We start from the raw sequence: 55,180 nt of genomic DNA on the forward strand, positions 1-55,180 counted from the left end.
CCCGCCCGGGCCGATGCCGCCCGACGGGGCGCTGGACACGAAACCGGACTACGTCGTCGCGAGCGGCCGCGGCACGGTGTACTCCTACGTCGTGCACCACCACCCGCCGGTGCCCGGCAAGGAACTGCCGTTCGTGGTCGCCCTGGTCGAGCTGGAGGAAGGGGTCCGGGTGATGGCCGAACTGCTGGACGCGGATCCGGCCGAAGTCCACATCGGACTGCCGGTGGAGGCCGCGTTCGTCCGCGTCGACGACGACCTGACCCTGCCCGCGTGGAAGGTGGCCCGATGATCGCCGTCGCCGAAGGGACCGAGCTGCCGCCGCTGACGATCGAGGCGACGCCGACGTTCGTCGTCAGCACGGCGCTGGCCACCCGGGACTTCCAGGACGTGCACCACGATCGCGACTCGGCGGTCGCGCGTGGCTCCAAGGACATCTTCCTCAACATCCTCACCGACACCGGGCTGGTGCAGCGGTTCGTCTCGGAGTGGGCCGGTCCGGAGGCACTGATCCGGTCGATCAAGATCCGGCTCGGCGTGCCCTGCTACGCCTACGACACGCTGACGTTCACCGGGCGCGTGGTTTCCTGTTCGGGCCGGGACGTCGTCGTCTCGGTGTCCGGTGTGGACAGTCTCGGCGAGCACGTCGCCGGGACCGTGGAGGTGACGCTGCCGTGACGCTCTCGGGCCGGGCGGCCATCGCCGGGATCGGTGCGACGGAGTTCTCGAAGGACTCCGGGCGCAGCGAACTGCGGCTGGCCGCGGAGTGCATCTCGCACGCGCTGGCCGACGCGGGTCTCACGCCGTCCGATGTGGACGGTCTGGTGTCGTTCACCATGGACGGCAACGCGGAGATCGCCGTCGCGCGCGAACTGGGGATTCCCGAACTGAAGTTCTTCAGCCGCGTCCACTACGGCGGCGGCGCGGCGGCGGCGACCGTGCAGCAGGCCGCGATGGCGGTGGCGACCGGCGTCGCGGACGTCGTCGTCGCCTACCGCGCGTTCAACGAGCGGTCCGGGCACCGCTTCGGCCAGGTGTCGTCCGCCGCGGCGGGGCAGGTCAACTCCTCGGGCGTGGACAACGCGTTCCACTACCCGATGGGGATCGCGACCCCGGCCGCGACGGTGGCCATGGTGGCACAGCGTTATCTGCACGACTACGGCGCGACGAGCGAGGACTTCGGCCGGATCGCGGTGATCGACCGCAAGCACGCGGCGACCAACCCGAACGCGTGGTTCCATGGGCGGCCGATCACCCTGGCGGAGCATCAGGCGTCGCGCTGGGTGGCCGAACCCCTGCACCTGCTCGACTGCTGCCAGGAGAGCGACGGCGGGGTGGCGCTGGTGGTCACGAGCGTCTCGCGGGCGCGCGACCTGGCCCGCCCGCCGGCGGTGATCGCCGCGGCGGCGCAGGGTAGCGGGCCGGACCAGTACGTGATGACCAGTTACTACCGCGACGACCTGGCGGCGTTGCCGGAGATGGGCGTCGTGGGGCGGCAGCTGTGGGCGCAGTCCGGGCTGCGGCCGTCCGATGTGGACGTCGCGGTGCTGTACGACCACTTCACGCCGTATGTCCTGATGCAGCTGGAAGAGCTGGGCTTCTGCGGGCGCGGCGAGGCGAAGGACTTCATCGGCGGCGGCACGCTGGAGCTCGACGGCGCGCTGCCGCTCAACCCGCACGGCGGCCAGCTCGGCGAGGCGTACATCCACGGCATGAACGGCATCGCGGAGGCCGTCCGCCAGATCCGCGGCACGGCGGTGAACCAGGTGCGCGACGCGTCCCGGGTGCTGGTCACGGCGGGCACCGGCGTGCCGACGAGCGGACTCGTCCTGACGGGTGACTGACGGCGTCACCTCAATGACGGCTGGTGCGCGGCGGTCGTGGGTGTCACGGTGGAGACACCACCCACGACGGAGAGTGAGGCCCGCGCGTGCAGCTGGTGGACTGGGTGCTGACGGCGGTGTTCGCGGCACTGGCGTTGCCGTGCGTGCTGCGCCTGGTCCGCCTCGACTACGCGACGCTGGGCGCGGCCGTCCGCCAGGGCGACCTGGCGGAGCTGCTGCTGGTGCTGGCGATGGTGGCGATGCTATCCCCGGTCGGCGGCCCGATCCCGGCGGCGGGCTGGCAGGCAGTACTGGCCCTGACGGCAGCCTGGTTCGCGGCGGCCTGGGTCCGCGGCCGGACGGACTGCGCCCACCACGCCCTCTCGTCGGCGGCAATGCTGTACATGGTGACGGCAATGCCCCACCCGAGCACCCACGGACCATGGCTGACAATGTCCACAATGGACGCCCGCCTGGCGTTGCCCCTGGTGGCAGTGACGGCGGCAGGCTACTTCGTCCTCGACGCGGCCTGGTCGGGCAGGCTGGTACTCCGCGGCACGGCGACGTCGAACCCCGGCCAGGCTTCGCGGGCGTTGTGCCGGGCGGCGATGGGGGCGGGGATGGGCTACCTGCTGCTGGCCTCGGCTTTGTGACGGCAGCGGAGTCCCGGATGTCTTGAATGAGTCATTCAGGACATCCCAAGCCCTGAATGACTCATTCAAGACACTCGGGGCGCGCCGGATCAGCCCTCGGCGCGGCGACGGCGAACTCCGGCCAGGCTTCGCGGGCGTTGTGCCGGGCGGCGATGGGGGCGGGGATGGGCTACCTGCTGCTGGCCTCGGCTCTGTGAGCACGGCCCCGAGAGGTCCCCGGCCTGGGGGACCCCCGGATTTCACGTTACCGGAGGCCACCGACAATTCCGGGCGGTGCAGCGGCACCCGGCCCTGCGACACCGTGGACCTGGAGCCTCCGATCGGCGCGTGCTGAAGGGCGCCTTCGGTACGTGTGACGTGAGGAAGGTGCCCTTCGCTGCATCCCGCGTGGATTTCCCGGTCGCGTGTGCTGAAAGGGACTTTCCTGGCGTCTGGCGCGACGAAAGTCCCTTTCGTCGCGCGGCACGAGACGAAAGCGCCTTTCAGCCCACCGGGGACCGCCTCCGGTAGCCGGTCGTGAGTGGCAATGAGGGTTCTAACCCGAATTACCACTCACGACAAGCCGCGGCAGATCGCCCAACCAGGCGGTCCGCCCGTCAGCCTTCGATCCGCCGGACCTCGCCGTGGGGGCTCTCGCCGGGCTCCGGCAACGCCTCCGCCGGGTGCTCCGCCGTCCACTGGCGGGCCGCCGCGATGTCCTTCTTCAGTGCCGTGATCAGGTCCTCCGCCGAGGCGTACTTCTCCTGGTCACGCAGGTGGGACCCCAGCCAGACCAGGAGCGTCTCGCCGTACAGGTCGCCCGAGAAGTCCAGCAGGTGGGCCTCCAGGAGGCGGTATCCGTCCGCGCCGTAGTACGTCGGGCGGCGGCCGACCGAGATGGCCGCCGGGATGCGCGTGCCGTCCTCGCGGCCCGCCCAGCCTGCCCACACTCCGTCGCCCAGTGAGCCCGCCTGGTCGCCGAGTGCGATGTTCGCCGTGGGAAAGCCCAGCTCACGGCCGCGCTGGTCGCCCGGCTCGACCGTGCCCCGCACCACGAAATACTCCGGCATCGTGTCCCGTCCCTCCCGAGGTCCTCCCGCCTACGTTAGCGGGCCGGCCGCCGGGGGTTCAGCGGATGGACAGCACCGTGTCCGCCAGGACCGGCGCGTCGTCCCGCTCGGCTGCCGTTGTCGTCACCAGCAGCCGGTCGTCCGCGTGCCACACCCGCGTCCGCAACGTCTCGCCCGGGAACACCACCCCGGCGAACTTCGCCGCGAACGACCCCACTCGTCCCGGGTCTCCGTCGAGGAACTCGTTCACCAGGATCCGGGCCACGATCCCGTACGTGCACAGCCCGTGCAGGATCGGCCGGTCGAACCCCGCCGCGCGGGCGAACTGCGGGTCCGCGTGCAGCGGGTTCCGGTCGCCGCACAGCCGGTACAACAACGCCTGCTGGGGCAACGTCGGTGTCTCCAGCACCAGGTCCGGTTCCCGGGACGGCCAGTCGATGCGGTCCGAAGGACCACGCGACCCGCCGAAGCCGCCTTCGCCGCGGGCGAAGATGCTCGACCTGGCCGTCCACAGTGGATCGCCGGCCGACGACGTGACCGCCACCTCCTGGACCACCACCGCCGCCTTGCCCTTGTCGTACACGTCGGCGATGCGCGACCGCGCCACCGCCTTGCCCTCCGCCGGGATCGGCCGGTGCAGCGTGATCTCCTGCTTGCCGTGCAGCACCTTCGCCAGGTCGATCTCCACGCCGGGGAACGACACCGCGGGCGGGTCGAACACCCGCAGGTTGGCCGCCACCGTCGCGAACGTCGGCAGCACCACCAGATCCTGCTCGTACGTGTACCGCAGCTCCTCCGGCCCCGCGCCCAGCGCCAGGTGGTAGAGCAGCACGTCCGACGCCGTCCAGGCGAAGCTCACCTCGCCGATCTCGGCGCCGATCGCGACGTCGGGATTGATGGGCACGCGGGCTCCTATTCGTAGCTGATCGAAACCTCGTCGGTGACCGGCAGCGCCTGGCAGGCCAGCACGATGCCGTCCGCGATGTCCTCGGCGTCCAGCACCTCGTTGTGCAGCATCTTCACCTCGCCCGACAGCAGACGGCACGCGCACGCGCTGCACTGCCCCTCACGGCACGAGTACGGCGCGTCCATGCCGTCCTCCAGCAGCCGGTCCAGCAGCTTCCGGCCCCGCGGCCAGGACAGCGTCCGCGTCGTGCCGTCCAGGGCCACCGTCAGCGACGCGGGCGCGGCCTCGGACGCCGGTTCGTCCTCAGTGGACGGCTCGAACGGATTTCCCGACAGCGACGTGAACTTCTCGATGTGCACCCGCTCCCGCGGCACGCCGAGCTGCCCGAGCGCCTCGCGCGCCGCCGCCATGAAGGGCGCCGGGCCGCACAGGAACGCCTCGTGCGAGGTGTAGGCCGAAGCCAGCCCGCGCAGCTGCGCGACGTCCGGCAGGCCCTGGACGCTCTCCAGCCAGTGGATGACGACCAGGCGGTCCCCGTACCGCTTCGCCAGCGACGCCAGCTCGCCCGCGAAGATCACCGAGCGCTCGTCGCGGTTGGCGTAGACCAGCACGACGCGCCCGGAGCCCTGCTCCAGCACCGTCTTGAGGATCGCCATCACCGGCGTGATGCCGCTGCCGCCGGCGAACAGCAGGAAGTCCTCGTCCACAGAGGACGGGCAGAACACCCCGGCAGGCGCCAGGACGTCCAGGGTCATCCCCGGCTTCAGCGAAGAGCAGAGCCAGCCCGACCCGTACCCGCTGTCGGTCCGCTTGACCGTCACCTGCACGCGGTTCTCGTGCGGCGCACTCGACAGCGAGTAGCAGCGTGCCACCGAACCGGTCTGCTCGCTGGGAATCCGCAGGGTCAGGAACTGGCCCGCCGTATAGGAAAACGCCGAGGCGTGCTCGGGCGGGATCTCGAAGACGACCGAGCGCGCGTCCGGTGTCTCGACGACGACGTCGGCCACCCGCAGCGTGTAGACCCGCTCAGCCATCGGCCACCGCCAGTGTCCCTTCGCGGACCGCGTCGGCGATGCTGTCGGCCAGCTTCGGGCACGTGTCGAGCAGCGCGCTCGGGACGTCCGCGTCGGCGAACACCGGGCAGCTGTCGGCGGGCCGGGTCGTCCACTGAATACTCGTGTGCTGGATGCTGTTCTTCTTCACCAGCACGCACGTCCCGCAGCTGCGGCACTCGTGCGGCCGCAGCCCGCCGGAGAGGAACTCGGTCTGCTCGGCGGTGGTCACACTTCCGCCTCGGTCTTCTGCCGGGCCAGGTTCTCCGCGACCTCTGCCGCCCACGCCTCGTTCGCCTTCGTGGTGTCCACTTCGAACTCGAAGCGCCGGGTCATGTCCTCGGTGACGTCGGCGGCGTCGACGTAGAACTGCTGGTACCACCGGCGCAGCTGGTAGACCGGACCGTCCTCTTCGCACAGCAGCGGGTTGTCGATCTGCGTCTTGTGCTTCCAGATCTCCACGTCCTGCAGGAACCCGGCGCCGATGCCGCGGGCCAGCTTCGCCGCGATCTTGTCGGCGTGCTCGTCGGAGATCCCCGGCAGCTTCTTGACCTTCATGCCGTACTGGAGCACGAACGACGTCGGCGTCACCGGGTAGTGGCAGTTGATGAGCACGCTCTCGATCTCGTAGCCCTGGAACGAGTTCACCAGCTTGTTGATCATGTACGACGGCCCGAAGTACGACGCCTCCGACCGCAGCAGGTTGTCCTCGCCGCCGTAGTTCGACGCCATCCCCATGTCCGGGCGGCCCTTGGTGTTGAGGTACTGCGTGGCGATGTGGCCCTCGAAGACGTTCTTGAAGTACGTCGGATAGGCGTAGTGGATGTAGAAGAAGTGCGCCATGTCGACGACGTTGTCGATGATCTCGCGGCAGTTGGAGCCGTCGATGAAGATCTCGTCCCAGGTCCAGTTGCTCCACTCGGGACTGTCGGCCGCCTCGATCCGCGGGATCGCCAGTTCCGGCGGCGGCGGGTTGCCCTCCGGGTCGTGCCAGACGAGCAGCTGCCCGTTGCGCACCTCCGCCGTCCACGACCGCGTCCGCGCGCGCAGCGGAACCCGCTTGGCGTAAGGGATCGCGACGCACTTGCCGTTGCCGTTCCAGCGCCAGTCGTGGAACGGGCAGGCCACCTCGTCGCCCTTGATCGTGCCCTGGGTGAGGTCGCCGCCCATGTGCCGGCAGTAGCCGTCCAGCACGTGCAGCTCGCCGCGGCTGTCGGCGAAGACCACGAGCTTGGTGCCGAACGCCGTGACGGCGTGCGGTTTCCCGTCGCGGAACCGCTCGGCAAGGCCGAGGCAGTGCCAGCCGCGGGCGAACCGGGTCGGTGGCTCACCGGCGTAGATGGTGCGTACCGAGTCCTGCGTCATCGCTCGCCTCCCGTGGTGCCTCGATCTTCGTGCGCCAGCCGCGTCGCCGCAAGGTAGCCGAACACCATGGCCGGGCCGATGGTCGCGCCCGGCCCGGCGTAGGTCCGGCCCATCACGGCCGCGCTGACGTTGCCCGCGGCGAACAGCCCGGGCACCACCGAGCCGTCCTCGCGCAGCACCCGCGCGTGCTCGTCGGTGCGCAGCCCGCCCTTGGTCCCCAGGTCGCCCGGCACGATCTTCACCGCGTAGAACGGCGCCTTGTCCAGCGGGCCGAGGCTGGGGTTGGGTTTGTTCCGCGGGTCGCCGTAGTAGTGGTCGTACCGGCTGACCCCGCGGTGGAAGTCCTCGTCGACGCCCCGGCGCGCGAAGCCGTTGAAGCGGGTCACGGTGGCTTCGAGGGCGGCGGCGGGCACCTCGATCTTCGCGGCCAGCCCGGCCAGCGTCGACGACTTCGCCGCGATCCCGGCCTTGAACCAGCGGCCCGGCAGCGGCTGGCGCGGCCCGATGCCGGTGAACATGTACCGGTCGCGGTAGCGCTGGTCGAACACCAGCCAGGTCGGGATGTGCTCGCCCGGCCCGTCGCCGTCGCCGTACATGGCGTGGACGGCCTCGACGTAGGGCGCCGACTCGTTGACGAACCGCTTGCCGTGCGCGTCGACCATGAGACAGCCCGGCCGCGACCGCTCGGCCAGCGCGAACCACGGCCCGCCGGTGAGCGGCAGGGTCGGGCCCCACCAGGCGTCGTCCATGAGGTCGAGTGCCGCGCCGAGCTTGAGGCCCGCGGTGATGCCGTCGCCGGTGTTGGCGGCCGCGCCGACGGTCCAGTCGGTGCCGATCGGCGCGCGCTGGTACTTCTCCCGCATCTCCAGGTTCTGCTCGAACCCGCCGCTGGCGAGGATCACGCCACGCCGGGCCCCGAGGACACCCTGGGCGGTGACGACGCCGGTGACGCGGTCGCCCTCGACCTGCAGATCCAGGAGCGGAGTGTTCAGCCGGACCTCGACCCCGGCCCGCGCGAGGCCGACTCGCAGCCCGGCCGCAAGCGCTTGCCCCATGCTCAGCAGCCGCTGCCCGCGCACGCGTCCCACCAGCCACTGCCCGCCCAGGGACAGCAGCCGGACGGTGCCGCGCGGGTGCCGGGCCAGCAGGCTCAGCCAGCGGTAGTCCGCCTGGGTGATCGGCACGCCGAGCGGGGGAGCGCTGTACGGCGGTTCGAGGTGGGCCAGCTCGGCGCCGAGCAGCCTGCCGTCGAGGGCGACCGGCTCGACCGACCGGCCGCCGGGCCGCCCGCCGGGGGCCTCGGGGTGGTAGTCGCTGTAGCCGCGGACCCAGCGGAACCGCAGCGGGGTGTGGTCGCAGACGAACTTCAGCACCTCGGGGCCGTGGGCGAGGAACGTGTCGCGCCGGCTCGCGGGGACGACGTCGCCGACGATCGCGGCGAGGTACTCACGCGCCCGTTCGGGTGGTTCGTCGATCCCGGCGGCCCGCAGCGCGTGGTTGCCGGGCAGCCAGACCCCGCCGCCGGACCGCGCGGTCGAGCCGCCGAAGCAGGCGGCCTTCTCGCACACGACGACGCTCAGGCCGTGGTGGGCCGCGGCCAGCGCGGCGGTCATCCCGGCGGCGCCGCTGCCGACCACGACGACGTCGAACTGCTCCGTCATGCCACCTCACTTGCAACGTGTTCCACGAAATGAGTACCCAGTTGGGAGCCGCTTCGGTCACCATAGACGAGAACGTGTTTCAGTTCTAGGGTAACGACCATGGACGCACTCGTCGCGGACGTGGTCATCGTGGGGTTCGGGGCGGCCGGCGCCTGCGCCGCCCTGGAGGCGGCCGACGCGGGCGCCGACGTCGTCATTGTCGAGCGCTTCGCCGGGGGCGGCGCCAGCGCGGTCAGCGGCGGTGTCGTCTACGCCGGGGGCGGCACCCGGCAGCAGCTCGACGCGGGTGTCGACGACTCCGTCGACGCAATGTACGCCTACCTGCGGCTCGAGACCGGTGACGTCGTCTCCGAGAAGACGCTCCGGCAGTTCTGCGAGGGCAGCCGCGAGATGATCACCTGGCTGGAGGGCAACGGCGTGCCCTTCGAAGGCAGCCTCTGCCCGTACAAGACGTCGTATCCCAGCGACGCCCACTACCTGTACTACTCCGGCAGCGAGGCCGCGGGCGGGTTCCGCGACGCGGCGAAGCCCGCGCCGCGCGGCCACCGCGTCAAGGGGCCTGGCACGTCGGGGAAGCTGCTGATGGCCCGGCTCAAGGCGGCCGTGCGTGCCCGCGGCATCCGGGTGCTGACGCAGACCACCGCGCGGGCGCTGCTCCGCGACGGCGACGGCCGCGTCACCGGGCTCGTCTGCGACACGCTGAGCGACGCGCCCGCGTGGGTGCGCGCCCGGCACCAGCGCTTCGCGCAGTATGCCGCGAAGCCCGGGATCTACGTGCCCGCGCTGCGGAAGTCACTGCACCGCCGGGTCGAGCGGTTCGAACGCGCGCACGGCCGTGAGCTGCGGATTTCCGCGCGGCGCGGGGTCGTGCTCGCCGCGGGCGGGTTCATCGCCGACCGGGACATGGTGCGCGAGCACGCGCCGAAGTACCGCGGCGGGCTCCCGCTCGGCACGTCGGCCGACAACGGCTCGGGCATCCGGATGGGCGTCGAGGCCGGGGCGGCGACCGGCGAGCTGGGACGCATCTCGGCGTGGCGGTTCATCACGCCGCCGAGCGCGTTCCTCGGCGGGATCATCGTCGACGCCGCGGGCCGCCGGGTCATCGACGAATCCCGGTACGGCGCCGCCGTCGGTGAGAAGCTCATCGAGGACCACGAGAGCAAGGGCTGGCTGCTGGTCGACGCGCCGATCGTGGCGGAAGCGCGGCGTGACACGAAGGCGCAGAGCCAGTGGTTCCAGGGGCTGCAGCTGCGGTACCTGCTGCGCCGGGGCCGGGTCGTCGGCGCGACGGTCGAGGAAGTCGCGCGCCGGGCCGGGGTCGACCCGCAGGGCCTGCGCGCGAGTGTCGAGGCTTATCACGGCGAGGAGGATCCCGCGGGTAAGCCGGCGGAGTTCCGGCGGCGGCTCGAAACGCCGCCGTTCTCGCTCATCGACATCTCGGTGCGGCCCAACCTCGGCTATCCGACGCCGATGCTGACCCTCGGCGGCCTGGTCGTCGACGAGGACACCGGCGCGGTGCGGGACACGGCGGGGGAGCCGATCCCGGGGCTGTACGCCGCGGGCCGCACCGCGGTGGGAATCTGTTCCAGGTCCTACGTCAGCGGTCTGTCGCTGGCCGACTGCGTGTTTTCCGGCCGCAGGGCAGGGATCAACAGTGCCCTGGCGCAGGGCGTTCTCGACAAAAACGAGAACGTGTTCTAGTCTTGCGGCGTAGCGAAACGAGAGAGGAACGCGCATGAGCGAGCAGGTGATCGCCGGGGTCCGGGACCTCCTGCCGGTCCTGCGGGAACGGGCCCAGGACACCGAGGACGCGCGGCGCGTCCCCGAGGAGTCCGTCAAGGCCCTGCAGGAGACCGGGTTCTTCAAGCTGCTGCAGCCGAAGCTCCACGGCGGTGCCGAAGCCGACCCGACGACCTTCTACACCGCGGTCAAGCTGATCGCCAGCGCGTGCGGGTCCACCGGCTGGGTCGCCTCGATCCTCGGCGTCCACCCGTGGCACGTGGCGTTGTTCGACGCGCAGGCGCAGCAGGAGGTCTGGGGTGAGGACCAGGACGTGCGGATCTCCTCGTCGTACGCGCCGATGGGCAAGGCCGAGGTCGTCGACGGCGGTTACCGGCTGTCCGGCCGGTGGAGCTTCTCCTCCGGCTGTGACCACTGCACGTGGGTGCTGCTCGGCGGGCCGGCGTTCAAGGACGGCAAGCCGGTCGACTTCTGCACCTACCTGCTGCCCATCGCCGACTACACGATCGTGGACGTCTGGGACACCGTCGGCCTGCGCGGCACCGGGTCGAACGACATCGTCGTCGAGGACGTCTTCGTGCCGCAGCACCGGGCGCTGAGCTTCATCGCGACGTCGAAGTGCAAGGTGCCCGGCCAGGCCGTCAACCCCGGGCCGCTGTACCGGCTGCCCTACGGCTCGGTGCACCCGACCACCATCACCGCGCCGATCATCGGCATGGCGCAGGGCGCCTACGACGCGCACGTGGAGCACCAGCGCAAGCGCGTGCGGGCCGCCTACGCCGGTGAACAGTCCAAAGAGGACCCGTTCGCCAAGGTCCGGATCGCCGAGGCGGCCAGCGAAATCGACGCCGCGTGGCTCCAGCTGACCCGCAACATCGAAGAGCTGTACGAACTGGCCAAGCGCGAGCAGCGGCTGCCCGCCGACCTGCGGCTGCGTGTCCGGCGCGACCAGGTGCGCGGCACCGAACGCGCCATCGCCGCGATCGACCGGCTCTTCGAGAACTCCGGCGGCCGCGCGATCCAGCGCGGCACCCCGATCCAGCGCTTCTGGCGCGACGCGCACGCCGGCCGCGTCCACGCGGCCAACGACGCCGAGCGCGCCTACGTCATGTTCGGCACCGGGGCCTTCGGGCTCCCCGTCGAGAATGCGATGTACTGATGGCCCCGGAAGGAAAGTACGTCCAGGCAGGCAGTCTTAGGCTGCACTACCACGAGTTGGGCGCCGAGCACGCGGAGACGGTCGTCCTGCTGCACGGCGGCGGGCCGGGCGCGTCGGCGTGGAGCAACTTCGGGCGCAACCTGCCGGTGTTCGCCAAGCACTACCGGACGATCGCCGTCGACCAGCCCGGCTTCGGCCGCTCGGACAAGCCGACCGAGCACCCGCAGTACTTCCGGCACAGCGCCGACGCGGTCGCCGGGCTGATGGACGCGCTCGGCATCGAACGCGCCCACTTCGTCGGCAACTCCCTCGGCGGCGGCGCGGCCGTCAGGTTCGCGCTCAACCACGGGAAGCGCGCCGGGCGGCTGGTCCTCATGGGACCGGGCGGGCTGAGCGTCAACCTGTTCGCGCCCGATCCCACCGAAGGCGTCAAGAATCTCGGTAAGTTCGCCGCGCATCCCAGCCGCGAGCGGATGGAAGCGTTCCTGCGCATCATGGTGCACGACCAGTCCCTGGTCACCGACGAGCTGATCGACGAACGCTTCGCCGCGGCGAACACGCCCGAGTCACTGGCGGCCATGCGGGCGATGGGGATGTCGTTCGCCCAGCCGGACACCTACGAAGAAGGCCTGCTCTGGCGCGAAGTCCACCGCCTCCGCCAGCGTGTCCTGCTGGTCTGGGGACGCGAGGACCGCGTCAATCCCCTCGACGGCGCCTTGGTCGCGTTGAAAACCATCCCGCGCGCGCAGCTGCACGTGTTCGGCGGCTGCGGGCACTGGGCCCAGCTGGAGAAGTTCGACGAGTTCAACCGGCTGGCCCTCGACTTCCTCGGGAGTTCCTGATGGGCATCCGGTCACTGGGCTACCTCCGCATCGAAGCCACCGACATGGCCGCGTGGCGCGAATACGGCCTCAAGGTGCTCGGCATGGTCGAAGGCAACGGCGAAAACCCCGACGCGCTCTACCTGCGGATGGACGACTTCCCGGCCCGGCTGGTCATCTCACCCGGTTCCGCGGACCGGCTGGCCGTCACCGGCTGGGAGGTGGCCAACGCGGGCGAGCTGGCCGAGCTGCGGTCGCGTTTGGACAGTGCGTCGGTGCCGTACAAGGAAGGCACGCCGGAGGAACTGGCCGACCGGCGCGTCGACGAGCTGATCAGCTTCGACGACCCGTCCGGCAACACCCAGGAAGTGTTCCACGGCGTCGCGCTGCAGCACCGGCGCGTGGTCAGCCCGTACGGCCACAAGTTCGTCACCGGCGAGCAGGGCCTCGGTCACGTCGTGCTGTCCACAAAGGACGACGAGGCGTCGCTGCGGTTCTACCGCGACGTCCTCGGCTTCCGGCTGCGCGACTCGATGCGGCTCTCGCCGCAGCTGGTCGGGCGGCCCGCCGACGGGCCACCGGCGTGGCTGCGGTTCTTCGGCTGCAACCCGCGGCACCACAGCCTGGCGTTCCTGCCGATGCCGACGCCGTCCGGGATCGTGCACCTGATGGTCGAGGTGGAGAACACCGACGACGTCGGCCTGTGCCTCGACCGCGCGATCCGGCGGAAGGTCCCGATGTCGGCGACGCTCGGGCGGCACGTCAACGACCTGATGCTGTCGTTCTACATGAAGACCCCCGGCGGCTTCGACGTCGAGTTCGGCTGCGAAGGCCGCCAGGTCGACGACGACAACTGGATCGCGCGCGAGAGCACCGCGGTTTCCCTGTGGGGCCACGACTTCTCCGTCGGCGCGCGGCCGCCGGGATCATGACCGCCGTGACGGTCGGCCAGGCCGAGTTCCGCAGCGTCCTCGGGCACTTCTGCACGGGCGTCACGGTCGTCACCGGACGGCACGGCGACACCCTGGCCGGGTTCGCCTGCCAGTCGTTCGCGGCGCTGTCGCTCGACCCGCCGCTGGTGCTGTTCTGCCCGGCACGCACGTCCCGCAGCTGGCCGGTGCTGGCGGCGGCGGGCAAGTTCGCGGTCAACGTGCTGGCCGAGGACCAGCAGGAGGTCAGCGCGGTGTTCGGCGCCCGCGGCGAGGACAAGTTCGCCCGCGTGGGCTGGACCCCGGCGCCGTCCGGGGCGCCGCTGCTCGACGGCGCGCTGACCTGGATCGACTGCGCGCTGGAGACCGTGCACGAGGCGGGCGACCACTACGTCGTGATCGGCCGGGTCACCGCGCTCGGCGCGCCCTCGGACGCGCGGCCGCTGCTGTTCCACCGCGGCCGGTACGCGGTGACCGAGCCGGCGCAGGACGCCCTCGCGGCGCTGATGCCGTGGCCGCGTCCCGACGACTGGCTGTGACTGCCGGTCGCACATCCGGGTGGTTGTGCACGGTTTCACAGGTGGGCCGCATCCCATTCGCAAGAGAAAGCCGAGGTGCCGCGCGCACACTGGACCCGAGACGACGGTTTCCCGGGGAAGGAGTGTGCCGCGCATGCGTGGGCCCAGCGGACGGATCGCCCGGTTCCGGCGCCGGTTGCACCCCGGCCGCAACCCGCTCGCCCGGACCGGCGACCGCGTCGAGGCGCTCCTGCTGCTCCTGGTGATCGCCGGCGCGATGCTGGCGATCCCGTTCGCGGCGGCGTTCGGGTCCCAGACGTACGCGACGCAAAGCGCCCGGGCCATCGAGGAACGCGCAACCCGCCACCAGGCCACGGCCATCTCGCTCGGCACGGCCCCCGCCCAGCCGTACAGCACCGACGGCGCGGGCGCACCGGCCGACCAGACGACGGTCCGCGCGGCCTGGTTCGACACGCACGGCAACCGCCACACGGGCGACGTCCTGGCCGACGCGGGCAGCCCGGCCGGAACGCGGATCCCGGTCTGGCTCGACCAGCGCGGCGAGCTGGCGGCCGAACCCCTGTCCCCGGCAACGTCGACGGCCGACGGCATCTTCGCGGCGCTCCTGCTGTGGATCGCGATCACGGGAGCGTTGGCGGGGCTGTACGGCGCGGGCCGGTTTGTCTTGTCCCGTCTTCATGCGGCGGCGTGGGATCGGGCCTGGGCGCAGGCTCGGCACGACAGCCGCTTCTGAGCCGTTACGGCTTGGCCGCAGTGAGATAGCGCTGGATGGTGGGTCCGAGCCAGTCCACGATTTCCTCACGGTCGAGCGCCATGGCTGCCGGAAACCGCAGCACGTAACGGGTCAGCGCGAGTCCCAGCACGGTTGAGGAGCACAGCGCCGCCCGGGCCGGCGCCTGGTCCGGGTCGGGGCACACCCGGCGGGCCAGGGGGATCAGCTGGTCGCGCAGCACGCCTTGCATGCGTTCGGCGGCGGCCGGGTCGGTCGCGCCGATCCGGATCAGGGCGGTGAGCTGCTCGTTTTCCTCCCACAGCGTGAGGAACCGGCGGACCAGCGTGTGGCCGATCGCCTCGCGTGGTTCGACGGGCAGGCCGGGCAGCCCCGGGTCGATCGAGACGGCCGCCGCGAACAGGCCCGCCTTGTTGCCGTAGTAGCGCATCACCATCGACGGGTCGATCTTCGCGTCGTGGGCGATGGCCCGGATGGTGGCCTTCTCGTAGCCGTCGGCCGCGAACCGCTCGCGGGCCGCGGCGAGGATCGCGGCGCGGGTCGCGTCGGAACGCCGGGCGGCCTGGTGGTTCTCGGTCATGCCCACAAGTGTAGGCCAACGTGTTGACATTCCCTCGCCGGTGGTTCTAGTGTTGCCAACACGTTGGCCAACACGTTGGCAAACGCCGCCGAGTGAAAGGAACCCCCATGGCCAAGCTGCAGAGCCTTGACCCCGATACGCCGATGTTCGCGCAGTTCAAGGAGGAGACCGGGCCCGTCGTCCTGGCCAACACCTTCGTCGTCCCCGAGGAGCGGACCGAGACGTTCCTCGCCCTCTTCCGCAGGCAGGCCGAGTTCATGCGGGCCCAGCCCGGCTTCGTCTCCCTGCAGCTGCACCGGGGGACGGGAGGCAGCAGGCTGCTGATGAACGTCGCGGTCTGGGCCTCGACCCAGGCCCTCGCGACGGCGCTCGCCCACCCGGAGTTCCAGCGCGTGGCGGCCGAGTTCCCCGGCGACATCGTGTCCTACCCGCACGTCTTCGAGCAGATCGGCGTCTGATGACCGTGGAGCTGAACCGGCGTCGAGCCGCAAGGCTCCCGGGGCACCTACTTCCGCGATCCCGACGGGCACCTCATGGAAATCCTCACCCCGGGCGGCGCGGCCGCGTCCTCGACCACCACCGGAGAACCGCCATGTCGCTGACCAAGTTCACCACCGTCCTGGCCGCCGCCGTCGTCCTGTTCACCCTCTACCTCGGGGTGTCCTTTCGTCCTGCCCCTCGGGACGACGTTCCCGGGCCTGCCGGACTGGCCCGCCGACGGCAGCGGCTTCCCGGCCGTGAAGGGCAGCCGGGAACTCGCGATGGGCCTGGCCATGGGCATCCTGCTGGTGACGGGCCATCGCCGCGCGCTGGGGTGGGTGCTGCTCTTGGTGGCCGTCGCGCCGTTCGGCGACATGGTCACCGTCCTGGCCCACCACGGCTCCGCGGCCACCGCGTTCGGCGTCCACGGCCTGACCGCGGCGCTGATCGCGGTCACCGGGGTGCTGGTCCTGCGCGAGACCGGCGGCGTCACTTCCAGCGGAAGTGCACGAACACCCGGCCGAAGTTGTCCTTGTCCTTCTCGACCCGGTGGTACAGCGCCTTGACGTCCTTGCGGTCGAGGAACCGCAGGACGTGCTTCTTCAGCTGGCCGGAGCCCTTGCCCGGGATGATCTCGACCAGCGGTGCCTTCTTGGCGACGGCCTCGTCGATGACCGCGCGCAGCGCCCGGTCGATCTCGCCGCCGCGGTTGTAGATGTCGTGCAGGTCCAGCTTGAGCTTCACACGCCCTCCCGGGCTCGTCGACGTGACGGAAGGGCCGACACGCGTGACAGAAGGGACGACACGCCGGAGACGGGCCGTGTCGACCCGGGGATCACGCGTGTCGGCGTGGGAATCACAGGGTCTGCCACCAGCCGTCGACCGGGGGTGGGGCGCTCACGTCGACGCGTTCACCCGGGCGGGGGATCGCCACCGGGAGGTCCGCCGCCTTCGCCTCGCGCCACACCCGGTCCGCCGGCTCGCCCCACGGGTGCATCGCCAGCTGGAACGTCGCCCAGTGCACCGGAACCAGCAGCTTCGCCCGCACGTCGAGGCCGGCCGCGACGCCTTCCTCCGGCGTCATGTGGATGTCCGGCCAGTGCGGGGCGTACGCGCCGACCTGGATCAGGGCCACGTCGAACGGCCCGAAGTCCGCGCCGATCCGCGCGAATCCGGGGAAGTACCCCGTGTCGCCGCTGTAGTAGACCCGGTGGTCCGTGCCCAGCAGTGCCCAGGACGTCCACAGCGTGTCGTCGTTGGTGATGCCGCGGCCGGAGAAGTGCTGGGCCGGGGTCGCCACGAACCGGACGCCCGCCACCGTCGCCTCTTCGTGCCAGTCCAGCTCGATGATCCGGGCGGCGGGGACGCGCCAGCGTTCCAGGTGCGCGCCGACCCCGAGCGGCACCAGGAACGGCGCGTCCGACGCGGTCACCAGCGCGCGGACCGTCGCCAGGTCCAGGTGGTCGTAGTGGTCGTGGGAGATCACCACCGCGTCGATCCGGCCGAGGCCGGACAGCGGCACCGGCGGCGCGTGCAGCCGCCGCGGCCCGGCGAACGCCGCCGGGGACACCCGGTCGCTCCACACCGGGTCGAGCAGCACGCGCGCGCCGTCCAGCTCGACCAGCGTCGACGCGTGGCCGTACCAGGTCAGGTGCAGGCCGTCGGCCGACAGCACCGGCTCCGCTGCCACCAGCGGCACCGCGCCGGCCGGCTTGCGCAGCTCGCGGTGCTCGCCGAAGAACATCTCGCGGAAGATGGTCCGCATCGCCGCCGCGGTCATCGGGTGCCGCGGCGCGGCGTTGCGGAACACCTTCCCGTCGAACTGCGGCGAGGAGCGGATCCGCTCGGCCCGCGTCCCGGCCGCCTTCGCGCCGAACGCCGCCGGCAGGTCCCGCAGGGCCGCGAACGTCTTCCTCATGGGTTCGAGTCTACGAACGCTTCCTGAGAGGCGCCCCAGCTTCGTGCAGGTGGGTGAGCGCCTGCCGGTAGGACTCGGCCAGGCTCGTCTGCAGGTAGGGCACGCCCAGCTCGGCGCAGTAGGCCTGGACGATCGGCTGCGCGCGCCGCAGGTGCGGCGACGGCATGCTCGGGAACAGGTGGTGCTCGATCTGGTAGTTGAGGCCGCCGAGCGCGACGTCGGTGAGGGCGCCGCCGCGGACGTTGCGCGACGTGAGCACCTGCTTGCGGAGGAAGTCCAGCTCGGCCGGGCCGGTCAGGGTCGGCATGCCCTTGTGGTTGGGCGCGAAGATCGATCCCATGTAGACACCCCACAGTCCTTGGTGGACGGCGAAGAACAGCAGGGCCATGCCCGGGCTCAGCACGGTCAGCAGCGCGCCGAAGTACAGGACGAAGTGCGCGGCGAGCAGCGTGGCTTCGAGGCCACGGCGGCGCAGCCCCGGCCGCCGCACCGCGCGGATGCCCGACCAGTGCAGGTTCAGGCCTTCGAGGGTGAGCAGCGGGAAGAACAGGAACGCCTGGTACCGCCCGATGAACCGCGGGACGCCGCGGCTGGCGCGGGCCTGGTCCTTCGACCACACCAGGATGTCCGGGTCGACGTCGGGATCCAGCTCTTCGTGGTTCGGGTTGGCGTGGTGGCGGGTGTGCTTGTCCATCCACCAGCCGTAGCTCATCCCGATCCCGAGGTTGCCCGCGAGCATCCCGGCGATCTCGGCCGGACGGCGGCGGCGGAAGACCTGCTTGTGCGCGACATCGTGGGACAGCAACGCGATCTGGCCGAACATCACGGCCATGAACGCCGCGACGGCGAGCTGCCACCACGAATTCCCCAGCAGCGCGAAGGCCACCCAGCCGCCGGCGAACAACGCGGTGACGAGGGCGATCCGGGCGGTGTAGTAGCCGGGACGGCGCTCCATCAGCCCGGCGGCGGCAATGCGGTGGCTCAGCCGGGCGAAGTCACTCCCGGCGCGGTTCTCTGTGGTGGTCACGCCCCCGAGTCTTCGCGACCGGGGGTGCCGCCGGAATCCTGCGCGCCCGAGGCGGTTTCCGGGGGCCAGCCCTACCGGCCGCGCTGGTATGCGCGGCCCGATGTGGCGTGAGCGTGAGCTGAAAGGCGCTTTCCTGGCATCCGATGCGACGAAAGTCCCTTTCGCTGCACCAGGTGAGACGAACGTCCCTTTCAGCCCGCTCACGGCAAGCCGCGGCAGACCACCCAAACGCGGGGCCGGCCCTACCGGCCGCGCTGGTATGCGCGGCCGGCACGGGCATCAGGCCCCGACGTACTCCGCGAGGTGCTTGCCCGTCAGGGTCTTGCGGGACTTCACCAGCTTCGCGGGCGTGCCCTCGAAGACGATCCGGCCGCCGTCGTGGCCGGCGCCGGGGCCGAGGTCGATGATCCAGTCCGCGTGGGCCATCACCGCCTGGTGGTGTTCGATCACGATCACCGACTTGCCCGCGTCGACCAGCCGGTCCAGCAGGCCCAGCAGCTGCTCGACGTCGGCAAGGTGCAGGCCCGCCGTCGGCTCGTCGAGGACGTACACCCCGCCCTGCTCGCCCATGCGCGTCGCCAGCTTGATGCGCTGGCGCTCGCCGCCGGACAGCGTCGTCAGCGGCTGGCCCAGCGTCAGGTAACCCAGCCCGACGTCGGACAGGTGCGTCAAGATCTTGTGTGCCGCCGGGGTTTTCGCCTCGCCGTCGCCGAAGAACGCCTCGGCCTCCGTCACGGACATCGCGAGCACCTCGCTGATGTCGCGGCCGCCGAACTTGTACTCCAGCACCTCCGCCGAGAACCGCTTGCCGTCGCACACCTCGCACGGCGTCGCCGTGCCGGCCATGATCCCGAGGTCGGTGTAGACGACCCCGGCGCCGTTGCAGTTGGGGCAGGCGCCCTCGGAGTTGGCGCTGAACAACGCCGGTTTCACGCCGTTGGCCTTGGCGAACGCCTTGCGGATCGGCTCCAGCAGGCCCGTGTACGTCGCGGGGTTGCTCCGCCGCGAACCGCGGATGCCCGTCTGGTCGATCGCGACCACGCCCTCGCGCCCGGCCACCGACCCGTGGATCAGCGAGCTCTTGCCCGAGCCCGCGACCCCGGTCACCACGACCAGCACGCCGAGCGGGATGTCGACGTCGACGTCCTGCAGGTTGTGCGTCGAGGCCCCGCGCACTTCCAGGACACCCGACGGCGTGCGCACCGACTCCTTGAGCGACGCGCGGTCGTCCAGATGGCGCCCGGTGAGCGTCTTGCTCTTGCGCAGTCCGGCCACCGTGCCCTCGAAGACCACCTCGCCGCCCGCGGAACCCGCGCCGGGGCCGAGGTCGACGACGTGGTCGGCGATCGCGATCGCCTCCGGCTTGTGCTCGACGACCAGGACCGTGTTTCCCTTGTCCCGCAACTGGATGAGCAGGTCGTTCATGCGCTGGATGTCGTGCGGGTGCAGGCCGATGGTCGGCTCGTCGAAGACGTAGGTGACGTCGGTCAGCGACGAGCCCAGGTGCCGGATCATCTTGGTGCGCTGGGCTTCCCCGCCCGAAAGTGTCCCGGATGGACGGTCGAGCGAGAGGTAGCCGAGCCCGATCTCGACGAACGAGTCGAGCGTGTGCTTCAGCGCGTCCAGCAGCGGCGCCACCGACGGCTCGGACAGCTTCGCCACCCACGCGGCGAGGTCGCTGATCTGCATCGCGCACGCGTCGGCGATGCTGATCCCCTCGATCTTCGACGACCGGGCCAGCTCGGTCAGCCGCGTGCCGTCGCACTCGGGGCACGTCTGGAACGTCACCGCGCGCTCGACGAACGCCCGGATGTGCGGCTGCAGCGAGTCGACGTCCTTGGACAGCATGGACTTCTGGATCGTCGGCACCAGCCCCGAGTAGGTCAGGTTGATGCCGTCGACCTTGATCTTCGTGGGTTCCTTGTACAGCAGGTCGTTCAGCTGCTTCTTGGTGAACTTCTTGACCGGCTTGTCGGGGTCGAAGAAGCCGCAGCCGCGGAAGATGCGGCCGTACCAGCCCTCCATGCTGTAGCCGGGGATGGTGATCGCGCCTTCGTTGAGCGACTTGTTCTCGTCGTACAGTGCGGTCAGGTCGATGTCGTTGACGCGCCCGCGGCCCTCGCAGCGCGGGCACATGCCGCCGGTGATGCTGAAGCTGCGGCGCTCCTTGACCTGCCGTCCGCCCTTCTCGATGGTGACCGCGCCCGCGCCGCTGATCGAGGCGACGTTGAACGAAAACGCCTGCGGTGAGCCGATGTGCGGGGTGCCGAGCCTGCTGAAGAGGATGCGCAGCATCGCGTTGGCGTCGGTCGCCGTGCCCACTGTGGAGTGCGGGTTGGCGCCCATCCGTTCCTGGTCGACGATGATCGCGGTGGTCAGGCCGTCGAGGACGTCGACGTCGGGCCGGGCCAGCGTCGGCATGAAGCCCTGCACGAAGGTGCTGTAGGTCTCGTTGATCAGCCGCTGCGACTCCGCGGCGATCGTGCTGAACACCAGGGAGCTCTTGCCGGAGCCGGAAACCCCGGTGAACACGGTCAGCCGCCGCTTCGGCAGCTCGACGCTGACGTCCTTGAGGTTGTTGACGCGGGCGCCGTGGACGCGGATCAGGTCGTGGCTGTCGGCGGCGGGCTTGCTCATCGGGGTTCTCCAGCTTTCGGTTGGTTCAGCGCAGTTCTTGGATGCGGACGAGGTTGCCCGCGGGGTCGCGGAAGGAGCAGTCGCGGATGCCCCACGGCTGCTGCGTCGGCTCCTGGACGACCTCGGCGTCGCCGGCCTGTACCCGTTCGAAGGTGGCGTCCAGGTCGTCGGTGGCCAGGTTGACCGCGGCGAAGCTGCCCTTGGCCATCAGCTCGGTGATGGTCCGGCGTTCGTCGTCGGACAGCTCGCCGTAGGCGGCCGCGGTCGGCTGCAGCACGAGCGAGGTGTCCGGCTGGCCGGGCAGGCCGATGGTCAGCCAGTGCAGGCCGCCGTACTCGACGTCGTTGCGCACCTCGAAGCCGAGGGTGTCGCGGTAGAAGGCCAGCGAGGCCTCGTGGTCGTCGTGGTTGAGGAAGGTCTGGTGGATGGTCAGGCTCATGGCGGTCACGCTACTTTCGGCGCCAGGCACCGGGCTTCTCGATTCCTGACCGCTTCGACCGCCCGCCGGTAGCCTGCCGGGGTGTGCCCGTAGGCCTCCCGGAACCGGCGGACGAACTGCGCGACCGGCAGGTCGATGCTGCGGGCGAGCGCTTCGACGTCGAGCGGCTGGGCGTGCTCGCGGTCGATGCGGTCGCGGATCCGGCGCAGCAGCGTCAGTTCCCGCAGGTGTTCCCGCGCGGCGATGCTCAGGCTCAGGCACATCCCGGTTCCCCTTTCGGTGGCGCGCCCGTGCCGGGCGCCTCCGTGGTCAGCGCAGCTCCTGGATGCGCAGCAGGTTGCCGGCGGGGTCGCGGAAGGAGCAGTCGCGGATGCCGTAGGGCTGGTCGACCGGCTCCTGCACGACCTCGGCGCCGCCGTCCCGCAGCTTGGCGAAGAGGGCGTCGAGGTCCTTGGTGGCGAGGTTGACCGCGGCGTAGGTGCCCTTGGCCATCATCTCGTTGATCGCGCGGCGCTCGTCGTCGGTGAGGCCGGGGTAGGCGGCCACCGGCTGCAGCACGATCGCGGTGTCGGGCTGGTTCGGCGGGCCGATGGTGATCCACTGCATGTCGCCGTACTTGACGTTCTGGCGGACCTCGAAGCCGAGCAGGTCGCGGTAGAAGGCGAGCGACGCTTCCGGGTCGGTGTGCGGCAGGAAGCTCGAGTGAATGGTGACGTCCATGGCCGTCACACTATGTGTGCGCCCCCGGTCGCGCTTCTCGATTCCTGATCGGCCTGGTGACCTGCTTGGCCACGCACGGCGGCATCCCGACGGTCGCCGCGGCCTGCTGCTCGCGGTAGACGCTCGGCGGCATGCCCACCAGCTCGGCGAACCGGGTGCTGAAGGTACCCAGCGACGAGAACCCGACGGTGAAGCAGACCTCGGTGACGCTCAGTTCCCCCTGCCGCAGCAGCGCCATCGCCCGTTCGATCCGGCGGGTCATGAGGTAGGAATACGGTGACTCTCCGTAGGCCTTCCGGAACTGCCGGCTGAGATGCCCGGCGGACATGTTCACGCCCCGCGCCAGCGCCTCGACGTCGAGGGGCTGGGCGTATTCCCGGTCGATCCGGTCCCGGACCCGGCGCAGCAGCGCGAGGTCGCGCAGGTACTGCGCCGAGGGGGAGGAACTGCTCACGGGGGAATCGTGCCACACCGGACGGGTCGCCGAGCGCCCCAATGTGGCCTTCGGTGCGTTGAGCGCACCCAAGGCCGCCTTGGGGCGTGGGGCATCGCGTGTCTGGCGGGGCATCACACGTGACCAGCGGGGCCTCACGCGTGTCTGGCAGGGCATCACGGTCAGCGGAGGGTCGGGCGTGCCACGGCAGGCGGACGTCCAGCAGCTGCGCCGGAACCGGGAACCAGCGGAGGCCGAGCGCCGTGCCGTGGTGCTCCACCAAGTGCTGGGGCAGCACGGAGTCGCGGTGAAGACCGTCCCGGGGGTTCCCGTTCCCCCGGGACGGCCGTGCACCGGTGCAACCCCGACCGCGGACCGTGGCGTTCCCCGGCGGCATACCCTTCCGCCGGGCCACCCCACGGCCCGCCCGCCCCGGCGGGCGGACCCGCCGCGGCGTTCGGCCCCGGGCCCCCGCCCGGTGCGCCGGAAGAAGGTCACCCCGGGGGCGTCGGGTTCCCTCGGGATGACCTTCTCCCGGCCCGCCGGGCGCTCGCTGCTTGTCACGGACGCGAGGCGGGCAGGGGGACGCTGGGGCCGGCCACCACACCGCCCAGCCGCGGAGGGGGCGTGGTGACCGGCAAGGGACGGAGGCCGCCGCGCGCAGCCCCGCCCCGGCTTTCACCTCCCCATCGGGATGGCCATCGTCGGCAGCGCACCCGCGGGCAGCGACTGCGCCGGCAGCGCCGTCGTGGGCAGCGACTGCGCCGGGAAGGCCGTCGTGGGGATGTCGTTGGCGAACTCGCTTTCGAACTCGCGCTCGAAGGCCTGCTGGTCGAAGCCGCTCTCGAACTCCGGCGGCACGTCGGCCGCCAGCGCGGCCAGCGACGGCTCGACCTCCGGCGCCGCGGGCGCGGGCTCCGGCTCGGGCACGTAGTCGGGCGCGGGGAGCCTGCGGTCCAGCTCGGCCATCCAGTCGAGCATCGCCCGCGGCTTGTCCCACGAGGAGATGCCGACGAGCCGCCCGTCGCGGATGAAGCCGGTGATGCCGTCGGCGAGCGACACGGTGTCCTCGGCCAGCGACGGCATCCCGCACATCTGCAGCCGCGTGTCGTACAGCGTCGACCACGCGCGGGGGAGCGGGGTGAACGGCCGCGCGCTGGAGTGCCCCATCAGCAGGTTCTCCGCCGCGTGCCGGGCCGACTCGACGGCGTTGATCCAGTGCTCGACCCGCCGCGGGACGTCGTCGAAGCGCAGGTTGGGCCAGCGCGCGATGTCCCCGGCCACGACGACGTCGGACGCGCCCTCGGCGAACAGCTTGGCGTCGCAGAGCACGCCGTCGCTGATGTCCAGCCCGGAGCCGCGCATCCAGTCCACCGACGGGACGCTGCCGATGGCGAGCACGACGACGCTGGCGACCAGCAGCTGGTTGTTCGTCAGGTGCAGCCCGACGGTGTCCTTCGTGCTGATCCAGTGCCGGACCTCGCTGCGCATCGCCAGCTTCGCGCGGTGCTCGTGGTGTGCCTCGACGATGCCGCTGGAGACGCGGTCGCCGAAGCGGTGCAGCGGCGCCTTCGCGTGCCCGACCAGGGTGACGTCCCGGCCGATGTGCCGCATGCTCGCGGCGAACTCGTTGCCGATCAGGCCGGCGCCGATCACCACCGCCGGCTTCTTGCTGGCGTGCAGGCAGCGCCGCACCGCCATCGAGTCCTCGACCGTGCGCAGGATCCGCACCCGCGGGTCGTGCCGCGGCGCACCGGGCAGGTGCCGCGGGTAGACGCCGGTCGCGGCGATCAGGCCGTCGTACCAGAGGGATTCGCCGCCGGGCAGGTGTACGACCCGCTCGACGGTGTCCAGGTGCGTCACCCGCGCGCCGAGCCGCCAGTGCACGTCGAGGTCGGGCAGGTAGTGCGAAAGGCCCACGTCGCTGGGCCGTTCGGTCCCCATCACCAGCGCCTTGGAGATCATCGGCCGGTGGTAGGGCCGCCGCGCCTCGTCGCCGATGAGCACGATCTCGCCGTCGAAGTTCAGTTCCCGCAGGCGTTCCGCGGCACGCAGCCCGGCGACGCCCGCGCCGACGATGACGATCCGGTCGCCGTCAGCCATCGAGGTCCCCTCTCATCACGACCGCCTGCATCGGGCAGCAGCGGGCGGCCATCTTCGCCTGTTCGATGGTGTCTTCGTCCAGCAGCCGCTTGCGGAAGCGCAGGCGGCCGTCCTGGCCGAGGTCGAACACGTCGGGCGCTTCCATGGCGCAGATGCCGTAGAGCTCGCACCGGTCGTTGTCGACGCTGATCCGGGGCCCGCCACCGGGCATGCGGAGCGGCATGTCAGACCACCTGCTCTTCCACGAGCCCGATGCGTTCCAGCGTCCGGGCGGGCATGAACCGCAGCATCGACACCGTCACGGCCGGGACGAGCAGCGTGATGCCGCCCAGCCAGACGACCGAGAGGTGGCCGTTGGCGATGGCGCCGAACCAGGAGTGGATCGCGATCAGCCCGACCGCCGGGTACGCGCAGCGGTGCAGCCACAGCCAGCGCCGGTAGGAGGTGAAGCGCTGCAGGCCCGCGGTGAGGAAGATGGCCAGCATGACCTCGAACCCGACGATGCCCGCGAGGTGGCGGGCCTCCTGGCCGGAGCCGAACGGGACGAACATGTAGGCGAAGCTGTACGGGTCGATGGTCAGGTAGGTGAAGCCCAGCGCGTGGACGCCGCCGAAGATGATCGTCGCGGTGGCCAGCACCATGTGCGTGCTGCGCAGGCCCTTCCGGCCGGTGACCGAGCGGATCCAGCCGGTCGCGGTGAGCACGCCCCAGGTGAGCGTCAGCATGGCGGCCGCGTACGACGTCCGGGCGGCGAAGGCCGCGAGACCGCGGGCCGCCGGGTCGGTCTTCGGCTGGAACTGCTGGGTGAGGAAGATCGTCGCGTCGTGCCAGGTCTCAACCATGGCTACCCCCGGTTCTCGCGGCGGCCGGCCGGGAGGCCCTGGCCCGGCCGCGGTTGCCCTTGATCTGGCGGAGCACGTAGAACAGCCCACCGCCGACCAGCAGGAACAGTGCCCCGACGACGGCCATCTGGGACGTGTCGAGGCCGAGCTGGATCCCGGCGGGCGCCGCCGTGGTGGAGACGGCGGGCGCGGGAAGGGCGGTGTAGTCGACCATCCCGGTGCTCTCGAGCATGGTCATGTGCCGCATCACGGCCTGGTTGCCGACGGTGGCGAAGGCGCGCACGTCGTCGTTGCGGGTGCCGGCACGCAGCTGCGCGAGCACGGCGAACACCTGGCCGTGCGCGGCGCGCAGCCGGTTGGCGAAGACGCGGTCGAAGGCGGGCCCCGGCGGCGCGGCCATCTCCTCGGCCAGCCAGCCGAGCTGCTCGGCGGAGGGCTGGTCGGGCACCGGCGAGTTCAGCTTCTGCGACAGCGCGCGGGTGGCCACGTCGAGGCGGCCGTGGTCCATCATGATCGCGAAGCCGACCTTCTGGACGATCGGGCTGCCCTTCTCCATCGCCATCATGCCCGAGGGCATTTCCCACAGGCCTGCCTGGCGGACCTTGGTCAGCAGCACGGCGTCGGTGTCGGAAACGGCGTTGGTCTGCGCGAGCGAGGCCGACCCCGGCGCGAGCAGGGTCAGCACCGTGGCCAGCACGAACAGGATCCGGACCAGGGGCCGGGAGCGGTCGAGGACCGACGGCGGCTCGAACTCCAGCCCGGCAAGCTCAGACGCCGAACGCATTTTGCCTCCACTCGTCCTGGGTCAAGGTGATCTTCCTGCCGTCCGGCGCGATCGGGTACCACGCCTGGTCGAGGCCCTGGCCGGAGGTGTCGGCCGGTTCGCTGTCGCCGGTGAAGTGGTAGAGCGGCCAGCCGGCGAGGGTGAGCTGCTGGGTGCCGTCGTCGCGGGTGACCTGCCCGATCAGGGTCTGGTCGACGTCGATCGGCGCGAGGTTGCCACCGGCCTTGACCGGGATCCACTTGGCGGCGCACGCGCCGGTGCAGTTCGACCGGGACGGGTTCGGGGTGTCGCGGTCGTAGCGGTAGATCGTGTAGCCGGTCCCGTCGACGAGCAGCAGTCCCAGATCGAACGTCTTCGCGGCCCTGAGCTGGCTTTTCGCCGGGTTGTTCGGGTCGGCGGTGATCGACTGCGGCATCGGGTAGGTGGCGGGGCCCTGCATGCCGGGCATCTGCATGCCTGCGGCGCCGCCCGCGGCGTACCCGCCGCCGCCGGACGTGGTCGCGGCACCGGCGGTACAGGCGGTGAGCAGGGTGAGTGCGGTGAGGCACACGGCGGCGGGAACCACCGGTCGGGGAATGCGGATCACTGCTCCTCCGTGGGGCATGACTACGCGCTGTAGGGTGGGGTACAACGGAAAAGCGCGCGAAAGATCCACAGTGGACATTCGGTCCGGTGTGGATGCGGAGCGTTGCGGGGGACAACGCCTTGTCGGGGTCTTCGGTAGGGGATACGGACACGGTCCGGAAACGGTTCAAAAAAGTTTTGCCCCCACGAAAGCGGCACGGGGGACTGGACGTAGGCCGTCCGGCCCACCAGGATGTCCCGCGTGGGACGGCACACCCGAGCGCTCAGATCCGTCGCAGACCCCGAAGCCGTCGCCGACGCTGGCGACGCCCACGACGATCTGGCGAAAGCGCTGTACCAGGAGTTCGGTGGCTCCCTCATGGCGTTCGCGCTGCGCCTGACCGGCCAGGACCGGCAGTGGGCCGAGGACGTCGTGCAGGAGACGCTGATCAAGGCGTGGCGCAACGCCGACAAGCTCGACCGGCAGCCGGAGATGCTGCGGGCGTGGCTGTTCACGGTGGCGCGCCGGATCGTCATCGACGGCTGGCGCAGCCGCAGCGCCCGTCCCCAGCAGATCGAAGAGATCGAGTCCGACGCGATCTGCGTCCCCGACGAATCGGACCGCACGCTCGCCGCGATGATCGTTTACGAGGCACTGCAAGGTCTTTCGCCCGAGCAGCGGGAGGCCATCCAGCAGACCTACCTGCGCGATCGCACCGTGAACGAGGTCGCGGCCACCCTCGGCGTGCCACCGGGCACGGTCAAGTCCCGCATCCACCACGCCGTCCGCGCGCTGCGCCGTGCCCTTCGCGAGCGGGGGTGAACTGAGCGTGGCCGGGTCCGCACACACCGATGTCGCCGCGTACGTGCTCGGCGTCCTCAGCGAGGCCGAGAACGCCCAGTTCGAGGCCCACCTGATGAACTGCCCGCACTGCCAGCTCGACCTGATCGAGCTCTACCAGCTGCCGGACGTCCTCGACCTGGTGAAACGCAGCTGGCCGGAGCCGCCGATGCCGGCACCCGGCCCGCGGACCCTCTCGCCGGGGCCGCGCGTGCTGCGGGGCCTGATGGAAGAGGCCGCGGTCAAGCGCCGCCGCCGTCGCCGCATCGGCATCCTCGCCGGCGCCGCGGCCGCCGCGGCGGTCATCGCCGGCCCGCTGGTGACCCTCGCCGTCCGCCCGGCCGACGCCGTGCCGCCCGCGTCGCTGTCCGCGCCCAGCGGCAAGCAGGCGCTGCCGGTGACGAGCCCGCCGGCGACGTCGACCGCACCGCCGTCCACCCCGGCGGGCCAGCCGGGCGGCGGCCAGACCTACGGCCGCGGCAGCGGCGGGTCCGCGGTCAGTGCCCTGATCACCGTCTCGCCGGTGGAGTGGGGCAGCCGCGTCGAGCTGGAGCTGCGCGGGATCGTCGGCCCGATCGACTGCGAGCTGGTCGCGGTGTCGACGTCCGGAGTGGACCGGGTGGTGTCGAGCTGGACGGTGCCGCCCAAGGGATTCGGCATCCCGGGCTCGCCGGAGCCGTTGCGGCTGCAGGGTTCCACCATGCTGCCGATGGACCAGATCGGCCGCTTCGAGGTCCGCGGCGGCGACGGCACGGTCCTCGTCGTCGTGCGGCGCTGACATCCGCTCGGGTGGTCTGCCGCGGCTTGTCGTGAGTGACCTGCGGCGACGCTTCCGGGTTGCGTTCCGGTAGATAACGAACAGATAACGGGCCGGTCGCTTTTGAACCTCGCGGCCCTGGGGTCCGTATCCCCCAATGCATCCCCCGATGCATCCGAAGCGCCGGAGCCGTCCGCACAATATGGCTCCGCGCGATCTCGACCTCAATTATCGGTAGTTCTTGCCCGGGCTGCCGCGCTGTTCGGCGTGCCCGGAAAAACGAACGAGGTGAACTAGTCTATGGCCCGCAATTCTCGGTCCCCCGTGACGGGCAAGCACCGCGTTGCCCGCCGAACCAAGATCGCGATGGGGGCGATCGGCCTGGCGATCGCCGTCGGCGCTCTCGCTGTCGCGGTCACCACGGGCCGCACGGGCGAGGCCAGCGCGGACGCCGCGGACCCGTCGTTCTACATCGACATCACCAAGGTCCCCGCAGGCAACAATGTCAACGCCGCCCTGAAGAAGAAGGGCGCGCAGGGATCCTTCACCGTCGACTGTGGAACCAACGCCGACGGCGCGCACCACAACCCCGACAACTTCATCGCGCAGCCCGGGATCAAGAACGGCGCCCAGCACCTGCACGACTACGTCGGCAACGTGACCACCGACGCCGACTCGAACCTGAAGAGCCTGCTCGCCGGCGGCACCACCTGCAAGAACGGCGACAAGTCGGCGTACTTCTGGCCCGTCATCCGCATCGACCGCGAAGACGAAGCGGCCAACGAGAGCGAGAACCAGAAGGCCCAGCAGCAGCAGAAGGGCAAGACGGACGACGTCCGCAAGGACCAGAGCGCCCAGGACGCCCGCGACGCCCAGGAACAGAACCGGCGCGAGCGCGACGGCCGCGGCGGCGGTCAGGCGTCCGCCGGACGCAACGACGGCCAGAACGCCCAGCAGCAGGACCAGAACCAGGACCAGAACCGCGACGGGCAGCAGGACCGCCAGCGCCGTCAGCAGAACCAGAACCAGAACCAGGACGGCAAGAACCAGCAGAATCAGGACGGCAAGAACCAGGACCAGCAGAACCAGAACCAGGACGGCAAGAACCAGAACCAGCAGAACAACAACCAGGGTCAGCAGCAGGAGCAGCTGGGCGGTGTCCAGGGCCCGAACGAGGAGGTCGGCGACAACGACGGCGAGATCATCGAGCCGGAGTCCGCGGAGCTGAAGTTCATCGGCGGCGGTGCCGACCAGGTCGCCGCGATGCCGCTCGGCCTGCGTGTCCTCTACGGTGACGCCAAGCAGAGCACCAACGGCCCGGCCAACGCCCGGCCCAGCTGGACCTGCACCGGCTTCGAGGACCGGCTGACCGATCTCTACCCGATCTGCCCGAAGGGCAGCAAGGTCGAGCGCATCCACGCCTTCCCGAACTGCTGGGACGGCAAGAACACCGACAGCGAGAACCACCGCACCCACATCGTGTTCGCCGACCGGCAGGGCAAGTGCCCGCAGGGCTTCAAGAACGTGCCGCAGCTGCAGGTCACCCTGGTGTACGACATCCCGCAGGACGTCCAGCAGGCCAAGCAGTACAAAGTGGACGCCTTCGCGCAGGAGAAGCACAACCCGCGTTCCGACCACGACGACTTCGCGAACGTGATGAGCCGTCAGATCATGGGCCGCCTGGTCAACTGCATCAACTCCGGGAAGGTCTGCGCGGAGTAACCGGTTTCCGTCCTCCGTCAGCCGGATCCAGAAGGGAGTAACCCGATGAACCGTGCTCGCCCGGTCGCTGCCGTGGTGCTCGCCGTCGCCGGTTCCGCGCTCGTCGTGGCCTGCGGGACCAACCCGTACGCCACGTCCGGCGCGGTCCGCCCGGCGGCGGCCGGTGTGCCGCAGCAGCTTCCGGTGCCGAGAGCGGTTCCGGCCGGTTCCACGGCCGGGCAGGCGCAGCTCGTAGCGTCCACTGTGGATGGTCTCGGTCCCGTTCTTGCCGACGCCGAGGGGCACACGCTCTACCGGTACGCCAAGGACGGGGCCGGGACGGCACAGGTGAGCTGCACCGGACCGTGCGCGGAAACGTGGCCGCCGCTGCTGTCCGACGTCCCGCCGCTCACCGCCGGGGTCGACGCGCAGCTCGTCGGCCTCGTCACCCGGCCCGACGGCCGCAAGCAGGTGACGGTCGGCGGCCGTCCGGTCTACCGGTACGCCAAGGACACCGGGCCGGGCATCGCGCTCGGCCGGGACGTCAGCGCGGACTGGGCGGTCGTCACGCCGGCGGGGGAGAAGCCGACGACCGTCGGCACCACCGACGTCGGCGGCCTCGGCCCGGTGCTCACCGACCGGGAAGGCCACACGCTCTACCTGTTCACCAAGGACGGCAAGGGTTCCGGAAAGTCCACTTGCGACGGTGACTGCGCACGCAAGTGGCCACCGGTCCTCGCCGGCGGCCGGATCACGGTCGCCGAAAGCATCGACACCGGCCTGATCGGCCAGCTCCGCCGGGCCGACGGCACCATGCAGGTGACGGTCGGCGGCTGGCCGGTCTACACCTACGCCCAGGACGCCGCGCCCGGCGAAGCCAACGGCCACGGCGCGGGCGGCACGTGGTACGCCATGGAACCCAGCGGCTGCCGGGTAGACCCGGCCCGCCGCCCTTCCTCCGGCGGGTACTGACCCGCCCCTCGAACCCCGGCCCGGCGGACACTTCCCTCCACCTCACCCCCCCAGTCCGCCGGGCCGGTTGCTCCACCGCAGAAAACCGCGGGACCGTTCGGGTCCCGCACCCCGAGCCCCGGCCCGGTGGACGCTTTCCCTCCACCTCACCCCCCCAGTCCGCCGGGCCGGGATTTCCACCTCACCCCGAAGGAGGAGGAACACGGCGGGAGCCACTCCCGCCCGCGAGTTCCGGCCCGGTGGACGCTTCCCTCCACCTCACCCCCCCGTCCACCGGCCGGAACTCTCCCATCCGCGATTCCCCTCCCCGCACGCAAGATGCCCTCCCAGACACACGCGATGCCCTTCCAGGTACGCGAGTCGTCCCTGCAGGTACGCGAGTCGACTGTCCAATCACGCGAGTCGACTGTCCAATCACGCGAGTCGACTGTCCAATCACGCGAGTTCCGCCCCCAGTCACGCGAGTTCCGCCCCCAGTCACGCGAGTTCCGCCCCCAGTCACGCGAGTTCCGCCCCCAATCACGCGAGTTCCGCCTCCAACCACACGACTTCCGCCCCCAATCACGCGACTTCCGTCCCCCAGCACGCGAATCCCGCCCCCGATCCCCGGCCCGGTGGCCGCCCCTCGGTCACCCGGCCGGGTCCCCGCCCTCCTCACCCCCCGAAAACCCCGGTCCGGTGGATGCTTCCCTCCACCTCACCCCCCTCATCCTCCGGACCGGCCTCCGCTGCGGTCCCCGTGCTCCGGCACGGGGACCGCGGCCCAGAAGTCCAGCGGCACCCGCCCGGCGCTCCGGCCCGCCTCGTCGAGCAACCGGCCCATCAGCTTGACGCTCCGCAGCGTCACCGCCCGGCCGGTGATCTCCAGCCACGGCAGCTTCGCCGCCAGAACCCCTTCCAGCGCAACAGTGTCGTGCTGCGACGGCAGCCACACCACCAGCATCAGGTTCGCCGTCCCGGTCAGAGCCGCGCACATGCGCACCTCCGGCAGCATCGCCAGCGACCGCGCCGTCGACTCCAGCTTGTCCGGGGGCACGCGCAGCCACAGCGTCACCGTGACCGGCGCCGGTGACACCGATCGCGCGATCTCGCACCGGACGCGGATCGCGCCGCGGCCCAGCAATGTCTCCAGGCGCCGCCGGACCGTCGTTGCCCCGAGGCCGAGTTCCGCGGCCAGCGCCGCCGCCGACGCGCGGGCGTCCGCTCCCAACGCCAGGACCAGCGCGCGGTCCGCGTCGTCGAACCGCAGCGGGGTCCGGTGGCGAGCCGGTTTCGGGGACAGCGCCCGCCGCTGGCCCGGCGAGATCGCTCGCACCCGCCAGCGGCTGCCCTCGGTGAACATCCGTGGCGACAACGTCGTGCGCACCCGCGCGACTCCCGGCACCGTCGTCACCCGCTCCAGCACGTGCGTTCCCAGCTCCCGCAACGTCGGCGTGACGACGTGGGCGAGCAGATCGCACGACCCGGCCACGTACTCCACGGTCACCACGTGCACGTCGGCCGCCAGCGCCGCGGCGACGGCGAGCGCGGTGCCCGGCTCGCAGTCGATCTCGACGAACGCCAGCGCCAGTGGTGCGGTCAGCTCGCCGCCCGCGTAGGCGGTGAACCAGGCGTCGCCGCGTTCGGCGAGCGCGTCCCAGCGGCGGGCCGCGGTCACCGCGCTCAGGCCGAGCGCGCGGCCCAGCGCCGACCACGACGCCCGCGGTGCCGCCTGGAGCGCGTCGACCAGTTTGAGATCCTGCTCGGGCAACATGGCGGATTCTTCGCTCATCGGACCTCGCAGCGGCGGTTTCGCACATTTTCCCCGGCCATTGTGCTCGACTCTCGCATGATCGGCGGATGACCCTGCGATCCGATGCCGCCGCCCTGCTCGACGACCTGGTCGCCCTGCGCCGCGACCTGCACCGCATCCCCGAGATCGGCCTGCACCTGCCGCGCACCCAGGAGCGGGTCCTCGCCGCACTGGACGGCCTCGACCTCGAAATCAGCCTCGGCAAGAACCTGTCCTCGGTCACCGCCGTCCTGCGCGGCGGCAAGCCCGGCGGCACCGTGCTGCTGCGCGGCGACATGGACGCCCTGCCGGTTACCGAAGCCAGCGGCGAGGACTTCAGCTCCACCATCGACGGCGCGATGCACGCCTGCGGCCACGACCTGCACACCGCGGGCCTGGTCGGCGCCGCCCGGCTGCTCGCGGCCCGCCGCGCCGATCTCCCCGGCGACGTCGTGTTCATGTTCCAGCCCGGCGAGGAAGGCTGGGACGGCGCCGGGCACATGATCGAAGAGGGCGTCCTGACCGCGTCCGGCAAGCACGTCGACGCCGCCTACGGCCTGCACGTTTCCGCCGCCAGCTACGCGAAGGGCCAGTTCGTCGCCCGGCCGGGCACGCTGATGGCGGCCTCGGGCGCCCTGTCCGTCCGCGTGCTCGGCGACGGCGGCCACGGCTCGTCGCCGCACGACGCCCGCGACCCGATCCCGGCGGCCTGCGAGATGGTGACCGCGCTGCAGACGATGGTCACGCGCACCTTCGACGTCTTCGATCCCGTGGTGATCACCGTCGGCTCGTTCCACGCCGGCACCCGGCGCAACATCATCCCGGACGAGGCGGTGTTCGAGGCGACGCTGCGGTCCTTCTCCCCGGAGGTCGCGGCCCGGGTGGGGGAGCGGGCCGTGCAGGTGTGCGAGGGCATCGCCGCCGCACACGGGCTCGGCGTCGACGTCACCTACGAGCCGGAGTACCCCGCGACGGTCAACGACGCCGGGGCGTACGCGTTCGTCGCCGACACGATCCGCGACGTCTTCGGCGAGGAGCGGTTCACCGAGATGGCCGACCCGATCACCGGGTCGGAGGACTTTTCCCGCGTCCTGGACCGGGTTCCGGGCGCCTACCTCTTCCTCGGCGCGTGCCCCGGCGATCCGGCGACGGCCGCGGACAACCACTCGCCGCGTGCCCGCTTCGACGACAGCGTGCTCGGCGACGGCGCCGCGCTGCTGGCCGAGCTGGCTGTCCGCCGACTCGCGCAGCTGGCCGGGTGACGCCGGTGCGCAGCTACCACTGGCCGCCGGTGCTCCCGGTCCTGGCGCTGGTCCTGATGCCGTTCCTGCCGTTCGTCAACACCACCGGGCTGTGGCTCGGGCTGCCGCGGATGGTCGTGTGGGGTGCGTTCTGGTGCCTCATGTTCACCCCCGCCCTGCTGCTGTCGGAACGCCTGATGCGCGCGAAGGAGGACGACCGGTGATCCTCGCCTTCACACTGGCCGGTATCGCGCTGATCGGCGTGCTCGGCTTCGTCGGGCGGCGCCGCCCGGCCGCGGACCTGGCCGAATGGACCGTCGGCGGCCGCCGCTTCGGCGCCGTGACGATGTGGTTCCTGCAGGCGGGGGAGGTGTTCACCACCTTCACCTTCCTCGGCATGGCCGGCCTGGCCTTCTCCGGCGGCGTCGCGGCGATGTACGCGCTGCCGTACGTCCCGATCGCCTACGTCGTCCTGTTCTTCCTCGCGAAACGCCTGTGGACGATGGGAAAGCAGCGCGGGTACCTTACCCAGGGCGACTTCCTGGAGGACCGCTACGCCAGCCGGACGCTCGGGACGCTGTCGGCGGTGCTCGGCGTCGTGTTCGTGCTGCCGTACCTGCAGCTGCAGATCACCGGGCTGGGCCTGATCGTCCGGCTGGTGACCGGCGACGCGGCGTCGGCGACGCTGAGCATGGTGACCGGCAGCGTGCTGGTGGTCGCGTTCGTGCTGTGGGCCGGGCTGCGCGGCGTCGCGGCGACGTCCTACTTCAAGGACGGCATCATGCTGGTGGCGCTGGTCGTGCTGGTCATCGCGGTGCCGGCACACTTCGCCGGCGGGGTCGGCGGGGTGTTCCGCAGGATCGAGCAGCTGCACCCGGAGAAGCTGATCGTCCACAGTGGACCGAACGATCACGTCTGGTTCGTGACCAGCATGCTGGTCAGCGCGATCGGCGTCGGGCTGATGACGCTGCCGCACACGTGGCCCGCGCTGATGTCCGCCCGCGACCCGAAGGTGCTGCGGCGCAACTACACCTGGATGCCGGTCTACGAGCTGTGCCTGCTGCTGCCGATGCTCGTCGGGTTCGCGGCGATCCTGGTGGTGCCCAAGGGAAGTGACCCGAACGGCGTATTGCTGACGCTGTCGAAGGACGCCCTGCCCGGCTGGGTGACGGGCATCATCGTGGTCGCGGCGACGGCCACCGCGATGGTGCCCGCGGCAGGCATCCTGATCGGCATCTCGTCGCTGGTGGCGCGCAACATCGTGCGCGTCCGCAGCGGCCGCCGCCAGTTCTGGATCAACCACGGCACGGTTGTGCTCGCGAGTACGCTGGCCCTCGTGCTCGGCATCTTCCGCCCGGACCTGCTGGCCAACCTGCTGCTGCTGACCTATTCCGGGTCGGTCCAGCTGGCCCCGGCCAACCTGCTGGGCTTCCTGCGGCGCGTGCCCGTCGGCAAGGTCCCGGTGCTGGCCGGGCTGATCGCCGGCGAGCTGGTGGTGGTCTGGCTGACCTTTGTGGACACTCATCTCGTCGGGACGGTCAACGTGGGCTTGGTCGGGCTGGCCGCGAACGTCGTCGTGCTCGCGCTGGCGGCCGTGGTGGAACGGCTCGCGGTGCCGTCGGCTTCGGAGGAGGCGGCGTGACGCGCACGGTCTTCACCGGCGGCTCGGTGTTCGACGGCACCGGCGCGGACCCGGCGCCTGCCGACGTCGCCGTCGAGCACGGCCGGATCGTCGACGTCGGCCCGGACCTGGACGGCGACGAGGGCGTCGACTGTGCCGGCGCGGTGCTGCTGCCCGGGCTGTTCGACTGCCACGTGCACGTCACCGTGTCCGACATCGGGCTGCTGGCCCGTGTGCAGAAGCCGTTCTCCTACCAGTTCTACGAGGCGGCACGGAACCTGTGGGCGACGCTCGGGCTGGGCATCACGACGGTCCGTGACGCGGCGGGCGCCGACCTCGGCATCAAGCAGGCGGTCGACGACGGCCTGATCCCCGGCCCGCGGCTGCAGATCTCGATCGGGCTGATCAGCCCGACCGGCGGCCACGGCGACAGCTGGTACCCGTCCGGGCAGTGCGTGCCGCTGCTGCCGCCGCACCCGGGCCGCCCGGACGCGACGGCCGACGGCCCCGACGAGATGCGCCGGGTGGCCAGGACGCTGCTGCGCGCGGGCGCCGACGTCCTCAAGGTGTGCACGACCGGCGGCGTGCTGTCCCCGCGCGACGACCCGCGCCACTCGCAGTTCACCCCGGAGGAGCTGGACGTCCTGGTCACCGAGGCGGCCATGCAGGGCCGCCCGGTGATGGCGCACGCCCAGGGCGCGGCGGGCATCAAGAACGCCGTCCGCGCGGGCGTGCGTTCCATCGAGCACGGCATCTACCTCGACGACGAGGCCATCGAGCTGATGCTCGGCCACGGGACGTGGCTGGTGCCGACGCTGATCGCGCCGGTCAACGTGGTCCGCGCGGCCGACGCGGGGGTGGACCTCCCGGCGGCGGTGGTGGCGAAGGCCCGCGAGGTGGTGGAGGTCCACCGCGACTCGGTCCGCCGCGCGTACGCGGCGGGCGTCCGGATCGCGATGGGCACCGACAGCGGAGTGGGCCCGCACGGCACGAACCTCGAGGAACTGGCCCTGATGGCGGCGTGCGGGATGACCCCGGGCGACGTCCTGGAGGCCACGACATCCTCGGCGGCGCGCCTGATGGGCCTCGACGGCGAGCTGGGCCGGATCGCGCCGGGGCTGCGCGCGGACCTCGTGGTGGTGGCCGGCGACCCGTACGACTTCCCGGCGCTGGCCCCGGCGATCCGGGAGGTCTGGAAGGACGGCATCCGGGTCGTCTGACCGGACGCCTTGACCCTCACACCGTGTCAGGCGGTGGACTCGGAGACGCCATGTTCACCATCGGAGACTTCGCCCGGCACGGCCGCGTGTCGGTCCGGATGCTGCGCCACTACGACGCGACCGGGCTGCTGCGGCCCGCCCACGTCGACCCGGCCAGCGGCTACCGCCACTACACCGCCGCCCAGCTCGCCCGCCTCAACCGGATCGTCGCGCTCAAGGAGCTGGGCTTCACCCTCCAGCAGGTCCGCGACATCGTCGAGGACAAGGTCGGCACCGAGGAGCTGCGCGGCATGCTGCGGCTGCGGCGGGCGGAGCTGGAGACCGCGATGGCCGCCGCGGCCGCACGGCTGGTCCAGGTCGAGGCGAGGCTCCGGGCCATCGAAAGCGAGGGGCACATGCCCGCGAACGACGTCGTCGTCAAGAACGTCCCGGCCGTCCGGGTCGCCGAGCTGACCGCGACCGCCGCGAGTTTCCGGCCGGAAGACATCGGCCCGGTCATCGGACCGCTGTACGACGAGCTGTTCCGGCTCCTGGACGCGGCGGGCATCACGCCGACAGGACCCGGGGTCGCCTACTACGAAGACGCGCCGGAGGGCGAGGGCCGGATCAGCGTCCACGCCGCGGTCGAGGTCTCGGCTCCCGTGCAGGACGGCGACTTCCGCGTGCACGACCTGCCGTCCCTCGGCGAGGCGGCGACCATCGTGCACCACGGGTCGATGGACACCGTGGTGCCGACTGCGCAGGCGCTGGCGCACTGGATCGACGCGCACGGCTACCGGTCGGCCGGGTACCCGCGCGAGGTGAACCTGGAGTGCCCGGAGAACCGCGACGACTGGGTCACCGAGCTGCAGGTCGCGGTGGACCGGGGCTGACGCCGCTCAGGTGGCCAGCCGGTCGAGGTCGATCACGGCCCTGTCGAAGGAAAAGGCGTCGGCGGGGACGGCCTTGCTGTCCTCCGCCAGCAGCGCGACGTAACAGCCGTAGTCGATGGCGAAGCCGTCGTACGTCCGTCCCGGGCGGCGGGGATCCACCACGCCCCGGCGCAGGACGTGCAGCAGGCGCGCGTCGCACAGGGCCTCGACCGCGGCCGGGCGGCCGCCCGCCGGCAGCAGGAAGGTCCGCGACCGGCGGCGGCCCACCACCTCGTCGACCAGCCGCGCCAGCAGCGCCTCGGCGTCGTGGTCCCGGCTCACCGCGGCCTTCTTGTCGCGCAGGTACCAGTCCTGCGCCGCCCGGCGCACGTGGCCGACGCCGATCCGGGCGGTGTGCGCGTGCTGCGCGGCGAGCGCGGCGATGTTGATCGCGTCGCGCGGCACTCCTTCGGCGGCCCGGACCAGCTCGGTGAACGCGCCTTCGTGGAACGCGCTCCTGGCGAACTCGTCGATCCCGGGGGCCGCCGAGCGCACCATCGTCTCGAGGACCGGCCGGACGTGGTTGTGGAACAGCTGCCGGAAGAACGCTTCGGCGCGTTCGCGTGACTGGCCGAAGACCAGGGCTTCGTCGAGGCTCACCGTGGACGCCGCGTCGGCGCCTGCCTCGATCCCGAGGTAGTCGTCGTGTACCGGGACGAAGAACCGCGAGCGGTGTTCGATGGCGGCGAGCTTCACCGTGACCCCGCGGACCGGCAGCACGCCCCGGCGCAGCAGGTCCGCCAGGAACGGTTGCAGGTCAAGGGGAACGCTGCTCCATTCGTCGAGCAGCAGCCACAGCCGCGCGGGCCGGATCCCGTCGGCGACGGCCTGCAGTGCCCGGCTGAGCGGGCCGAACAGGACGCGGTGCTGCTCGACACCGGTGCGTTTCCGGCGGCTCGACGCGGTCCGGGAAGCCTTGTGGTGCAGGCGGGCCGCGCCGCCTGCCGTCCGGCCCAGCGAAGCCTCGAAGCCGCTGTCGCGTTCGTCGGCGTCGCTGCGGGTCTGCTCGTGCTCGGTCTCCCCGACGACCTCGACCTCGGTCGCCGCGGCGACCAGCGCGTCGAGGCCGTGCAGGAACCGGTCCTGGACGGGGACCTGCCCCTCGACGGCCAGCGCGAGCAGCTGGTCGTGGACGGCTTCCAGGGTGTCCACGAGCAGTTGCGTGCCGCGCTGGGCGGCACTCACCGCTTCGTTGGCGTACAGGCCGCCGGTCGAGCCGATGGTGCGCAGGTCGACGTAGACGGCGACGTCGCCGGTGCGGGTGACGAGGTCGTGCAGGTGCAGCAGCGCGTGGGTCTTCCCGGTGCCCCGACGGCCGAAGAGGATCTGGTGGTCCGCGGAGTTGATCAGGGCGGAGAACGACCCGGCGGCGACGTAGGTGGCGGCGAGCGTGGCCCGGTCGGCGCTTTCGGCACGGCGCGGGATCCGCATCAGCGCCTGGTTGAGGTGCAGCTGAATGGCCTGCGTCATGCCGCTCCAGCGTAGGCAGCGGCCGCGGTGGCGGACACCGCCGACAGGCTCGTCCCGCTCAGCCTTCCGGGTTCAGCAGGTCCTTCAGCGCGGCCGCGAACTTCGCCGGATTCCGCTGCGGGGCCAGGTGCGCGCCGGGCATTTCGGTGAACGGCAGCCCCAGTTCCAGCGCGAGGATCTTGGCAGGCTGGTAGTGGTACCGCCCGCGGCTGCCTTCGCCGGCCGCCGGGAAGATCTCCGTGCTCGCCTTGCGCAGGGCACGCAGGTCCGGCAGGTAGTCGAAGAACGAAGTCAGCTCGCGGTCGAACAGCCGGATCCAGTCCTGTTCGTGCGGCAGCCGGATGTTCGGCAGGTCCGGCAGCGCCGCCCCGGCAATGGCGTCGGCAAAGCGCGTGACGGCGGCCATCAGCTCACCCGAACGGGCCAGCCGCACCTGTTCCGCGGCGGCTTCGAGCCACCCACCGGCATCCGGCATCAGGTGCACGGCCGGAGGTTCGTGCGCGACGAGCGTCGTGACGCGCTGCGAGTGACGGGCAACGAGGTCGAGCCCGATGAGCGCGCCCGCACTCGAGCCGAACACCAGCGCCGGGCCATCGGTGACGTGGTCGAGCACCGCCAGGGCGTCGTCGGCCTGCAGCGCCACGGGAACCGGCCCGGTGGTGGCGTCGGAGCTGCCGAAGTGCCCGCGCCGGTCGTAGGTGACCACGGTGTAGTCCGCGTAGAGGTGTTTCGCCAGCGCACGGTAGGAGTCCCCCGATCCGGTGCCCCCGGCGATCAGCAGCAGCACCGGGCCCTCACCGCCGCGGCGGACGAGGAGCTCACCGTCCTCCACGGGGCAACGGCTCTCCGAGATCATGCCCCGAAGTCAAGCACAACCCGCTCGAGGCGCGGCCTCGGGTGTTCGGTGTCAGAGCCGCTCGATGATGCTCGCCGTGGCGAGGGCGCCGCCCGCGCACATCGTCACCAGTGCCGTTGTGGCGTCCCGGCGTTCCAGCTCGTGCAACGCCGTCGTCAGCAGCCTGGCTCCGGTGCTGCCCACCGGGTGGCCGAGGGCGATCGCGCCGCCGTTCACGTTGACCCGGGCCGGGTCCGGGCCCACCACCTGCTGCCACGACAACGCCACCGACGCGAACGCCTCGTTGACCTCGAACAGATCCACGTCGGCCACGGTCATCCCGGTGCGGGCCAGCACGCGTTCGGTCGCGCGGATCGGTCCGTCCAGGTGGTAGTACGGCTCCGCGCCCACCAGTGCCTGTGCGACGATCCGCGCTCGCGGCCGCAGGCCCAGCTCCGCGGCACGGGCGGAGTCCACCAGCAGCAGCGCCGCCGCGCCGTCGGAAATCTGGGACGACGTTCCGGCCGTGTGGATGCCGTCCGCCACCACCGGCTTCAGCCGCGCCAAGCCCTCGACCGTCGTCTCGCGCAGGCCCTGATCCCGTGCCACCAGGCGGGTTTCGCCGGTCGGCTCACCCTCGGCCGACAGGACCGGCGCCTTCACCGGGACGACCTCGCGGTCGAAGTGGCCCGCCTCCCACGCGGCCGCCGCCTTGTGCTGGGAGGCCGCGCCGAACGCGTCGACGTCGGCGCGGGTCAGGCCGCGGCGGACCGCGATCCGCTCCGCCGCGCCGTACTGGTTGGGTAGGTCGATCGACCACGACGACGGCCGCGGCGACGCGCCCGCGCGGTTGGTGCCCAGCGGGACGCGGCTCATCGCCTCGACACCGCACGCCACGCCGACCTCGATGGCGTCCGCCGCGATCAGGCCCGCGACCAGGTGTGCCGCCTGCTGTGCCGAGCCGCACTGGGCGTCGATCGTCGTCGCGCCCGCCGTTTCCGGCAGGCCCGCGTGCAGCCACGCCGTGCGCGTGACGTTGTTCGACTGCTCGCCGGCCTGCGTCACGCAGCCGCCGATCAGCTGCTCGACGAGCGCCGGGTCGATCCCGGCGCGGTCGAGCAGGGCCTGCTGCGCGGCGCCCAGCAGCTCGGCCGCGTGCAGGCCGGCCAGCAGCCCGCCCCGCTTGCCGATGGGAGTCCGCACGGCTTCGACGATGACCGGCACGCCCATGTCGTCCCCTTCGTCGGGAAACACTGTTCACTGACTCGAAAATTAGAACAAGTTATCGTTTTGTGCAAGTCGGCGCAGGATTGGCCCAATCTTGATCTTTCCCAGGTGAGCGGTTGCTCACCTGGCCTCATCGGTCAAGTAAACAGGTTTCACTCGACGGTCTTCCGGAAGTTAACACCGTATGCTCTAATCCAACCTAGAACGTGTTCCAAGCCGAACCGTGGGAGGCAACGTGGCCGCTCCGCTCATCCCCGCCGGGTTCGACTTCACCGATCCCGATCTCCTCGCGCAACGACTCCCGGTGGCGGAGTTCGCCGAGCTGCGGCGGACGGCCCCGGTGTGGTGGAACCCCCAGAAGCACAACGTCGCGGGCTACCGCGACGACGGTTACTGGGTCGTCTCGCGCCACGCGGACATCAAGGAGGTCTCCCGCGACAGCACGCTGTACTCCTCGCGGGAGAAGACCGCCATCATCCGGTTCGACGAGAACATGACCGAGGACAACCTCGAGGCGAACCGCCTGGTGCTGCTCAACATGGACGCCCCGCAGCACACCAAGCTGCGGCGGATCGTGTCGAAGGGCTTCACCCCGCGGTCCATCGCGAAGCTGGAGGACACGCTGCGCGAGCGCGCCGACCGGATCGTCACCGAGGCGCGGAAGAAGGGGTCGGGCGACTTCGTCACCGACGTCGCGTGCGAGCTGCCGCTGCAGGCGATCGCCGAGCTGATCGGCATCCCGCAGGAGGACCGGCTGAAGATCTTCGACTGGTCCAACCAGATGGTCGCCTACGACGACCCCGAGTACGAGGTCGAGCCGCTGGAGGCCTCGGCGCAGCTGATCGGCTACGCGTGGAACATGGCCGAGGACCGGCGCCGCTGCCCGATGGACGACATCGTCACGAAGCTCATCCACGCCGATGTCGACGGTGAGGCGCTCGGCTCCGACGAGTTCGGGTTCTTCGTCATCCTGCTCGCCGTCGCCGGCAACGAGACCACGCGCAACGCCATCACCCACGGCATGAAGGCGCTGCTGGACCACCCGGACCAGTGGGAGCTGTACAAGGAACACCGGCCGAAGACCGCGCCCGACGAGATCGTCCGCTGGGCCACCCCGGTGGTCGCGTTCCAGCGCACGGCCACCCGCGACACCGAGCTGGGCGGCGCGCACATCCGCAAGGGCGACCGCGTCGGCCTGTTCTACAGCTCCGCCAACTTCGACCACGAAGTCTTCGAAAACCCGGAGAAGTTCGACATCTTCCGCGAGGACAACCCCCACGTGGGCTTCGGCGGCACCGGTTCGCACTACTGCATCGGCGCCAACCTGGCCCGCCTGGAGATCGACCTGATCTTCAACGCGATCGCCGACGTGATGCCGAACATCACCGAGGCGGCACCCCCGGTGCGGCTGCGGTCGAGCTGGCTCAACGGCATCAAGCACTACCCGGTGAACTACGCCTGAGGACTCGCCGCGCGGGCCGGGCTGTCATCATGGGGCGATGGCCTCCCGTGCGACCGTGGACGTCGAGTTCGCCGTCCGCGTCACCGAACCCGGACCCGCGGCGATCTCGGTCGCCGCGGCGCACGCCGACACCGAGGAACTCACCGTGTCCTGGCACGGCGAGAGCACGCTCGTCGAGTTCGAGCACGGCACGCGGGCCGAGGTCTTCCAGCTGCCGCGCGGCGAGCACCGCGTCACCTACCACGCCGAGCGCGTGCTGACCGAGCCCGATCCCGAGCCGGTCACGCTCGCCGACGTCGCGGTGTTCACCCGGCCGAGCCGGTACTGCCCGGCCGACCGGATCGGCGGGCTGATCCCGCCTGAGCTGTTCGCCTTGAAGAGCACCAGGAAGCAGGTGCAGGCCGTCGTCCGGTACGTCCACGAGCGACTGTCCTATGTGGCCGGATCGAGCCGCGGGACCGACGACGCGATCGACACCCTGCTGGCGGGCGAGGGTGTCTGCCGCGACTTCGCGCACGTGTGCATCACCCTGTGCCGGGCCCTCGACATCCCCGCGCGCTACGTCGCCGTCTACGCGCCCGGGCTGGCCCCGATGGACTTCCACGCCGTCTTCGAAGCCGCCGTCGACGGTCACTGGCACGTCTTCGACGCCACCCACCTCGCGCCGCGCCGGACCATGCTGCGGATCTCGACCGGCCGCGACGCCGCGGACACCGCGTTCCTCGCCACCCTCGGCTGCGAGCTGGACTTCCTGGGCAGCACGGTGTTCGCCACGACCGACGGCGCGCTGCCCCCGGACGACCCGGCGGAGCTGGTCGTTCTCGGCTGATCCGCGTGTTGCCTGCGCAAAGACGGCCCCGGCTGGGTAGACAGTCTCCGTGAACAGTTCCCCCAAGGCCCCGAGCCCCTGGGCCCGGGCACGCGCCCGGTACCGGTGGCTGGACCACATCGCCCGCGCGACCAACCGCTACATCGAGTGCGGCGGCTACCACTACGTCGCCTCGATCACCTACTTCAGCCTGCTGTCGCTGGTGCCGCTGCTGATGGTCGCCTCGTCGGTCGCCGGGTTCGTGCTGGCCAGCCAGCCGCACCTGCTCGACACGCTCGTGCATGCGATCGTGTCGACGCTGCCCGGCGGGCTCGGCGGCAAGGCGACCGAGCTGCTCACCGGGTTCGTCGAGCAGCGGACCAGCGTCGGGGTGTTCGGCCTGGGGATCGGCCTGTACTCGGGGTGGAACTGGATGAACGCGCTGCGGGACTCGCTGACCGCGCTGTGGGGCCAGAACCGCTCGGACCAGCCGCTGCTGCGGCTCATCGCCGTCGACCTGCTCGCGCTGCTGGGCCTGACCGCGGCGCTGCTGGTGTCGTTCACGCTCACCATCTCCGGCACCGCGCTGGGCGGCTACCTGCTGCGGCTGGCCGGCCTCGACGACACGAGCTGGGGCCACCAGCTGGTCTCGGCGTCCTCGGTGCCGCTGTCGCTGGCCGCCGACTGGCTGGTGTTCCTGTGGGTGCTCACCCGGCTGCCGCGGCAGAAGGTCGGGGTGCGCAGCGCGGTCCGCGGCGCGATCGCGCTCGCCATCGGGTTCGAGGTGCTGAAGCTGGCAGGCGGGATCTACCTGCGCCTCATCGGCGACTCGCCGACCGGCATCGCGTTCGGCTCGGTGATCGGCCTCATCTTCTTCATCTCGCTGGTCGCGCGCCTGCTGGTGTACGTCACGGCGTGGACGGCGACGGGCTCGGACGCACCCCCGAAGCCGGTCCAGCCCCCGGCCCCGGTGGTGCTCGAGCCGGTGGTCGTGGTGGACCCGCCGGTCGCGGTGCCCGCCACGGTCGGCGTCGTCACGGGCGTGGTCGGCACCCTGCTGGCCCTGCGCTGGCGCCGCTCCCGCCGCGAGTGATCAGCTCGGCTTCTCCGAGCCCACCAGCCACATCGAGAAGTACTGCGACCCGCCGCCGTAGGCGTGCCCGAGCGCGACGCGGGCGCCGTCGACCTGGTAGTCGCCGGCCCGGCCCATGACCTGCTTCGCCGCCTCGGAGAACCGCAGCATGCCGGACGCGCCGATCGGGTTCGACGACAGCACTCCGCCGGACGGGTTGCACGGCAGCCGTCCGCCGATTGCCGTCTCGCCCGCCTCGGTGACCTTCCAGCCCTCGCCCTCGGGCGCGAAGCCGAGGTTCTCCAGCCACATCGGCTCGAACCAGGAGAACGGCACGTAGATCTCCGCGACGTCCACTTCGGACATCGGGTCGGTGATGCCCGCCTCGGCCCACAGCGCGGCCGCGGCGTCGCGCCCCGCCTGCGGGTTGACCTGGTCGCGGCCGGCGAACGTGGTCGGCTCGGTGCGCATCGCCGTCGCCAGGACCCACGCCGCGCCGCCTTCGACCGCGTCACCGGCGGCCTCGTCGCCGAGCACCATCGCGCACGCGCCGTCGGACGACGGGCACGTCTCGTCGTAGCGGATCGGGTCCCACAGCATCTGCGACTGCCGCACCGACTCCACGGTGATGTCCGGCTGCCGCAGGTGCGCGTACGGGTTCAGCGCGCCGTTGCGGCGGTCCTTGGCCGCGACGATCGCCCCGACGTGCTCGGGCGCCCCGGATCGGCGGATGTAGGACCGCACGTGCGGCGCGAAGTACCCGCCCGCCCCGGCGCCGACCGGCATCTGGAACGGCGGCAGGATCGACAGGCCCCACATCGCGTTCGATTCGGACTGCTTCTCGTACGCCACCGTGAGCACCCGGCGGTGCACCCCGGCCTGGATGAGCGAGGCCGCGACCAGCGCCGTCGAGCCGCCGACCGACCCGGCGGTGTGCACGCGCAGCAACGGTTTCCCGGTCGCGCCGAGCGCGTCGGCGAGGAACAGCTCGGGCATCATCACGCCCTCGAACAGGTCCGGCGCCTTGCCGAGCACGACGGCGTCGATGTCGGCCCACTCCACCTGGGCGTCGGTCATGGCGCGGTCGATCGCCTCGCGCAGCAGGCCCGGCATCGAGACGTCGGCGCGCTTGGCGCGGTGGTGCGTCTGGCCGGTGCCGAGCACGGCGGTGAGCTGCTTGGTCATCGGGCCTCCAGCACGGTCACCAGGTTCTGTTGCAGGGCCGGGCCGCTCGTCGCGTGCGCCACAGCCTTGCGGGATTCGCCGCGGTGGATCCGCTGCGCCGCCTCGCCGATGCGGGCCAGCCCGGCGGAGAACATCGGGTTCGCGGCCAGCGCGCCGCCGGACGGGTTGATCTTCACGCCGTCGCCGAGGCCGAGGGCACTGCGCAGGATCAGCTCCTGGTGCGTGAACGGCGCGTGCAGCTCGGCGAGGTCGGCGCCGTCGAGGTCGAGGGCCTTCGCCGCGGCCTCGGCAGACGGGCTGCGGGTCAGGTCGCGGGCGCCGAGCACGGGGGAGTCGACGCGGTGCTCGATCCCGGCGATGACGGCGGGCCGCTCGACGATGTCACGCGCGCGTTCCACAGTGGACAGCACGATAACCGCGGCGCCGTCGGTGATCGGCGCGATGTCGTGACGGCGCAGCGGATCGGCGAAGTACGGGCTGTCGAGCAGCTCGCTGACCTCTTTGCCGGTGGCGCGCGCGGCGACCTCGGCAAGGTCCTTTTCGGACCACAGCCCCGCCTCCAGCCCGAGCCGTGCCTGGATCCCGGCGATCGAGATCGAGTCCGGCCACAGTGGAGTGACGACGTACGGGTCGAGCTGCAGGGCGAGCACCCGGCGCAGCCGGCCGGCGCTGGACTTGCCGAAGCCGTAGACGAGCGCGGTCTCGACTTCGCCCATCTTGATCTTCAGCCACGCCTCGTACAACGCCCAGGCGGCGTCCATCTCGACGTGGGACTCGTGGATCGGCGGGAACGCGCCGATGGCGTCGACCGCGGCGATGAACGAGAACGCCCGCCCGGCCAGGTAGTCCGACGAGCCGGAGCACCAGAATCCGATGTCCTGTTTGGACAACCCGGTCTGCGCGAAGACCTCGGCGAAGATCGGGACGAGCATTTCCACGCCGTTGGTGGTGCCCGGCGTCTCGCGCACGTTGGGGGCCTGCGCGAAGCCGGCGATCGCGACGTCTGGCATCAGGACCTCACAGGTGGTGGGCGAAGGTTTCGTAGGCGGCGTCCGGCTCGCCGGTCGGCTCGAAGTGGCTGATGTTCTCCAGCGACGTCCACCACTCCTCCCGCGGCTTCCAGGCGGCGCGCACGCGCATGCCCATCCGCACCTCCTCGGCGGCGCAGCCGAGCACGAGGTGCAGGAAGGCGATGTCGGCGCCGTCGAGCAGGATGTAGGCGGCGACGTACGGCGGCTTGATCCGCTGGCCGAGGAAGGGGACGTTGACGATGCAGAAGGTGGTGACGATGCCGGTGTCGGGCAGTTCGACCTCGTCGGTGGTGGGCACGCCGTCGGTCGGGCAGGCGCCCCGCGGCGGGATGTAGACCTTCCCGCAGGCGGGGCAGCGCTGGCCGATCATCCGGCCTTCGGCGAGCCCGCGCAGGTAGGTGCTCTCCTCGGGTGACGCGGAGTGCATGTACTTCAGGTGCACCGGAGTGATGACAACGCTGACGGGCGCCCCTTCGTCACGTTCGGCAACCGGGGGAGCGGGCGCGGTCGGCGTGGTGTCCTCGGCGTCCACGGGGAGGAAGTAGGCGATGTCCCGGATGTGCCCGACGGTCTCCTCGGCCCATCGGACGCGCACCCGCTGTCCACTGTGGATCTTCTCGGGCGAACCGGCGTCCACGGCGTGCAGCATGGCGGTGTCGGCACCATCGAGCTTCACGAGAGCCCAGGCGAACGGCCGGTCCAGAGGCTGCCCGTCGAGCGGCCGCGCACACCACGACCACGAGACGACGGTGCCCTCGTCGGCAACGGGAACGAACTCGCTGAGCTGTTCGGCGGTCACGGGGTCGTACTCGACCGGGGGAACGTGCACGCGGCCGTCGCTGCCCCGGACGCCCTCGATGCGGTGGTCACGCAGCGCGTTGACGAAGCGGCCCAGCACCGGCCCGGTCGAGCGGGTGTAGTCGAAGCCGACGTTCAGGGGTGCCGCCAGCGGTGTCTCGGTCACGTCCATGAGTGAAACATGTTCTCGTTCTGGCGACAAGATTCCTCCGTGGGCTGGGTCTGGTCAGGAAGGAACGCGTTCTCGGTCAGCGGCCTTTGAAGTCCGGCTTCCGCTTCTCCGAGAAGGCCCGGGGCCCCTCCTTGGCATCCTCCGAAGCAAAGACCTCGACCCCGTACTGGGCGTCCAGCTTGAAGGCCTCTTCCTCGTGCAGCCCCTCGGTGTCCCGCATGGTCCGCAGGATCGCCCGCACGGCGAGCGGCCCGTTCGCGTTAACCAGCGTGGCCAGCTCCAGTGCCCTCGAAAGCGCGGTCCCGTCCGGCACCACATGACCGATCAAGCCGATCGCCAGCGCCTCGGACGCGGAGAGGTGCCGCCCGGTGAGCAGGATGTCCGCGGCCACCGTGTACGGGATCTGCCGCGGCAGCCGCACCGCCGAGCCGCCCATCGGGAACAGGCCCCACCGCGCCTCCGACACCCCGAACCGGGCCGAGGCGCCCGCCACCCGGATGTCCGTCCCCTGGAGGATCTCGGTCCCGCCCGCGATGGCCGGGCCCTCGACCGCCGCGATCAGCGGCTTGGTCAGCCGCCGGCCCTTGAGCAGGCCCGGGATGTGCGAAGGGTCGAACTTTCCCGACGCGAACGACTCCGACGGCGCGTTGCGGGACATCGACTTCAGGTCCGCGCCCGCGCAGAACGCGCCGCCCGCGCCGGTCAGGATGCAGCTGCGGATCGAGTCGTCCGAGTCGACGCGGTCCCAGGCCGAGACCATGATCGACATCATCTCGGCGGTGATCGCGTTGCGCGCTTCGGGCCGGTTCATCGTGACGACGAGGGTCTGCCCCTCCTGTGTCACCAGCGCGTGCGGTTCACCCACGGAAGACCTCCCGAAGCAGCAGTGCCATTGCCCAGAACGATAACATGTTCTACTTTGAGGGCGTGGCACTCAACATCGCGGATCTTCTGGAGCACGCCGTCGACGCCGTGCCGGAGCGCGTCGCGGTCGTGTGCGGCGACCGGCAGGTCACCTTCGCCGAGCTGGAGGCGCGGGCCAACCGGCTCGCCCACCACCTCGCCGCGCACGGCGTGGGACGCGGGTCCCACATCGGGGTCTATTCCCGCAACTCGATCGAGGCCCTCGAGGCGATGATCGCGGCGTACAAGCTGCGGGCGATCGCCGTCAACGTCAACTACCGCTACGTGCACGGCGAACTCGTCTACCTCTTCAACGACGCCGAGATCGTCGCGCTCGTCCACGAACGCAGCTACGCCGACAAGGTCGCGGCCGCCCTCGCCGAGACGCCGAAACTGAAACACGTTGTCGTGATCGACGACGGCAGCGGAGCCGACTACGACAGCTACGGTGGCGTCGACTACGAATCCGCCCTCGCCGCGCAGTCGCCGGAGCGCGACTTCGAAGAACGCTCGGGCGACGACCTCTACATCCTCTACACCGGCGGCACCACGGGCTACCCGAAGGGCGTGCTCTGGCGCCAGGAGGACGTCTGGCGCGCGCTCGGCGGCGGCATCAACTTCGTCACCGGCGAGTACGTCCCCGACGAATGGACGCTCGCCGAGCAGGGCAAGGCCGGGAGCCTGACCAGGCTGCCCGCCGCGCCGCTGATCCACGGCGCCGCGCAGTGGGCCGCGTTCGGGGCGCTGTTCACCGGCAGCCCCGTCGTCTTCGTGCCGCGCTTCGACGCCCACGAGATCTGGAAAGCCGTGCAGCGGCACAAGGTCCAGGTCCTCACGATCGTCGGCGACGCGATGGCGCGGCCGCTGATCGAGGCCTACCGCGAAGGGGATTACGACGCTTCGTCGATCGTCGCGGTGTCGAGCCACGCCGCGCTGTTCTCCCAGTCGGTGAAACAGGAGTTCGTCTCCCTGCTGCCGAACGCCGTGATCACCGACGCCATCGGCTCGTCCGAAAGCGGCTTCACCGGGATCGGCATGGTGGCCAAGGACTCCGACCACAGCGCCGGCCCGCGGGTGAACTTCGGCCAGGACGCGATCCTGCTCGACGAGGACGGCAACGTCGTCGAGAAGAAACCCGGCGCCGTCGGGCTGATCGGCCGCCGCGGGCACGTCCCGCTCGGCTACTACGGCGATCCCGAGAAGAGCAAGAAGATCTTCGTCGAGGTCGATGGTGCCCGGTACGTCGTCCCCGGCGACTACGCCCGCTACGAAGAGGACGGCACGGTCACGCTGCTCGGCCGCGGCTCCCAGTGCGTCAACACCGGCGGCGAGAAGGTCTACCCCGAAGAGGTCGAAGGGGCGCTGAAGTCGCACCCCGACGTCTTCGACGCACTCGTCATCGGCGTCCCGGACGAACGGCTCGGCCAGCGCGTCGCCGCCGTCGTCCAGCTGCGCGAGGGCGCCGAACCGGACTTCGCCGCGCTCGAAGAGCACGTCCGCGGCGAGATCGCCGGGTACAAGGTGCCGCGCACGATCTGGCTCGCCGACGAGATCGGGCGCTCGCCCAGCGGCAAGCCGGACTACCCGTGGGCCCAGCGCTACGCCGCCGAGCACGAACCGGCCACGGCCCAGCCCGTCTGAGGAGGACGAACACGTGCGGACACCCCTGTGCGACCGGCTCGGCATCGACCTGCCGATCATCGGGTTCACCCCGTCGGAACACGTCGCCGCGGCACTCAGCCGCGCCGGCGGGCTCGGCGTGCTCGGCTGCGTGCGGTTCAACGACGCCGCCGAGCTCGACCGGGTGCTCACGTGGATGGACGAGAACACCGGCGGGAAGCCCTACGGCGTCGACATCGTGATGCCGGCGAAGGTGCCCGCCGAAGGCACGCAGGTCGATCTGGCGAAGATGATCCCGGACGGCCACCGCGCGTTCGTCGACAAGGTGCTGAAAGAGCTTTCCGTGCCGCCGCTGCCGGACGACACCGACGAGCGCGCGGGCGTGCTCGGCTGGCTGCACTCGGTCGCCCGGTCGCACGTCGAGGTCGCGCTGAACCACCCGATCAAGCTGATCGCCAACGCGCTCGGCTCACCGCCGGTGGACGTCATCGGCCAGTGTCACGACAAGGGCGTGCCGGTGGCGGCGCTCGCCGGGAAGGCCGAACACGCCGTCCGGCACGTCGAAAACGGCGTGGATTTCGTTGTGGCACAGGGCTACGAGGCTGGCGGCCACACCGGCGAGATCGCGTCCATGGTGCTGGTGCCGGAGATCGTCGACGCGGTCGACGTGCCGGTGCTGGCCGCGGGCGGGATCGGGTCCGGCCGCCAGATGGCCGCGGCGCTCGCGCTCGGCGCGTCCGGTGTCTGGATGGGCTCGATGTGGCTGGCCACCGAGGAGTACCTGCAGACGATGGGCGAGTCGGTGGCGATGCAGCAGGCGCTCGTCGCGGCGTCGTCGTCGGACACCGTGCGCACGCGGATCTACACGGGCAAGCCCGCCCGGCTGCTCAAGACCCGCTGGACCGAGGCGTGGGCGGCGCCGGACGCGCCGGAGCCACTGCCGATGCCGCTGCAGAACCTGCTGGTTTCCCATGCCCACAACCGGATCCACGCGGCGAACGACCCGAGCGTGGTGTCGATGCCGGTCGGCCAGATCGTCGGCCGGATGAACCGCGTCCGCCCGGTCGCCGAGGTCGTCGCCGATCTGGTGTCCGGCTACGAAGAAGCGCTTTCCCGCCTCGACAAGACCCGCTGAAAGCCGTGAATGCCACATTGAGGGAACCTGCGTCCCTCAATGTGGCATTCACGGACTACGGGAGCTAGAGGCTCGAGGCTGCCGCGGCGATCTTCGCCGCGAACGTGCTCACCTCGGTGTAGACGCCGGGCGCGTGCGGCCGGGCGCAGCCGTCACCCCAGCTGACGATGCCCACCTGGATCCAGGTGTTGTTGTTGTCCCGCCGGAACATCGGGCCGCCGGAGTCGCCCTGGCAGGTGTCGACGCCGCCGGAGGCCAGGTTGCCCGCGCAGATCTCCGCACTCGGGATCAGGTCGGGGTAGCTGCCGCCCTGCGCGGCGCAGGTGGCGTCGTCGACGAACGGGACGGTCGCCTTGAGCAGGTATCGCTGCTGCGACCCGCCCTCGGTCGCCGCACCCCAGCCTGCCACGGTGAACGTGCCGGAGTTGTACGCCGTCGTCGTCGCGATGGGCAGCGTCGAGAGGCCGCTGACCGGGCTGGCGAGCTTGATCAGCGCCCAGTCGCCGCCGGTCGAGGTGCCGTACGTCGGGGACCGGTAGACGTAGGTCGAGCGGATCTTCTGCGCGCTGGAGCTCTGCAGGTCGACCACGCCGACGGTCGCCGTGATCGAGGTGTTGGCCCCGGTCCGGCTGACACAGTGGGCGGCGGTCAGCACGATCTGCTTCGTGTAGAGCGCCCCGCCGCAGCCCATGGAAAGCCGGACCATGAAGGGGAATTCGCCCTGCGCCGCCCGGGTGCCGCCGACGACGTCGGCGGACGGCGGCTGGGCCGCGGTGGCGATCGCGGGGGTCGCGAACGACGCGGCCGCGGCGACCGCGGCCAGTGCGGTGGTGGCGTTTCTGAGCAGGGTGAACCAGCGCTTGGGGGCCAAGGGGATCAGTCCTTCCAGTGTCCACAGTGGAAGCAGTTGCCGTGAGCGGCCCCATGACTACAGCAGGTGCCCGGGCACCCGGACAACCGACTTTCTTCGGATCTTTCGGGCAGTTGGGGGGTTTCTCACCGGCGGATCCGCCGAACGCCGTAGGCCGAAGCGCCCAGCAAGAGCGCGGCGCAGCCGGTGAGCACCGACGGCAGCGGCAGGCTGAACGCGAGCACCACGCACCCGGCGAGGCCCAGGACGGCGATCGCCCGCGCCTTCCCGTTCAGCGTGAACGCGGCCGCGTTGGCGACCGCGTAGTACGTCAGCACGGCGAAGGAGGAGAAGCCGATCGCGGCACGCAGATCGATCGACGCGGCCAGCACGGCGACGACGATCCCGACGGTCAGCTCGGCCCGGTGCGGCACGTCGTAGCGCGGGTGCACGGCGGCGAGGAACCGGGGGAGGTGGCCGTCGCGGCTCATCGCCAGCGTCGTGCGCGAGACGCCGAGGATGAGCGCGAGCAGCGAGCCGAGCGCCGCGATCGCCGCGCCGGCCCGCACGACCGGGGCGAGCCACCCCGGGACGGCCGCGGCGATCGGGTCCGGGCTCGCGGCGAGCGCGGCCGGGCCGAGCCGGACGAGCAGCAGCACGGCCAGCGCGGCATAGACGACGAGGGTGAGCCCGAGCGCGAGCGGGATGGCACGGGGGATCGTCCGGGCGGGGTCGCGGACCTCCTCGCCGAGCGTCGCGAGCCGCGCGTACCCGGCGAAGGCGAAGAAGAGCAGCCCGGCCGCTTCGAGCACGCCCCCGCCGCCCGGCCACGCGACGAGCGGCCCGCCCGCCCGCGGCCCGGCGGCCATCGCCACCCCCGCGGCGGTGAGCACGAGCAGCGTGCAGGACACGATCACCCGCGTCGCCAGCGCGGAGCGGTGCACGCCGAAGTAGTTGACGGCGGTGAGCGCGGCGACCACGGCGACGGCGAGCAGGCTGCGCCACGGCTGCCCGAGCCCGGGCGCGGCGTAGGCGACGACGGTCAGCGTCATCGCGGCGCAGCTGGCGGTCTTCCCGGTGACGAATCCCCAGCCTGCCAGGTATCCCCAGAATTCACCGAGCCTTTCCCGGCCGTAAACATAGGTGCCGCCGGATTGCGGGTAAATCGCGGCGAGCCGCGCCGAAGACATCGCATTGCAGTAGGCGACGACGGCCGCGACGACGAGCGCGAGCAGCAGCCCGGCCCCCGCGGCGCGGGCCGCCGGGGCGAACGCGGCGAACACCCCTGCCCCGATCATCGAGCCCAGGCCGAGGAAAACGGCGTCGGGCAGGCCCAGCCGCCGGGCCAGTGGTGCGGACTGCATCCGGGTGATCCTCCAGGTGTCGGCCGTGTTACGTGCCACAGCGAACCACGACGGGCGAGGAAACCAATAGGGTCGATTCCGTGCCCGCCCCTTCACCCCATTCCCGCCTGTCCGCAGACGGTCCCGTGCTCGACGGGATTCCCGAGCACGGCCGCGTTCCGCGGTACTACGCGGTCAAGGTCGAGCTGCTGGCGGTGATCGAGGAACTCGGCGAAGGGGCGGCGCTGCCCACGGAGCGGGAACTGTGCGAACGGTTCGAAGTGTCGAGGGCGACCGTACGGCAGGCGGTCGGCGAGCTGGTGCTGGAGGGCAGGCTCAGCCGCCGCCAGGGGAGCGGCACGTACGTGGCGGCGCCGAAGCTGGTCCAGCCGCTGGCTTTGGTGAGCTGCACGGAGGGGCTGCGCGGCCAGGGCGTCCGCCCGGGCCGCACGGTGATCACGCTGGAACGGCGCCCGGCGGGCCGCGCGCTGGCGGCCGACCTGCGGGTGACGTCCGACGCCGAGGTCTGGCACCTCGAGCGCGTCCTGCTGGCCGACGACGAGCGCATCGGCCTCGAATCGACATATCTCCCGGTGTCGCGGTTCCCGCAGCTGCGGGAGGTGTTCGACCCGCGGCAGTCACTGCACGCGTGTTTGAGCGAGCAGCTCGGCGTGGTGTTCGCGGGTGCCGAAGAGCGCGTCGAGACGGTGCTGGCGACGCCGCGCGAGGCGTTGCTGATCGGGACGAATCCGGCACTGCCGATGCTGCTCACCCACCGGGTGGCCTGGGGCCCGGACGGCGTCCCGGTCGAGCGGGTCCGCTCCCTCTACCGCGGTGACCGACTGAGTTTCCTGACCCGCCTGGGCCGCTGAACTGCCTGCCCGCCCGATGCAACCGGGCGCGGGGCCGGTTCCGTCTGGCAGGTATGCGCACACTGCTGGGTACGGTCCTGCTGCTGGTCACGCTGACGGCGTGCGGAGCACGCTCGGAGTCCGGAGCCCCGCCGCCGGCCACCCCGCCGACGTCCTCCGCCGAGCCGGGCACGGTGACCCCGACGCTCGGGCCGCCCCCGTCCCAGACGGTCGGCCGCCCCACCCAGGGCATCGCCCCGGGCGACGACGTCGTCGCCGAGAGCCAGATCGACGCGCGAGGACTGCCGGAGGGGTCCCCGCGCAGCCTGTTCCGCAGCACCGACGGCAAGACGCTGACCCTGGAGGCCGAGGAGGGCGGCTGCCGCCGCATCTCGGCCCGCGTCGGCGAGCAGACGGACCGGCAGGTGGTC

General features: G+C 71.2%; 59 protein-coding genes (2 of these 59 cut by a window edge). 29 read left to right on the forward strand and 30 right to left on the reverse strand.

The window, feature by feature from the left end; all coding sequences use genetic code 11:
• From ABJI51_RS00250 to ABJI51_RS00270, 5 genes are all read left to right on the forward strand, one after another.
• On the forward strand, positions 1-289 hold the 3' portion of the coding sequence (locus tag ABJI51_RS00250; protein WP_348946760.1) for a bifunctional MaoC family dehydratase N-terminal/OB-fold nucleic acid binding domain-containing protein. Its footprint begins 620 nt before the window's first position; 289 of the gene's 909 nt are visible here — the last part of the coding sequence; its start codon lies beyond the left edge, outside the window; the stop codon is at positions 287-289.
• On the forward strand, positions 286-675 hold the full coding sequence (locus ABJI51_RS00255) for a MaoC family dehydratase (RefSeq protein ID WP_348946761.1): 390 nt from the start codon (positions 286-288) through the stop codon (positions 673-675). Before ABJI51_RS00250 ends, ABJI51_RS00255 begins: the two co-directional genes overlap by 4 nt.
• On the forward strand, positions 672-1,841 hold the full coding sequence (locus tag ABJI51_RS00260) for a lipid-transfer protein (protein WP_348946762.1): 1,170 nt from the start codon (positions 672-674) through the stop codon (positions 1,839-1,841). Before ABJI51_RS00255 ends, ABJI51_RS00260 begins: the two co-directional genes overlap by 4 nt.
• A gap of 92 nt (positions 1,842-1,933) precedes the next feature.
• Entirely contained in the window at positions 1,934-2,473 is a 540-nt protein-coding gene (locus ABJI51_RS00265; protein WP_348947644.1) for a DUF5134 domain-containing protein, read from the forward strand.
• Positions 2,474-2,529: 56 nt separating this feature from the next.
• Positions 2,530-2,670 carry a hypothetical protein gene (locus tag ABJI51_RS00270; protein ID WP_348946763.1) on the forward strand — a complete coding sequence of 47 codons (141 nt, stop codon included), beginning with the start codon at positions 2,530-2,532 and terminating at the stop codon, positions 2,668-2,670.
• A 399-nt stretch (positions 2,671-3,069) separates the two neighbouring features.
• Here ABJI51_RS00270 and ABJI51_RS00275 read toward each other — a convergent pair whose 3' ends face one another.
• The 6 genes from ABJI51_RS00275 to kstD are packed head-to-tail and all read right to left on the reverse strand — an operon-like array spanning position 3,070 to position 8,507.
• Positions 3,070-3,522 carry a riboflavin kinase gene (locus tag ABJI51_RS00275; protein WP_348946764.1) on the reverse strand — a complete coding sequence of 151 codons (453 nt, stop codon included), beginning with the start codon at positions 3,520-3,522 and terminating at the stop codon, positions 3,070-3,072.
• A 58-nt stretch (positions 3,523-3,580) separates the two neighbouring features.
• Positions 3,581-4,426 carry a MaoC/PaaZ C-terminal domain-containing protein gene (locus tag ABJI51_RS00280; protein WP_348946765.1) on the reverse strand — a complete coding sequence of 282 codons (846 nt, stop codon included), beginning with the start codon at positions 4,424-4,426 and terminating at the stop codon, positions 3,581-3,583.
• An 8-nt stretch (positions 4,427-4,434) separates the two neighbouring features.
• A complete protein-coding gene (locus ABJI51_RS00285) occupies positions 4,435-5,463 on the reverse strand; it encodes a 2Fe-2S iron-sulfur cluster-binding protein (protein ID WP_348946766.1) in 1,029 nt (342 codons plus the stop codon).
• Positions 5,456-5,713, reverse strand: a complete 258-nt coding sequence (locus ABJI51_RS00290) for a hypothetical protein (RefSeq protein ID WP_348946767.1) — start codon at positions 5,711-5,713, stop codon at positions 5,456-5,458. Before ABJI51_RS00290 ends, ABJI51_RS00285 begins: the two co-directional genes overlap by 8 nt.
• Positions 5,710-6,846 (reverse strand): 3-ketosteroid-9-alpha-monooxygenase, oxygenase component, encoded by a 1,137-nt coding sequence (locus ABJI51_RS00295; protein WP_348946768.1) that lies wholly within the window; start codon positions 6,844-6,846, stop codon positions 5,710-5,712. The genes ABJI51_RS00290 and ABJI51_RS00295 overlap by 4 nt, the downstream gene beginning before the upstream one ends.
• The gene (kstD, locus tag ABJI51_RS00300; protein WP_348946769.1) at positions 6,843-8,507 is read right to left on the reverse strand and encodes a 3-oxosteroid 1-dehydrogenase; all 1,665 of its coding nucleotides are present in this window, start codon (positions 8,505-8,507) and stop codon (positions 6,843-6,845) included. Before kstD ends, ABJI51_RS00295 begins: the two co-directional genes overlap by 4 nt.
• Before the next feature lie 99 nt (positions 8,508-8,606).
• Here kstD and ABJI51_RS00305 point away from each other — a divergent pair, with 99 nt between their 5' ends.
• The 6 genes from ABJI51_RS00305 (at position 8,607) to ABJI51_RS00330 (ending at position 14,428) form a co-directional block, all read left to right on the forward strand.
• A complete protein-coding gene (locus tag ABJI51_RS00305) occupies positions 8,607-10,208 on the forward strand; it encodes an FAD-binding protein (protein ID WP_348946770.1) in 1,602 nt (533 codons plus the stop codon).
• A gap of 34 nt (positions 10,209-10,242) precedes the next feature.
• Complete coding sequence (gene hsaA / locus ABJI51_RS00310; RefSeq protein ID WP_348946771.1) at positions 10,243-11,406, forward strand: 3-hydroxy-9,10-secoandrosta-1,3,5(10)-triene-9,17-dione monooxygenase oxygenase subunit; 1,164 nt, start codon at positions 10,243-10,245, stop codon at positions 11,404-11,406.
• The gene (gene hsaD / locus ABJI51_RS00315; RefSeq protein WP_348946772.1) at positions 11,406-12,248 is read left to right on the forward strand and encodes a 4,5:9,10-diseco-3-hydroxy-5,9,17-trioxoandrosta-1(10),2-diene-4-oate hydrolase; all 843 of its coding nucleotides are present in this window, start codon (positions 11,406-11,408) and stop codon (positions 12,246-12,248) included. Before hsaA ends, hsaD begins: the two co-directional genes overlap by 1 nt.
• A complete protein-coding gene (gene hsaC / locus ABJI51_RS00320; protein ID WP_348946774.1) occupies positions 12,248-13,159 on the forward strand; it encodes an iron-dependent extradiol dioxygenase HsaC in 912 nt (303 codons plus the stop codon). The genes hsaD and hsaC overlap by 1 nt, the downstream gene beginning before the upstream one ends.
• Positions 13,156-13,695 (forward strand): 3-hydroxy-9,10-secoandrosta-1,3,5(10)-triene-9,17-dione monooxygenase reductase subunit, encoded by a 540-nt coding sequence (hsaB, locus tag ABJI51_RS00325; protein ID WP_348946775.1) that lies wholly within the window; start codon positions 13,156-13,158, stop codon positions 13,693-13,695. The genes hsaC and hsaB overlap by 4 nt, the downstream gene beginning before the upstream one ends.
• Before the next feature lie 133 nt (positions 13,696-13,828).
• Positions 13,829-14,428, forward strand: coding sequence for an Rv1733c family protein (locus tag ABJI51_RS00330; protein WP_348946776.1), 600 nt, complete (start codon positions 13,829-13,831; stop codon positions 14,426-14,428).
• Positions 14,429-14,432: 4 nt separating this feature from the next.
• On the opposite strand, the gene ABJI51_RS00335 is transcribed toward ABJI51_RS00330, so the two are convergent.
• Positions 14,433-15,005 carry a TetR/AcrR family transcriptional regulator gene (locus tag ABJI51_RS00335; protein ID WP_348946778.1) on the reverse strand — a complete coding sequence of 191 codons (573 nt, stop codon included), beginning with the start codon at positions 15,003-15,005 and terminating at the stop codon, positions 14,433-14,435.
• 107 nt (positions 15,006-15,112) lie between these two features.
• On the opposite strand from ABJI51_RS00335, the gene ABJI51_RS00340 reads away from it, so the two are divergent.
• Together ABJI51_RS00340 and ABJI51_RS43520 are read left to right on the forward strand one after the other, a co-directional pair.
• Complete coding sequence (locus ABJI51_RS00340; protein WP_348946780.1) at positions 15,113-15,463, forward strand: antibiotic biosynthesis monooxygenase family protein; 351 nt, start codon at positions 15,113-15,115, stop codon at positions 15,461-15,463.
• Between the two features lie 240 nt (positions 15,464-15,703).
• Complete coding sequence (locus tag ABJI51_RS43520) at positions 15,704-16,051, forward strand: DUF4267 domain-containing protein (protein WP_431605562.1); 348 nt, start codon at positions 15,704-15,706, stop codon at positions 16,049-16,051.
• Here ABJI51_RS43520 and ABJI51_RS00345 read toward each other — a convergent pair.
• From ABJI51_RS00345 to ABJI51_RS00405, 13 genes are all read right to left on the reverse strand, one after another.
• A complete protein-coding gene (locus ABJI51_RS00345; protein ID WP_348946781.1) occupies positions 15,975-16,229 on the reverse strand; it encodes a Smr/MutS family protein in 255 nt (84 codons plus the stop codon). The genes ABJI51_RS43520 and ABJI51_RS00345 overlap by 77 nt on opposite strands.
• 112 nt (positions 16,230-16,341) lie before the next feature.
• On the reverse strand, positions 16,342-17,403 hold the full coding sequence (locus tag ABJI51_RS00350) for an MBL fold metallo-hydrolase (protein ID WP_348946782.1): 1,062 nt from the start codon (positions 17,401-17,403) through the stop codon (positions 16,342-16,344).
• A 10-nt stretch (positions 17,404-17,413) separates the two neighbouring features.
• Positions 17,414-18,430, reverse strand: a complete 1,017-nt coding sequence (locus ABJI51_RS00355; protein WP_348946784.1) for a fatty acid desaturase family protein — start codon at positions 18,428-18,430, stop codon at positions 17,414-17,416.
• Between the two features lie 279 nt (positions 18,431-18,709).
• Positions 18,710-21,067, reverse strand: coding sequence for an ATP-binding cassette domain-containing protein (locus ABJI51_RS00360; RefSeq protein ID WP_348946785.1), 2,358 nt, complete (start codon positions 21,065-21,067; stop codon positions 18,710-18,712).
• A 25-nt stretch (positions 21,068-21,092) separates the two neighbouring features.
• A complete protein-coding gene (locus ABJI51_RS00365) occupies positions 21,093-21,506 on the reverse strand; it encodes a VOC family protein (RefSeq protein ID WP_348946787.1) in 414 nt (137 codons plus the stop codon).
• 5 nt (positions 21,507-21,511) lie between these two features.
• Positions 21,512-21,769, reverse strand: a complete 258-nt coding sequence (locus tag ABJI51_RS00370; RefSeq protein ID WP_348946788.1) for an AraC family transcriptional regulator — start codon at positions 21,767-21,769, stop codon at positions 21,512-21,514.
• A 46-nt stretch (positions 21,770-21,815) separates the two neighbouring features.
• Positions 21,816-22,226: a VOC family protein gene (locus ABJI51_RS00375; protein ID WP_348946790.1), complete on the reverse strand. Its 411-nt coding sequence runs from the start codon at positions 22,224-22,226 to the stop codon at positions 21,816-21,818.
• A gap of 10 nt (positions 22,227-22,236) precedes the next feature.
• Complete coding sequence (locus ABJI51_RS00380; protein ID WP_348946792.1) at positions 22,237-22,680, reverse strand: helix-turn-helix transcriptional regulator; 444 nt, start codon at positions 22,678-22,680, stop codon at positions 22,237-22,239.
• Positions 22,681-23,337: 657 nt separating this feature from the next.
• Positions 23,338-24,762, reverse strand: coding sequence for an NAD(P)/FAD-dependent oxidoreductase (locus ABJI51_RS00385; RefSeq protein ID WP_348946794.1), 1,425 nt, complete (start codon positions 24,760-24,762; stop codon positions 23,338-23,340).
• Complete coding sequence (locus tag ABJI51_RS00390; protein WP_348946795.1) at positions 24,755-24,985, reverse strand: ferredoxin; 231 nt, start codon at positions 24,983-24,985, stop codon at positions 24,755-24,757. The genes ABJI51_RS00385 and ABJI51_RS00390 overlap by 8 nt, the downstream gene beginning before the upstream one ends.
• A 1-nt stretch (position 24,986) precedes the next feature.
• Positions 24,987-25,604 (reverse strand): ferric reductase-like transmembrane domain-containing protein, encoded by a 618-nt coding sequence (locus tag ABJI51_RS00395; protein ID WP_348946797.1) that lies wholly within the window; start codon positions 25,602-25,604, stop codon positions 24,987-24,989.
• Positions 25,597-26,388 (reverse strand): DUF4142 domain-containing protein, encoded by a 792-nt coding sequence (locus ABJI51_RS00400; RefSeq protein WP_348946798.1) that lies wholly within the window; start codon positions 26,386-26,388, stop codon positions 25,597-25,599. Before ABJI51_RS00400 ends, ABJI51_RS00395 begins: the two co-directional genes overlap by 8 nt.
• On the reverse strand, positions 26,372-26,974 hold the full coding sequence (locus tag ABJI51_RS00405; protein ID WP_348946799.1) for a hypothetical protein: 603 nt from the start codon (positions 26,972-26,974) through the stop codon (positions 26,372-26,374). The genes ABJI51_RS00400 and ABJI51_RS00405 overlap by 17 nt, the downstream gene beginning before the upstream one ends.
• A gap of 240 nt (positions 26,975-27,214) precedes the next feature.
• On the opposite strand from ABJI51_RS00405, the gene ABJI51_RS00410 reads away from it, so the two are divergent.
• The 4 genes from ABJI51_RS00410 to ABJI51_RS00425 all read left to right on the forward strand — a co-directional run bounded on the left by ABJI51_RS00410 (position 27,215) and on the right by ABJI51_RS00425 (position 31,223).
• On the forward strand, positions 27,215-27,775 hold the full coding sequence (locus ABJI51_RS00410) for a sigma-70 family RNA polymerase sigma factor (protein ID WP_348946800.1): 561 nt from the start codon (positions 27,215-27,217) through the stop codon (positions 27,773-27,775).
• A gap of 7 nt (positions 27,776-27,782) precedes the next feature.
• Positions 27,783-28,571 (forward strand): zf-HC2 domain-containing protein, encoded by a 789-nt coding sequence (locus tag ABJI51_RS00415; protein ID WP_348946801.1) that lies wholly within the window; start codon positions 27,783-27,785, stop codon positions 28,569-28,571.
• Between the two features lie 279 nt (positions 28,572-28,850).
• Positions 28,851-30,272 carry a DUF1996 domain-containing protein gene (locus ABJI51_RS00420; protein WP_348946802.1) on the forward strand — a complete coding sequence of 474 codons (1,422 nt, stop codon included), beginning with the start codon at positions 28,851-28,853 and terminating at the stop codon, positions 30,270-30,272.
• Between the two features lie 45 nt (positions 30,273-30,317).
• Positions 30,318-31,223: an SCO0930 family lipoprotein gene (locus tag ABJI51_RS00425; RefSeq protein WP_348946803.1), complete on the forward strand. Its 906-nt coding sequence runs from the start codon at positions 30,318-30,320 to the stop codon at positions 31,221-31,223.
• Positions 31,224-31,929: 706 nt separating this feature from the next.
• On the opposite strand, the gene ABJI51_RS00430 is transcribed toward ABJI51_RS00425, so the two are convergent.
• Positions 31,930-32,994, reverse strand: coding sequence for an Lrp/AsnC family transcriptional regulator (locus tag ABJI51_RS00430; protein ID WP_348946804.1), 1,065 nt, complete (start codon positions 32,992-32,994; stop codon positions 31,930-31,932).
• Between the two features lie 68 nt (positions 32,995-33,062).
• On the opposite strand from ABJI51_RS00430, the gene ABJI51_RS00435 reads away from it, so the two are divergent.
• Genes ABJI51_RS00435 through ABJI51_RS00455 form a run of 5 tightly spaced genes read left to right on the forward strand, consistent with a single transcriptional unit; the run spans position 33,063 to position 37,948 of the window.
• Positions 33,063-34,256 carry a M20 metallopeptidase family protein gene (locus tag ABJI51_RS00435; RefSeq protein WP_348946806.1) on the forward strand — a complete coding sequence of 398 codons (1,194 nt, stop codon included), beginning with the start codon at positions 33,063-33,065 and terminating at the stop codon, positions 34,254-34,256.
• Positions 34,253-34,459: a hypothetical protein gene (locus ABJI51_RS00440; protein WP_348946807.1), complete on the forward strand. Its 207-nt coding sequence runs from the start codon at positions 34,253-34,255 to the stop codon at positions 34,457-34,459. Before ABJI51_RS00435 ends, ABJI51_RS00440 begins: the two co-directional genes overlap by 4 nt.
• On the forward strand, positions 34,456-35,877 hold the full coding sequence (locus ABJI51_RS00445) for a sodium:solute symporter family protein (protein WP_348946808.1): 1,422 nt from the start codon (positions 34,456-34,458) through the stop codon (positions 35,875-35,877). The genes ABJI51_RS00440 and ABJI51_RS00445 overlap by 4 nt, the downstream gene beginning before the upstream one ends.
• The gene (locus ABJI51_RS00450; RefSeq protein ID WP_348946809.1) at positions 35,874-37,076 is read left to right on the forward strand and encodes a metal-dependent hydrolase family protein; all 1,203 of its coding nucleotides are present in this window, start codon (positions 35,874-35,876) and stop codon (positions 37,074-37,076) included. Before ABJI51_RS00445 ends, ABJI51_RS00450 begins: the two co-directional genes overlap by 4 nt.
• Positions 37,077-37,126: 50 nt before the next feature.
• Positions 37,127-37,948, forward strand: a complete 822-nt coding sequence (locus ABJI51_RS00455) for a MerR family transcriptional regulator (RefSeq protein ID WP_348946810.1) — start codon at positions 37,127-37,129, stop codon at positions 37,946-37,948.
• A 6-nt stretch (positions 37,949-37,954) separates the two neighbouring features.
• Here ABJI51_RS00455 and ABJI51_RS00460 read toward each other — a convergent pair whose 3' ends face one another.
• From ABJI51_RS00460 to ABJI51_RS00470, 3 genes are read right to left on the reverse strand one after another with little or no spacing between them, the layout of a single operon-like run.
• A complete protein-coding gene (locus tag ABJI51_RS00460) occupies positions 37,955-39,457 on the reverse strand; it encodes a P-loop NTPase family protein (RefSeq protein WP_348946811.1) in 1,503 nt (500 codons plus the stop codon).
• A 58-nt stretch (positions 39,458-39,515) separates the two neighbouring features.
• Positions 39,516-40,313, reverse strand: coding sequence for an alpha/beta fold hydrolase (locus tag ABJI51_RS00465; protein ID WP_348946812.1), 798 nt, complete (start codon positions 40,311-40,313; stop codon positions 39,516-39,518).
• Between the two features lie 51 nt (positions 40,314-40,364).
• Complete coding sequence (locus tag ABJI51_RS00470; protein ID WP_348946813.1) at positions 40,365-41,522, reverse strand: steroid 3-ketoacyl-CoA thiolase; 1,158 nt, start codon at positions 41,520-41,522, stop codon at positions 40,365-40,367.
• Between the two features lie 232 nt (positions 41,523-41,754).
• Between ABJI51_RS00470 and ABJI51_RS00475 the strand changes: the two genes are divergently transcribed.
• Genes ABJI51_RS00475 through ABJI51_RS00485 form a run of 3 tightly spaced genes read left to right on the forward strand, consistent with a single transcriptional unit; the run spans position 41,755 to position 44,882 of the window.
• Entirely contained in the window at positions 41,755-42,981 is a 1,227-nt protein-coding gene (locus ABJI51_RS00475) for a cytochrome P450 (protein ID WP_348946814.1), read from the forward strand.
• Between the two features lie 37 nt (positions 42,982-43,018).
• Positions 43,019-43,810 carry a transglutaminase-like domain-containing protein gene (locus tag ABJI51_RS00480; protein WP_348946815.1) on the forward strand — a complete coding sequence of 264 codons (792 nt, stop codon included), beginning with the start codon at positions 43,019-43,021 and terminating at the stop codon, positions 43,808-43,810.
• Between the two features lie 49 nt (positions 43,811-43,859).
• A complete protein-coding gene (locus ABJI51_RS00485; RefSeq protein ID WP_348946816.1) occupies positions 43,860-44,882 on the forward strand; it encodes a YhjD/YihY/BrkB family envelope integrity protein in 1,023 nt (340 codons plus the stop codon).
• On the opposite strand, the gene ABJI51_RS00490 is transcribed toward ABJI51_RS00485, so the two are convergent.
• The 4 genes from ABJI51_RS00490 to ABJI51_RS00505 all read right to left on the reverse strand — a co-directional run bounded on the left by ABJI51_RS00490 (position 44,883) and on the right by ABJI51_RS00505 (position 48,912).
• Entirely contained in the window at positions 44,883-46,046 is a 1,164-nt protein-coding gene (locus ABJI51_RS00490; protein WP_348946817.1) for a thiolase domain-containing protein, read from the reverse strand.
• Positions 46,043-47,056: a thiolase domain-containing protein gene (locus tag ABJI51_RS00495; RefSeq protein ID WP_348946818.1), complete on the reverse strand. Its 1,014-nt coding sequence runs from the start codon at positions 47,054-47,056 to the stop codon at positions 46,043-46,045. Before ABJI51_RS00495 ends, ABJI51_RS00490 begins: the two co-directional genes overlap by 4 nt.
• Positions 47,057-47,063: 7 nt before the next feature.
• Entirely contained in the window at positions 47,064-48,047 is a 984-nt protein-coding gene (locus ABJI51_RS00500) for a Zn-ribbon domain-containing OB-fold protein (protein WP_348946820.1), read from the reverse strand.
• 76 nt (positions 48,048-48,123) lie between these two features.
• The gene (locus ABJI51_RS00505) at positions 48,124-48,912 is read right to left on the reverse strand and encodes a crotonase/enoyl-CoA hydratase family protein (RefSeq protein WP_348946821.1); all 789 of its coding nucleotides are present in this window, start codon (positions 48,910-48,912) and stop codon (positions 48,124-48,126) included.
• Between the two features lie 62 nt (positions 48,913-48,974).
• Here ABJI51_RS00505 and ABJI51_RS00510 point away from each other — a divergent pair, with 62 nt between their 5' ends.
• Together ABJI51_RS00510 and ABJI51_RS00515 are read left to right on the forward strand one after the other, a co-directional pair.
• Positions 48,975-50,591 (forward strand): acyl-CoA synthetase, encoded by a 1,617-nt coding sequence (locus ABJI51_RS00510; protein ID WP_348946822.1) that lies wholly within the window; start codon positions 48,975-48,977, stop codon positions 50,589-50,591.
• A 13-nt stretch (positions 50,592-50,604) separates the two neighbouring features.
• Positions 50,605-51,705, forward strand: a complete 1,101-nt coding sequence (locus ABJI51_RS00515; protein ID WP_348946823.1) for an NAD(P)H-dependent flavin oxidoreductase — start codon at positions 50,605-50,607, stop codon at positions 51,703-51,705.
• A 64-nt stretch (positions 51,706-51,769) separates the two neighbouring features.
• Here the strand turns inward: ABJI51_RS00515 and ABJI51_RS00520 are convergent, their stop codons facing one another.
• Positions 51,770-52,576 carry a S1 family peptidase gene (locus ABJI51_RS00520; RefSeq protein ID WP_348946824.1) on the reverse strand — a complete coding sequence of 269 codons (807 nt, stop codon included), beginning with the start codon at positions 52,574-52,576 and terminating at the stop codon, positions 51,770-51,772.
• A gap of 125 nt (positions 52,577-52,701) precedes the next feature.
• Complete coding sequence (locus tag ABJI51_RS00525) at positions 52,702-53,919, reverse strand: APC family permease (protein WP_348946825.1); 1,218 nt, start codon at positions 53,917-53,919, stop codon at positions 52,702-52,704.
• A gap of 80 nt (positions 53,920-53,999) precedes the next feature.
• On the opposite strand from ABJI51_RS00525, the gene ABJI51_RS00530 reads away from it, so the two are divergent.
• Both ABJI51_RS00530 and ABJI51_RS00535 read left to right on the forward strand, forming a co-directional pair.
• Positions 54,000-54,770, forward strand: a complete 771-nt coding sequence (locus ABJI51_RS00530) for a GntR family transcriptional regulator (RefSeq protein ID WP_348946826.1) — start codon at positions 54,000-54,002, stop codon at positions 54,768-54,770.
• A 53-nt stretch (positions 54,771-54,823) separates the two neighbouring features.
• Positions 54,824-55,180 carry the 5' portion of a hypothetical protein gene (locus ABJI51_RS00535; RefSeq protein WP_348946827.1) on the forward strand. 126 nt of this gene lie beyond the right edge of the window, so only the first 357 of its 483 coding nucleotides appear in the window; its start codon is at positions 54,824-54,826; the stop codon falls past the right edge of the window.

The sequence above is a fragment of the Amycolatopsis melonis genome (genome assembly GCF_040064235.1).
GTDB lineage: Bacteria > Actinomycetota > Actinomycetes > Mycobacteriales > Pseudonocardiaceae > Amycolatopsis > Amycolatopsis melonis.

Coding starts and splice junctions, on each gene's coding strand:
- ABJI51_RS00375 (WP_348946790.1), bottom strand. CDS start 22,226: ATGGACGTCACCATTCACTCGAGCTTCCTGCCGCACACCGACCCGGAA.
- ABJI51_RS00525 (WP_348946825.1), bottom strand. CDS start 53,919: ATGCAGTCCGCACCACTGGCCCGGCGGCTGGGCCTGCCCGACGCCGTT.
- ABJI51_RS00395 (WP_348946797.1), bottom strand. CDS start 25,604: ATGGTTGAGACCTGGCACGACGCGACGATCTTCCTCACCCAGCAGTTC.
- ABJI51_RS00365 (WP_348946787.1), bottom strand. CDS start 21,506: ATGAGCCTGACCATCCACCAGACCTTCCTCAACCACGACGACCACGAG.
- hsaA (WP_348946771.1), top strand. CDS start 10,243: ATGAGCGAGCAGGTGATCGCCGGGGTCCGGGACCTCCTGCCGGTCCTG.
- ABJI51_RS00400 (WP_348946798.1), bottom strand. CDS start 26,388: ATGCGTTCGGCGTCTGAGCTTGCCGGGCTGGAGTTCGAGCCGCCGTCG.
- ABJI51_RS00255 (WP_348946761.1), top strand. CDS start 286: ATGATCGCCGTCGCCGAAGGGACCGAGCTGCCGCCGCTGACGATCGAG.
- ABJI51_RS00360 (WP_348946785.1), bottom strand. CDS start 21,067: ATGAGCAAGCCCGCCGCCGACAGCCACGACCTGATCCGCGTCCACGGC.
- ABJI51_RS00495 (WP_348946818.1), bottom strand. CDS start 47,056: ATGCCAGACGTCGCGATCGCCGGCTTCGCGCAGGCCCCCAACGTGCGC.
- ABJI51_RS00490 (WP_348946817.1), bottom strand. CDS start 46,046: ATGACCAAGCAGCTCACCGCCGTGCTCGGCACCGGCCAGACGCACCAC.
- ABJI51_RS00285 (WP_348946766.1), bottom strand. CDS start 5,463: ATGGCTGAGCGGGTCTACACGCTGCGGGTGGCCGACGTCGTCGTCGAG.
- ABJI51_RS00430 (WP_348946804.1), bottom strand. CDS start 32,994: ATGAGCGAAGAATCCGCCATGTTGCCCGAGCAGGATCTCAAACTGGTC.
- ABJI51_RS00465 (WP_348946812.1), bottom strand. CDS start 40,313: ATGATCTCGGAGAGCCGTTGCCCCGTGGAGGACGGTGAGCTCCTCGTC.
- ABJI51_RS00500 (WP_348946820.1), bottom strand. CDS start 48,047: ATGGACGTGACCGAGACACCGCTGGCGGCACCCCTGAACGTCGGCTTC.
- kstD (WP_348946769.1), bottom strand. CDS start 8,507: ATGACGGAGCAGTTCGACGTCGTCGTGGTCGGCAGCGGCGCCGCCGGG.
- hsaB (WP_348946775.1), top strand. CDS start 13,156: ATGACCGCCGTGACGGTCGGCCAGGCCGAGTTCCGCAGCGTCCTCGGG.
- ABJI51_RS00370 (WP_348946788.1), bottom strand. CDS start 21,769: ATGTGCCTGAGCCTGAGCATCGCCGCGCGGGAACACCTGCGGGAACTG.
- ABJI51_RS00455 (WP_348946810.1), top strand. CDS start 37,127: ATGTTCACCATCGGAGACTTCGCCCGGCACGGCCGCGTGTCGGTCCGG.
- ABJI51_RS00340 (WP_348946780.1), top strand. CDS start 15,113: ATGGCCAAGCTGCAGAGCCTTGACCCCGATACGCCGATGTTCGCGCAG.
- ABJI51_RS00335 (WP_348946778.1), bottom strand. CDS start 15,005: ATGACCGAGAACCACCAGGCCGCCCGGCGTTCCGACGCGACCCGCGCC.
- ABJI51_RS00460 (WP_348946811.1), bottom strand. CDS start 39,457: ATGACGCAGGCCATTCAGCTGCACCTCAACCAGGCGCTGATGCGGATC.
- hsaD (WP_348946772.1), top strand. CDS start 11,406: ATGGCCCCGGAAGGAAAGTACGTCCAGGCAGGCAGTCTTAGGCTGCAC.
- ABJI51_RS00470 (WP_348946813.1), bottom strand. CDS start 41,522: ATGGGCGTGCCGGTCATCGTCGAAGCCGTGCGGACTCCCATCGGCAAG.
- ABJI51_RS00425 (WP_348946803.1), top strand. CDS start 30,318: ATGAACCGTGCTCGCCCGGTCGCTGCCGTGGTGCTCGCCGTCGCCGGT.
- ABJI51_RS00390 (WP_348946795.1), bottom strand. CDS start 24,985: ATGCCGCTCCGCATGCCCGGTGGCGGGCCCCGGATCAGCGTCGACAAC.
- ABJI51_RS00350 (WP_348946782.1), bottom strand. CDS start 17,403: ATGAGGAAGACGTTCGCGGCCCTGCGGGACCTGCCGGCGGCGTTCGGC.
- hsaC (WP_348946774.1), top strand. CDS start 12,248: ATGGGCATCCGGTCACTGGGCTACCTCCGCATCGAAGCCACCGACATG.
- ABJI51_RS00480 (WP_348946815.1), top strand. CDS start 43,019: ATGGCCTCCCGTGCGACCGTGGACGTCGAGTTCGCCGTCCGCGTCACC.
- ABJI51_RS00330 (WP_348946776.1), top strand. CDS start 13,829: ATGCGTGGGCCCAGCGGACGGATCGCCCGGTTCCGGCGCCGGTTGCAC.
- ABJI51_RS00435 (WP_348946806.1), top strand. CDS start 33,063: ATGACCCTGCGATCCGATGCCGCCGCCCTGCTCGACGACCTGGTCGCC.
- ABJI51_RS00270 (WP_348946763.1), top strand. CDS start 2,530: ATGACTCATTCAAGACACTCGGGGCGCGCCGGATCAGCCCTCGGCGCG.
- ABJI51_RS00420 (WP_348946802.1), top strand. CDS start 28,851: ATGGCCCGCAATTCTCGGTCCCCCGTGACGGGCAAGCACCGCGTTGCC.
- ABJI51_RS00305 (WP_348946770.1), top strand. CDS start 8,607: ATGGACGCACTCGTCGCGGACGTGGTCATCGTGGGGTTCGGGGCGGCC.
- ABJI51_RS00385 (WP_348946794.1), bottom strand. CDS start 24,762: ATGGCTGACGGCGACCGGATCGTCATCGTCGGCGCGGGCGTCGCCGGG.
- ABJI51_RS00295 (WP_348946768.1), bottom strand. CDS start 6,846: ATGACGCAGGACTCGGTACGCACCATCTACGCCGGTGAGCCACCGACC.
- ABJI51_RS00275 (WP_348946764.1), bottom strand. CDS start 3,522: ATGCCGGAGTATTTCGTGGTGCGGGGCACGGTCGAGCCGGGCGACCAG.